This is a genomic window from Bradyrhizobium jicamae, assembly GCF_001440395.1.
Taxonomy (GTDB): domain Bacteria; phylum Pseudomonadota; class Alphaproteobacteria; order Rhizobiales; family Xanthobacteraceae; genus Bradyrhizobium; species Bradyrhizobium jicamae.
Genome location: NZ_LLXZ01000160.1, coordinates 74,381 through 116,740 on the forward strand (window position 1 = coordinate 74,381; position 42,360 = coordinate 116,740).

General features: G+C 63.5%; 40 protein-coding genes and 1 tRNA gene (1 of these 41 running past the window's edge). 16 read left to right on the top strand and 25 right to left on the bottom strand.

Features of this window, described 5'->3' with window-relative positions; genetic code table 11:
• The 3 genes in view from CQ12_RS26660 to CQ12_RS26670 are tightly spaced (at most 57 nt apart) and all read left to right on the top strand, a layout consistent with a single transcriptional unit that may run on beyond the window.
• Nucleotides 1–181, top strand: the final stretch of a protein-coding gene (locus tag CQ12_RS26660; RefSeq protein ID WP_057838258.1) for a ribonuclease activity regulator RraA. It extends 596 nt beyond the left edge of the window; only the last 181 of its 777 coding nucleotides appear in the window; its start codon lies beyond the left edge, outside the window; it ends in the stop codon at nt 179–181.
• A 5-nt stretch (nt 182–186) separates the two neighbouring features.
• A complete protein-coding gene (locus tag CQ12_RS26665; RefSeq protein WP_057838259.1) occupies nt 187–642 on the top strand; it encodes a nuclear transport factor 2 family protein in 456 nt (151 codons plus the stop codon).
• 57 nt (nt 643–699) lie between these two features.
• Nucleotides 700–1,692: a Bug family tripartite tricarboxylate transporter substrate binding protein gene (locus tag CQ12_RS26670; protein ID WP_057838260.1), complete on the top strand. Its 993-nt coding sequence runs from the start codon at nt 700–702 to the stop codon at nt 1,690–1,692.
• An 83-nt stretch (nt 1,693–1,775) separates the two neighbouring features.
• On the opposite strand, the gene CQ12_RS26675 is transcribed toward CQ12_RS26670, so the two are convergent.
• On the bottom strand, nt 1,776–2,603 hold the full coding sequence (locus CQ12_RS26675; protein WP_057838261.1) for a tetratricopeptide repeat protein: 828 nt from the start codon (nt 2,601–2,603) through the stop codon (nt 1,776–1,778).
• A 155-nt stretch (nt 2,604–2,758) separates the two neighbouring features.
• The gene (locus CQ12_RS47480; RefSeq protein WP_057838262.1) at nt 2,759–3,007 is read right to left on the bottom strand and encodes a PilZ domain-containing protein; all 249 of its coding nucleotides are present in this window, start codon (nt 3,005–3,007) and stop codon (nt 2,759–2,761) included.
• A gap of 283 nt (nt 3,008–3,290) precedes the next feature.
• On the opposite strand from CQ12_RS47480, the gene CQ12_RS26685 reads away from it, so the two are divergent.
• Nucleotides 3,291–4,976 (top strand): Na/Pi cotransporter family protein, encoded by a 1,686-nt coding sequence (locus tag CQ12_RS26685; RefSeq protein WP_057838263.1) that lies wholly within the window; start codon nt 3,291–3,293, stop codon nt 4,974–4,976.
• 3 nt (nt 4,977–4,979) lie between these two features.
• Here the strand turns inward: CQ12_RS26685 and CQ12_RS26690 are convergent, their stop codons facing one another.
• The 6 genes from CQ12_RS26690 to CQ12_RS26715 form a co-directional block, all read right to left on the bottom strand.
• A complete protein-coding gene (locus tag CQ12_RS26690; protein ID WP_057838264.1) occupies nt 4,980–5,318 on the bottom strand; it encodes a lipid-A-disaccharide synthase N-terminal domain-containing protein in 339 nt (112 codons plus the stop codon).
• Nucleotides 5,318–6,061: a glycosyltransferase family 2 protein gene (locus CQ12_RS26695; protein WP_057838265.1), complete on the bottom strand. Its 744-nt coding sequence runs from the start codon at nt 6,059–6,061 to the stop codon at nt 5,318–5,320. Before CQ12_RS26695 ends, CQ12_RS26690 begins: the two co-directional genes overlap by 1 nt.
• Nucleotides 6,062–6,132: 71 nt before the next feature.
• Nucleotides 6,133–6,978 (bottom strand): phosphatase PAP2 family protein, encoded by an 846-nt coding sequence (locus CQ12_RS26700; protein ID WP_057838266.1) that lies wholly within the window; start codon nt 6,976–6,978, stop codon nt 6,133–6,135.
• Nucleotide 6,979: 1 nt separating this feature from the next.
• A complete protein-coding gene (locus CQ12_RS26705) occupies nt 6,980–8,722 on the bottom strand; it encodes an ArnT family glycosyltransferase (RefSeq protein ID WP_057838267.1) in 1,743 nt (580 codons plus the stop codon).
• Nucleotides 8,723–8,799: 77 nt separating this feature from the next.
• Nucleotides 8,800–10,899: a penicillin-binding protein 1C gene (gene pbpC / locus CQ12_RS26710; RefSeq protein WP_057838300.1), complete on the bottom strand. Its 2,100-nt coding sequence runs from the start codon at nt 10,897–10,899 to the stop codon at nt 8,800–8,802.
• A 161-nt stretch (nt 10,900–11,060) separates the two neighbouring features.
• Complete coding sequence (locus CQ12_RS26715) at nt 11,061–16,274, bottom strand: alpha-2-macroglobulin family protein (protein WP_057838268.1); 5,214 nt, start codon at nt 16,272–16,274, stop codon at nt 11,061–11,063.
• Nucleotides 16,275–16,599: 325 nt separating this feature from the next.
• On the opposite strand from CQ12_RS26715, the gene CQ12_RS26720 reads away from it, so the two are divergent.
• The 3 genes from CQ12_RS26720 to CQ12_RS26730 all read left to right on the top strand — a co-directional run bounded on the left by CQ12_RS26720 (nt 16,600) and on the right by CQ12_RS26730 (nt 17,434).
• Nucleotides 16,600–16,676: transfer RNA gene (locus CQ12_RS26720), tRNA-Arg, on the top strand.
• A gap of 113 nt (nt 16,677–16,789) precedes the next feature.
• The gene (locus tag CQ12_RS26725; RefSeq protein WP_057838269.1) at nt 16,790–17,047 is read left to right on the top strand and encodes a hypothetical protein; all 258 of its coding nucleotides are present in this window, start codon (nt 16,790–16,792) and stop codon (nt 17,045–17,047) included.
• 105 nt (nt 17,048–17,152) lie between these two features.
• A complete protein-coding gene (locus tag CQ12_RS26730) occupies nt 17,153–17,434 on the top strand; it encodes a DUF3551 domain-containing protein (RefSeq protein ID WP_057838301.1) in 282 nt (93 codons plus the stop codon).
• 46 nt (nt 17,435–17,480) lie between these two features.
• On the opposite strand, the gene CQ12_RS26735 is transcribed toward CQ12_RS26730, so the two are convergent.
• The 6 genes from CQ12_RS26735 to CQ12_RS26760 all read right to left on the bottom strand — a co-directional run bounded on the left by CQ12_RS26735 (nt 17,481) and on the right by CQ12_RS26760 (nt 21,625).
• Complete coding sequence (locus tag CQ12_RS26735; RefSeq protein ID WP_057838270.1) at nt 17,481–17,756, bottom strand: hypothetical protein; 276 nt, start codon at nt 17,754–17,756, stop codon at nt 17,481–17,483.
• 160 nt (nt 17,757–17,916) lie between these two features.
• Nucleotides 17,917–18,354, bottom strand: a complete 438-nt coding sequence (locus tag CQ12_RS44260) for a hypothetical protein (RefSeq protein WP_157088524.1) — start codon at nt 18,352–18,354, stop codon at nt 17,917–17,919.
• A 558-nt stretch (nt 18,355–18,912) separates the two neighbouring features.
• Nucleotides 18,913–19,209: an H-NS histone family protein gene (locus tag CQ12_RS26750; protein ID WP_057838273.1), complete on the bottom strand. Its 297-nt coding sequence runs from the start codon at nt 19,207–19,209 to the stop codon at nt 18,913–18,915.
• Nucleotides 19,210–20,235: 1,026 nt separating this feature from the next.
• Complete coding sequence (locus CQ12_RS44265; RefSeq protein WP_157088525.1) at nt 20,236–20,388, bottom strand: hypothetical protein; 153 nt, start codon at nt 20,386–20,388, stop codon at nt 20,236–20,238.
• 656 nt (nt 20,389–21,044) lie between these two features.
• Nucleotides 21,045–21,341: a hypothetical protein gene (locus tag CQ12_RS26755; protein WP_057838274.1), complete on the bottom strand. Its 297-nt coding sequence runs from the start codon at nt 21,339–21,341 to the stop codon at nt 21,045–21,047.
• Between the two features lie 38 nt (nt 21,342–21,379).
• Nucleotides 21,380–21,625, bottom strand: a complete 246-nt coding sequence (locus CQ12_RS26760; protein WP_057838275.1) for a hypothetical protein — start codon at nt 21,623–21,625, stop codon at nt 21,380–21,382.
• A 199-nt stretch (nt 21,626–21,824) separates the two neighbouring features.
• Here CQ12_RS26760 and CQ12_RS26765 point away from each other — a divergent pair, with 199 nt between their 5' ends.
• Complete coding sequence (locus tag CQ12_RS26765) at nt 21,825–22,040, top strand: hypothetical protein (protein ID WP_057838276.1); 216 nt, start codon at nt 21,825–21,827, stop codon at nt 22,038–22,040.
• Nucleotides 22,041–22,200: 160 nt separating this feature from the next.
• Here the strand turns inward: CQ12_RS26765 and CQ12_RS26770 are convergent, their stop codons facing one another.
• Nucleotides 22,201–22,383, bottom strand: coding sequence for a hypothetical protein (locus CQ12_RS26770; protein ID WP_057838277.1), 183 nt, complete (start codon nt 22,381–22,383; stop codon nt 22,201–22,203).
• A gap of 125 nt (nt 22,384–22,508) precedes the next feature.
• Here CQ12_RS26770 and CQ12_RS26775 point away from each other — a divergent pair, with 125 nt between their 5' ends.
• Nucleotides 22,509–22,862: a DUF6481 family protein gene (locus CQ12_RS26775; protein WP_057838278.1), complete on the top strand. Its 354-nt coding sequence runs from the start codon at nt 22,509–22,511 to the stop codon at nt 22,860–22,862.
• Nucleotides 22,863–23,043: 181 nt separating this feature from the next.
• On the opposite strand, the gene CQ12_RS26780 is transcribed toward CQ12_RS26775, so the two are convergent.
• The gene (locus tag CQ12_RS26780; RefSeq protein WP_057838279.1) at nt 23,044–23,268 is read right to left on the bottom strand and encodes a pentapeptide MXKDX repeat protein; all 225 of its coding nucleotides are present in this window, start codon (nt 23,266–23,268) and stop codon (nt 23,044–23,046) included.
• Between the two features lie 341 nt (nt 23,269–23,609).
• Here CQ12_RS26780 and CQ12_RS26785 point away from each other — a divergent pair, with 341 nt between their 5' ends.
• The 3 genes from CQ12_RS26785 to CQ12_RS26795 are packed head-to-tail and all read left to right on the top strand — an operon-like array spanning nt 23,610 to nt 26,538.
• Nucleotides 23,610–24,632 carry a TRAP transporter substrate-binding protein gene (locus CQ12_RS26785; RefSeq protein WP_057838280.1) on the top strand — a complete coding sequence of 341 codons (1,023 nt, stop codon included), beginning with the start codon at nt 23,610–23,612 and terminating at the stop codon, nt 24,630–24,632.
• Nucleotides 24,629–25,183 carry a TRAP transporter small permease gene (locus CQ12_RS26790; RefSeq protein WP_057838281.1) on the top strand — a complete coding sequence of 185 codons (555 nt, stop codon included), beginning with the start codon at nt 24,629–24,631 and terminating at the stop codon, nt 25,181–25,183. The genes CQ12_RS26785 and CQ12_RS26790 overlap by 4 nt, the downstream gene beginning before the upstream one ends.
• Nucleotides 25,180–26,538 (top strand): TRAP transporter large permease, encoded by a 1,359-nt coding sequence (locus tag CQ12_RS26795; RefSeq protein ID WP_057838282.1) that lies wholly within the window; start codon nt 25,180–25,182, stop codon nt 26,536–26,538. The genes CQ12_RS26790 and CQ12_RS26795 overlap by 4 nt, the downstream gene beginning before the upstream one ends.
• 76 nt (nt 26,539–26,614) lie before the next feature.
• Here CQ12_RS26795 and CQ12_RS26800 read toward each other — a convergent pair whose 3' ends face one another.
• Together CQ12_RS26800 and CQ12_RS26805 are read right to left on the bottom strand one after the other, a co-directional pair.
• Entirely contained in the window at nt 26,615–27,844 is a 1,230-nt protein-coding gene (locus CQ12_RS26800) for an acetyltransferase domain-containing protein (RefSeq protein ID WP_063799822.1), read from the bottom strand.
• A 71-nt stretch (nt 27,845–27,915) separates the two neighbouring features.
• Nucleotides 27,916–28,596 carry a GntR family transcriptional regulator gene (locus tag CQ12_RS26805; protein ID WP_057838302.1) on the bottom strand — a complete coding sequence of 227 codons (681 nt, stop codon included), beginning with the start codon at nt 28,594–28,596 and terminating at the stop codon, nt 27,916–27,918.
• A 175-nt stretch (nt 28,597–28,771) separates the two neighbouring features.
• Between CQ12_RS26805 and CQ12_RS26810 the strand changes: the two genes are divergently transcribed.
• The 4 genes from CQ12_RS26810 to CQ12_RS26825 all read left to right on the top strand — a co-directional run bounded on the left by CQ12_RS26810 (nt 28,772) and on the right by CQ12_RS26825 (nt 32,671).
• On the top strand, nt 28,772–29,395 hold the full coding sequence (locus tag CQ12_RS26810) for a TRAP transporter small permease (protein WP_057838284.1): 624 nt from the start codon (nt 28,772–28,774) through the stop codon (nt 29,393–29,395).
• The gene (locus CQ12_RS26815; RefSeq protein WP_057838285.1) at nt 29,395–30,660 is read left to right on the top strand and encodes a TRAP transporter large permease; all 1,266 of its coding nucleotides are present in this window, start codon (nt 29,395–29,397) and stop codon (nt 30,658–30,660) included. Before CQ12_RS26810 ends, CQ12_RS26815 begins: the two co-directional genes overlap by 1 nt.
• Nucleotides 30,661–30,686: 26 nt before the next feature.
• A complete protein-coding gene (locus tag CQ12_RS26820; protein ID WP_057838286.1) occupies nt 30,687–31,670 on the top strand; it encodes a TRAP transporter substrate-binding protein in 984 nt (327 codons plus the stop codon).
• A 74-nt stretch (nt 31,671–31,744) separates the two neighbouring features.
• Nucleotides 31,745–32,671, top strand: coding sequence for a dihydrodipicolinate synthase family protein (locus tag CQ12_RS26825; protein WP_057838287.1), 927 nt, complete (start codon nt 31,745–31,747; stop codon nt 32,669–32,671).
• Nucleotides 32,672–32,762: 91 nt separating this feature from the next.
• Here CQ12_RS26825 and CQ12_RS26830 read toward each other — a convergent pair whose 3' ends face one another.
• The 7 genes from CQ12_RS26830 to CQ12_RS26860 form a co-directional block, all read right to left on the bottom strand.
• Complete coding sequence (locus tag CQ12_RS26830; protein ID WP_057838288.1) at nt 32,763–33,740, bottom strand: NADPH:quinone oxidoreductase family protein; 978 nt, start codon at nt 33,738–33,740, stop codon at nt 32,763–32,765.
• Between the two features lie 47 nt (nt 33,741–33,787).
• Nucleotides 33,788–34,540, bottom strand: coding sequence for a hotdog family protein (locus tag CQ12_RS26835; RefSeq protein WP_057838289.1), 753 nt, complete (start codon nt 34,538–34,540; stop codon nt 33,788–33,790).
• Between the two features lie 563 nt (nt 34,541–35,103).
• Nucleotides 35,104–36,876 (bottom strand): adenylate/guanylate cyclase domain-containing protein, encoded by a 1,773-nt coding sequence (locus tag CQ12_RS26840; protein ID WP_063799821.1) that lies wholly within the window; start codon nt 36,874–36,876, stop codon nt 35,104–35,106.
• Nucleotides 36,877–37,006: 130 nt separating this feature from the next.
• Entirely contained in the window at nt 37,007–37,915 is a 909-nt protein-coding gene (locus CQ12_RS26845) for a hydroxymethylglutaryl-CoA lyase (RefSeq protein WP_057838290.1), read from the bottom strand.
• Nucleotides 37,912–39,921, bottom strand: a complete 2,010-nt coding sequence (locus tag CQ12_RS26850; RefSeq protein WP_057838304.1) for an acetyl/propionyl/methylcrotonyl-CoA carboxylase subunit alpha — start codon at nt 39,919–39,921, stop codon at nt 37,912–37,914. Before CQ12_RS26850 ends, CQ12_RS26845 begins: the two co-directional genes overlap by 4 nt.
• A gap of 2 nt (nt 39,922–39,923) precedes the next feature.
• Nucleotides 39,924–41,528 carry a carboxyl transferase domain-containing protein gene (locus tag CQ12_RS26855; protein WP_057838291.1) on the bottom strand — a complete coding sequence of 535 codons (1,605 nt, stop codon included), beginning with the start codon at nt 41,526–41,528 and terminating at the stop codon, nt 39,924–39,926.
• Nucleotides 41,529–41,640: 112 nt separating this feature from the next.
• On the bottom strand, nt 41,641–42,360 hold a 720-nt coding region (locus CQ12_RS26860; RefSeq protein WP_198164226.1), incomplete at its 5' end, for an acyl-CoA dehydrogenase family protein.

Here is a 42,360-nt window from a genome sequence, read left to right on the forward strand (position 1 = left end):
CGAGATGGCTGACCTCTGCGAAAAGCGCGACGCGCTGGAGAAGTATCTCTCCTACCGCATCAAGGCAGGAGAAAATCTGTACGGCGTCTATCCGCCGACGCCGGACGTGCGCACGGATTTCGAGGCGTGGGTCAAGGCAGGCGCCGATCCGGCCACGGCGACCGTGATTCGAGCGAGGTGAGCGACATGAAGGTGACGCCTGAGACGATGGAAGCGACGATCCGCCGTTATTTCGCGGCCTGCAACGCGGCCGACCATGCCGCGCTCGTGTCCTGCTTCACGCCGGACGCGGTGCATTATTTCCCGCCGGGATTGCCTGAAATTCCGTGGCGAGGCGCCGACATGATCGCCAGGAAGTGGATCTGGTGCGTCGAGAACCTGGGATCGCAATGGACGATCGAAAAGATCCTGTGCTCCTCGACGGCGCCGGAGGCGGTGATCGAATGGACCCACTGGAAGCGCAAACAGGACACCGCGTTGCGCGGCGACGAATGGTACGTGTTCGACAAGACGACCGGCCTGATCGGAGAGATCCGCGCCTATTACGCCGCGCCTGCGGACCCTTCTGTCCCGATCAACGAGTTGGCGGCTTTTGACTATCACGGCCGCGGCTATCACCTCTCCCATGACGACAGTCGCTAGGAGAGAGGACCGCGCCCAAGAGTAACTCATAAAACAAAATACCAGGGGAAGAACGAAATGACTGAGATTTCGAAATGGCGAAGCCTGAACAGGCTGCTTGCGATGGCCGCGCTCTGCGCCACGTTCTGTTCCGGCGACGGCGCGTGGGCCCAAAATTATCCGTCGAGAGGCATTACCATCGTCGTTCCCTTCCCGGCAGGCGGCACCAGCGACACGATGGCGCGCCTCGTTGCACAAGAGCTGAACAAGTCGTTCGGCCAACCCGTCGTCGTCGAAAATCGCGCAGGCGCCAACGGCAACATCGGCTCGACCGCCGTCGCGCGCGCCACGCCCGACGGTTATACGCTGATGCTCTCGGGAGTTGGCACCCATGCGATCAACGCCGGCATTTACAGGAAAATGCCGATCGATCCGGTCAAGGACTTTACCCACATCAGCCTGATCGCCTCCGGAGCCAATGCCATCGCGGTCAATCCCGGCTTTCCGGCAAAAACATTGAAAGGCTTGATTGACTTGGCCAAGAAAGACCCAGGCAAGTACAATTACGCAAGTTCAGGGATCGGCTCGTCCGGCAACATGGCGATGGAGCTGTTCAAGCAGCGCGCCGGCATCAAGATCGACCACATTCCCTACAAGGGCGGCGCGCCCGCAACGACGGACGTGCTTGGCGGGCAAGTACCGATCCTCGTCACCAACGCAGATGCAGTGTTGCCTTACGTGCAATCGGGGGAGCTGCGCATCCTCGCCGTCACAAGCCGCGAGCGCAATGCGTTGTATCCGGATACGCCGACGATAGCGGAGCTGGGCTATGAAGGACTCAACGCCATATCCTGGACGGGAATATCGGCGCCGGCCAACCTGCCAAAAACTCTCGCGACAATATTGCAGCAAGAAATCGCCAAGGCCGTTAACGGCCCGCTCAAGGGCAAGTTGGAGGCCTTGGGTCTCGTGCCCGGAGGCAATACACCAGAAGAATTCACGGAATTCGTCGCCGCCGAAGTTACGAAATGGTCAGCGGTCGCGAACTCAGCGGGCGTGATTGTTGAGTGAATGGGATCAGGTATCCCTCACCTCGATCAGACCTCGCCGACGAGGGGTGATCGCCGTCTTTGGCCCCGTCACGGGCGCGCTGCCTAGTCGGTGCGCCGGGCCGCGGCGATCGGCATCTTGTCGGCCTCGGCCCGCGCGTTCTCCCTGTCCTTCCGCGCCAGCAATCGCTTCAATTGCGTAACATTGGCGGCGGCCTCCGCCGGCGGCAGATCGGCCTTGGCGATCTTTTCGGCCTCGGCAAAGTTACCCTGCAAGCCAACTGCCAGCGCCAGGTTGGCGCGCACGCGCGGATCGCTGCCCGCCATCCGATGAGCGCGGCGCAGCGTCTCCTCGGCCTTGGCCAGATCTTTCGAAAGCACATAGGAGAGCCCGAGATTGGACAACACCGACGGGTGGTCGGGCACAATCTTCAGCGCACTCGCATAATATTGCCGCGCCTCTTCAAATCGGCCGAGCTGGTCCAGCGTGGCGCCCTGTGCCGAGAGCAGCCGCCAATCCGGATCTTCGGGGGTGTGGGCGCGGCCGAGCACGTCGAAGGCCTGCTGGAAATTGCCATTGTCCGCGAGCGCACGGCCGTAGGCGGCGAGCAGCGCCTTGTTGCCGGGATGGGCGATGGAGGCCTGTTCGAGCACCGCAACCGCCTGCGACCGCTGTCCCGTCGCGCGGAGCGCCTTGCCGTATTTCAGTGCAGCGTCGGCATCCCTCGGATTGGCGCGGTAACGTTCCTGATAGGCTTCGATGCCACGGCGCGGATCGATGGCGGGGCCGGTGTCGGCCTTTTCGTCGATCGAGCCGGTGATATCAGACAGTCCCGAGGTCTGGCAGCCGCCGAGCCCCAGCGCCAGGACCATGATGGATGCGCAGGCAAGATGCCGCGCGACGCGGGGCGGATGGGATAACTTCTGGACCATGTAGCGGGACTCACGGCGGGAACTGTCCAGCAGTGTTCCCAGCTTAACCCTAAGTTCAGGTTAAACTCGCCCGCTTTGGCGGTAATCAATGACCATTGCGGGCGCTCCCTGGCCCGCAACGCCCCCGCCCTGAGCCGACGTTACCCCGGGTAAACCTAGTCGAGGAATTGCGCGCCGAGCTCGCAGCCGATCCGCCAGGCCAGCCGGCACTGACGCGGCCGGCCTTCCGAGAAAATCACCGTGAATTCGGGTGGGATTTCGGGATACTCGGCGATGATCTTCACGCCGCCATCGGACATGTCCGTAATCATGCAGTCGCGCGGCAATCCGCCGGTCGCGAACTGTATTTTTGCAAAATTTCTGCACGCACGACGTTCGCTTGCGCGGCGATTCGCTGCCAACATGTCCACCCTGGCCCTTGCTCGATGTGATTCAGTCGAAGGTGGATCAGCTTTACCGAAGAATTGTTGGAATTGGCCTAGCGCGGCGGCGCGCAATGTAATCGATATGTTCGAAATCCGTTTACCGAAACCGGCCCGCTCGCCGACAGCGGAGCCTTCGAAAGGCCGATTAGCCCCGCCCGCGGCAACGCCGCTGCATCGCAATTTTCGGCAAATTAAAGGGTTGATCCCCCCTTGTTAGGCGATAGCCTGATCGCTCGACTCGATTTGGCGGAAACTTGAGCGCATGGGAAGTCTCGTTCTTCTGGATCTGATGGGCGGCGTGGCGTTGCTGCTGTGGGGCCTGCATATGGTCCACAGCGGGATTCTGCGCGCGTTCGGGCCGAACCTGCGCCTGCTGCTGGCAAAGGCCCTGAGCAACCGTTTCTCCGCCTTCACCGCCGGCCTCGGCCTGACCGCGCTGCTGCAGAGCAGCACTGCAACCGCACTGATCACGAGTTCGTTTACGTCGGAGGGGCTCGTCAGCCTGGTCCCTGCCCTCGCCATCATGCTCGGCGCCAATGTCGGCACCACGCTGATCGTGCAGATCCTGTCCTTCAACATCGCCGCCGTCGCACCCGTGCTGTTCATCATCGGCCTGGTCGCCTTCCGCAGCGGGCCGCGCTCACGCATCAAGGATATCGGCCGCGTCTTCATCGGGCTCGGCCTGATGCTGCTGGCGCTGCACATCCTGCTCAATACGCTGGCGCCGGCGGAGAATGTGCCGGGCGTGCGCGTGTTCATGAACGCCATCACCGGCGATCCCGTGCTCTGCATCCTGTTCGCCGCGATCGTGACCTGGCTTGTGCATTCCTCGGTCGCCACCGTGCTGCTGATCATGTCGCTGGCTTATGCGCATTTCATCACGCCTTATGCGGCGCTGGCGCTCGTGCTCGGCGCCAACCTCGGCAGCGCGATCAATCCGATGGTCGAAGGCGCGCGCCGCGACAATCCCGCCAGCTATCGCCTGCCGCTCGGCAACCTAGCCAACCGGCTTATCGGCATCCTGGTGGTCGCGCCGTTCCTGCAGCCGATCGCTGATGTCCTGACCGCGTGGCAGCCCGATGCCGCCAAGGCGACCGCCCTGTTCCACATCGCCTTCAACGTCGTCACCGCCCTCATCTTCATCGGCCTGCTCGACGGCATGGCGCGGCTGCTGAAGCTGGTGCTGCCCGAGCGCGCCAAGGTGACCGATCCGTCAGGGCCGCGCTATCTCGACGAGAGCGCGCTGGAGATGCCCTCGCTCGCGCTGGCGGATGCCGCCCGCGAGGCGCTGCATATGGGCGATCACGTCGAAATCATGCTGCGCAAGGTGATGGCGGCGATGATGACCAACGACCGCGCGCTGGTCGATGAGGTCTCGCGGATGGACAACAGCGTCGACAGCCTCGACGAGGCGATCAAGCTTTATGTCACCAAGCTCACCCGCGGCAGCCTCGACGAGCGCGAAGGGCAGCGGGCGATGGAGATCGTCTCCTTCGCCATCAACCTCGAGCATATCGGCGACATCATCGACAAGAATCTCAGCGAACTCGCCACCAAGAAGATCAAGCGCCGGTTCCAGTTCTCTCCTGAAGGCGCCGAGGAACTTTCGGCGTTCCACAAGCGCACGATGGATTCCCTCCGGATCGCCTTCGGGGTGTTCATGTCGGGCGACCTCAACGAGGCGCGAAAGCTGCTGGCCGAAAAGGCCGCGCTGCGCAATGCCGAGCTCGCCGCCACCGAGCGGCACCTCGACCGTTTGCGCGAGGGCCGGCCCGAGACCATCGAGACCACGTCGCTTCACCTCGACGTGTTGCGCGACCTCAGGCGCATCCACTCGCATATCTGTTCGGTCGCCTATCCCGTGCTGGACGCCGCCGGCGAGCTCGCCGCCCATCGCACTGCCGAAAGCGAATTGGCCGCGCTGCCCGCGCCGGCGCCGAGCCGCTGACCGTCAGCGGTCCAGCGTCTTCGACGCCTTGCCGCGATGCTTGACGATCAGCATGATGTTTCTGATGTAGATGATGGTGGCGGCCGCCTGGCCGACAATGATCACGGGCTCGCGCTTGGCGATGCCGTAGACCAGCGTCATCAACCCACCGCCCATCGAGAAGAACCAGAACGCGATCGGTATCACGCTTCGTCCGGCGCGCTCGCTCGAAATCCACTGCACCAGGAAGCGTGCGGTGAACAGCAATTGCGCGACCAGCCCGAAGGCCAGCCAGAAATCGAACTTGGCGACGAAGACGTCATAGAGATAGTCGCCGAGCGCAGCGCCGTATTGAATCAGCATCAGAGAACCTCGGTCGCAACGGGCGTCGTCTTCTTGCGGCGGATCAACCACCACACGCCGGCGAGATCCATGATCCCGATCCATAACCGGTCAAAGAAGCCGTAGTTGGATACGCCGGAATGGCGCGGGCGGTCGATCACGTCCACGTAAGCGATATCGAAGCCTTCGCGGCGCACCAGCGCCGGCAGGAACCGGTGCAGCCCGTCGAAATAGGGCATCGAGAGGAACACCTCGCGCGGGAATGCCTTCAGTCCGCAGCCGGTGTCGCGGGTGCCGTCGCGCAGGATCGAGTTGCGCACGCCATTGGCGATCCGCGACTGCAGCTTCTTGAACCCGGTGTCCTTGCGCCCGACCCGCTGACCGGCCGCGAGGCCGATGCGCCCGCCGCCCTTTTCGATCGCCGCAATCAGGTCCGGCAGGAACGCCGGATTGTTCTGCCCGTCGCCATCCAGTGTCGCCACGAGGGCGCCGCGCGCGGCCCGCACCCCGCTGCGCACCGCCGCCGATTGCCCTGACGAGGCGGCGTGCTTCAGTTGCCGGAGCTGCGTATGCTGCTTCATGAGCGCCGCCAGGCGGTCGGCGGTCGCATCCGTCGAACCGTCATTGACGTAAATGATCTCATAGGCCCAGCGGCTGCCGAGCGCGCCGACGATTTCCGCAATCAGCGGCGCGACGTTATCCGCCTCGTTGCGCACCGGCACAACGATTGAAACGGCGACCGCATCTCTGTCGGCAGGTGTCAAATCGGTACTCGTCTGGTTGGTTGGGAAGACCCCGGAACCGGGCGTATCGGGCCGTCAGGCGGCGTCCGCTTTTATGGGGCCGAAGCGCCCCGGGCAACCCTTTTGAGACGCCCCGACGAGGGCCCGACAAGGGACACGATGCTGCCGTCGCGCTGGATCGCAAATCCGAGCCGGCGGGCCGCAAACCAGTATCGCACGAACATCGCGCCGATGATGCCGACCAGAGCGCCGGCCACGACGTCGCTCGGATGATGGGCCAGCAGCACCAGACGGCTCGCCGCAATGATCAGGGCGTAGACGGCCATCGCATGGCGCGCCTGTGGCCAGACCACCGACACGGCGAAAGCGAGCGCAAAGGCGGTGGTGGCATGGCCGGACGGAAAGCTGTAATAGGCCGGATTGCCTGCGAAGTGTGAGAAGTGGAACGCGTTGGCTTCGCCGCCGACAAACGGCCGGCCGCGGCCGACGCAATATTTCAGCACTTCGGTGACCAGATTGGACACGACTACCGCACAGAATATGAACTGCAGCCGCGTTCCCAGGCCAAGCAGCAGCGAGCGCCGGATACCATGCAAGGCGGGTGCGGCGATCGCGATTGCGACCAGCAAGACCGCCAGCACCGCCAGCACATATTCGTCCTTGCCGAAATCGGTGAGAATGCGGAGCCACCACAGCGACGGCGTGCCGCGCTTCGGCATCTGGCTGATTTCCCAGGCATCGATCACATACATCAGCACGATGATCGCAGCACCAAGGCCGGCCGACAGCCACAACACGTGGCGCGCCGCGCGGCGGGCGGCTTCGGCGCGCCGCGAATGCGACGGAGATCGCACGAGCTGCGCCAGTGACAGCCACGCCAGCGTGGCGAAGCGCGAAAGATAGTTTTTGGAATCGGCGACAGCAGGGCTCGCGGGCATCTTATTCCGTACCTTCCGAGCGGAAGATAGCGATCGAGATCGCCTTGCCCTGCGAGATATTATAGCCCTCGATCCGCTTCGCCACATTATAGCGCAGCCCGATCGCTTCCGCGCGCTGGACGAAGGCGCGCTCGGTGCGCGATTCCACCAGCGCGAAGCGGCAACTGCCCTGCCCCAGGAAATCGGCCGCGCCGGATCCGTCGGTAAGCAGCGTGCTGGTGCCGGTCATGAAGACGAGGCTCGGCTCGTGAAAGCCGGCGGCGGCGGACTTCGGCCCGACGCAGACCACGTTGCGAAGCGCGCGCGCAATCTCGGCGCTCGGAAACATCGCGGTCAACGACGGCATCACGATGCCGTAGATGGCAACCGCCAGAAACATCGCGGCGACCACGGCATTCAACAGCGAGCGCTCGGCCCGGCTGTCCTCGAACATCCACCACGCGATCAGCCCGAAGATCATCGCCGCCGCCAGGAACGGCCAGGCCGGAAACGCCGGGTAATGCGTCAGCTTGATCGCGCCGATGACGGCGATCACGGCCGCCCCCACGGGAACGACGAACCACCAGGCGGCACCGCGCCTCAGCCAGGACCGCGACAGCACGCGGCGCTCCAGCGCGCCGGCGGTGAGGATCGCAATCGCCGGATAGAGCGGCAGCACATAATGCGGCAGCTTGGTCATCACCGCCTCGAACACGATCCACGACGGCACCAGCCATGCCAGCAGATATTGCGCGCCGGGTTCGCGCCGCGCGCGCCATACCGCCGGCGCCGCCATTCCCGCCAGCGCCGCACCCGGCCAGAACGTGACCCAGAACAGCAGGAGATAAAGACCGGGCGGCGCGCCATGCGATTCCTGCGCGCCGATCTTGCTCAGCATGTCGCCGCCGAGCGAATTGGAGAAGAACGCCTCGCCGGCCCGCCAGAAGATCGCAACGAACCAGGGCAGCACGAGCACCAGTGTCCACATCAGGCCCCAGACCGGCCGCAGCCGCCACAGCCATGCCGCGGAGCGGTCGAGGATCGCGAGCGCTACGATGGTCAGCCCGACGAACATCAGGATCAGCGGTCCCTTGATCAGGATGCCGCCGGCCAGCGCGGTCCAGAATACCGCCGGCGCGGTCCACGGTGGATGCGCCGGGTCCTCACCGCGCTGCCAGGACAGATAGACCCGCGCCATCGCCCCCATCGCGGCAACAACCGTTAACAGCAGCATCGCGTCAGTCTTGGCCAGCCTGGCTTCGGCGCCGAGCAGGACGGAACTGCACATCATCAGGGCCGCCAGCGCCGCCCCGCGCCGCGTGACGAAGGCAAGCGCCGTCCAATAGGTCAGCAGCACCGCGCCGATGGCACCGATCAGCGAGGGAATCCGATAGAGCCAGATGCGGAGCTGCGCCCGCGGCAACCCGAGGGATGAAGCGGTTTCCACCACGGCGGCCTGCAGCCAATAGATGCCGATCGGCTTCTTGTAGCGGACGTCATCCTGGAAGCGGATATCGACGATGTCCCCACTCTCGACCATCTGCTTGGTCGCCTGCGCGAACCTCGCCTCGTCACGGTCGATTGCCGGAATGTTGAAGAAGCCGGGCAGGAAAAGCACGAACCCACACAGCACCAGAAACACGATGGCGCGAAAATGGCTGGCCGTGGCGAAGTCGAACACAAGGGCCACCCTGCGGCCAGAATGCGCAGGTTTTACAGGCTGTTGGCCCGCTCCAAAGCGTGGGGGGTGCAAGGTTTCCACCATGCTGTTCGCATAGTATGAAACCGCACTGCAAACAACACCGCAAACCCCTTAAGTCGTGGTCAACAGAGCGTTTTTCCTCACTGTACCCGGATCACCACGGTATCGGCCGCGCCGGTCGCATCGATCACGGTCAGCCGGGCAAAGCCCGGTCCGGGCGGGTCCACCAGGCGCTGGCGGCGGCTGTCGATCTCGCCGACCGAGGCGCCGTTCAGCATGACGGTCAGCGGCAGTACGCCGCCAGCGACCTTGACGGGCATCGGGGCCGCCTGCCCGTCGCCTGAACGCTCGACATCGATCCGCGAGCCATTCAGGGGGAACTGGATGCGCGGCGTGGCATCGTTGCCGGTCCGGATCAGTTCGCCGACAGGACGGAAGCGCTTGAGCGGCAGCGGCAGTTTGGCATTGCTGGCGATCAGCGCGCCCTTCGGGGCCTTGGGCAGCGCCGCCGGGATTTTTCCGGTGCGTGCAAAGGCGTCGAACAGGATCGGCGCTGCGGCGATGCGGCCGACCAGGCCCGGCACCGGCGCGCCGTCGGGACGCCCGACCCACACGCCGATGGTGATGCGGCCGTCGAAGCCAACCGACCACGCGTCGCGATAGCCGTAGCTGGTGCCGGTCTTGAACGCGATCCTGTTGTGCACGCCGTTTTCCGGCGGCGGCGTGCCGAGCAGCACGTTGCCGACCTGCCAGGCCGCAGTCTGGTCCATCAGCCGCAGCGGCTCGCGGTCGTCGTTGGCCAGCATAATTTCGCGCAACGGCTTGCCCGCGCCAAGCCGCGCCAGCCCGGCATAGAGCTGCGCCAGATCCTGCAGGGTGACGCCGACGCCGCCGAGGCCCATCGCAAGGCCCGGCGCCTCGTCCTTCGGCAGCACGAGGTTGCCGCCGGCCTGCTTCAGCCGCGACGACAGCCGGCTGGAGCCGACGCGATCGAGCAGCGCAATCGCCGGCACGTTCAGCGAGAGTTGCAGCGCCTTGCGCACCGGCACCGTACCCTGGAACGTCATGTCGAAATTTTCCGGCGCGTAGGAGCCGAAGCGGATCGGACGGTCGTCGATCAGGCTCTCGGGATGCACAAAGCCGTCCTCGAAGGCGAGCCCGTAGATGAACGGCTTCAGCGTCGATCCCGGCGAGCGCACGGCACGCGTCATGTCGACCTGCCCGGCACGGCGCTCGTCGAAATAATCCGACGAACCGACGCGCGCCAGCACATCGCCGCTTTCATTGTCGACCGCGATGATGGCGACCGAGATATTCGGCCCCTGCGCCACCGCGCGGTCGCGCGCCAGCGCTTCCAGCGTTTTCTGCAACGTCGAGTCCAGCGTGAGCTTCACCAGCGGCGCATCCTTCAGCGTCGCCTTCGCGGTATCGGAGGAATGCGGCGCCAGAATTGGCATCGGCTTGCGCAGCCGTGGCACGGCGACCGCCTTGGCCTGTGCCGCGTCCTCTTTGGACACCACGCCATCCTCAACCATGCGCGCCAGCACGCGATCGCGCGCGGCGTGCGCGGCTTCCGGATGACGATCGAGCCGACGCCGCTCCGGCGATTGCGGCAGCGCGACCAGAAGTGCTGCCTCCGCAAGCGATAGCCGTTTCGGCTCTTTGCCGAAATAGCCAATCGAGGCGGCGCGGATGCCTTCGAGATTGCCCCCGAACGGCGCCAGCGCCAGATAGAGATCGAGGATTTCGTCCTTGCTGAGTTGCCGCTCGAGCTGAACCGCGCGCACCATCTGGCGCAGCTTGGCTGAGAGCGAGCGTTCGCGCCGCGGCTCCATCAGCCGCGCGAGTTGCATCGTGATCGTCGAGCCGCCGGAGACGATGTGACCGCGTGTGCCGAACTGCAGCGCCGCGCGCCCCAACGCCAGCGGATCGACGCCGCCATGCGACCAGAACCGGCGGTCTTCATAGGCCAGCAACAGTTTGAGATAGCCGGGATCGACCGCGGTCCTGGCATCCACCGGCAGCCGCCAGCGACCGTCGGCCATCGCATAGGCGCGCAGCAGTTTTCCGTTGCGATCGACGATCGTGGTCGAGACTTTTCGCGATTGCTCCAGTGGCAGCGGGCCGAGCGAGACGACCCAGGCCGTGAAGGCGGTGGTGCTCACGATGAGGACGAAGGCGAGAGCTACCGCGATCCGGAAAAAGCGGCGAGGTCCAACACCAGCGTCATGGCCGGGCATAGCCGTCCGAAGGACGGCGTCGCTTCCGCTCGCCTGTGCCCGGCCATCCACGACTTTCTCGCTGGCAATAGAAGACGTGGATGCCCGGGCCATCTGCGCGAAGACGCGCTTCGCGCTTTTGCCCGGGCATGACGAAGACTGTTGCTGGTGCGACGTCTCGCTCATTTCGCCGGACGCACCTCGACTGAACCGGTGCCGGTGCGGCCGTAGCGCGAGGGGTTGTACATGTCCTCGACATAGGCCTGCGGCAGCACGTATTTGCCGGGCGACACTGCGCGCACGATGTAGGCCACCGTGAACACCGACTGGTCGTCGCTGGCGCGGTCGATCGCCGCCGTGAAGCGGTCGTCGCGGAACTCGGTATGCTCGGGCTCCTCGCCGTCCTCGATCCAGTCCAGCGTGCCGCTATCACCCGACGACACCAGCCGCGGGTTGTCGATCTCGAGGCCGGCCGGCAGATAGTCGGCCACCATGATGTGCCCGTATTCCGGCTTGGCTTCGGTGATCTTCAGCACCACGGCGAACCGATCGTTCTGCTTCGCCTTGGTGACGTCGGCGGGCTTGCCGTCGAGCGTGAAATAATTGCGCTCGATCTTGAAGCCGTTCGATGCAGCCGGCTCGGGAGTGACCGGCGAGCCCGAGACCGAGACCACCGCCTGCACTGGCGCGTCGCCGGTATTGGTGATCTTCACCGGCTTGCCGGCCAGCGCCTCGGCCTTGTAGCTGCGATAGACCGCGGCCTTGGCCGGCGCCCCATCGATATCGAGCGTCAGCGTTTCCTTCGACAGCGCGCGCGCGGCCAGCACCATCCACGCATTCTCCTGCGTCGAGGTGTAGGGCGTAAGTCCCCGCGCCGCTTCGACCCGCTGCACGGCCTGCGTCAGCGTCGCCCGCGGCGCATTGCCTTCGCTGGCGAGCGAGACCAGTGCTGCGGCATCGCGCAGCGCCGAACCGTAATCGACGCGGCCGAACTCGATCACGGGTTTCGGCGCCAGCGCATCGAGCGCCGCGCCATAGACCCGCTCCGCCCGCGTCTTGTCGCCGACGAGGGCCAGCGCCGCTGCCAGCTGCGATTTCGCGATTGGAGTCGCGAGGTTCGATAGCTTGGTGTCGGCGAGATAGCGAAGGTCACCGATCGGCGCTGCGCCATTGCGGGCGAGCACGTAGAGGCCGTAGGCCAGATCGCGGCCGCCGTCCTTTTCCGGCTCGTTGGCGTTGACCACTGAGTTCCTGATGCGGTCGAGCGCGTTCTTGAACAGCACGTCCGGCACCGCAAAGCCCTTTTCACGGGCGCGGGTCAGGAAGTCGGTCACATAGGCATCCAGCCAGGCATCGTCGCCGCCGGCCGACCACAGGCCGAACGAACCGTTCGAGCCCTGTCGCGCCAGCAGCCGCTCGATGGCGTCCTTGATGCGCTGGTCGACGGCGGTATCCATCGCCAGATGCGCGCCGGCCGCGAGGTCGTTGACATAGAGCAGCGGCATCGCGCGGCTGGTGATCTGCTCGGAGCAGCCATGCGGATAGCGATCCAGCGCCTTCAAGATCGTCGCCGCATCGAGCGCGGTGGATAGGCCAACCGACAACGACACGCCGCCCGTGCCCGAGACGAGGTCGGAGAACATGTCCGAGGTCAGCGTCAGACTCTCGCCCTTGGCCAATGTCCGGATCGAGCGGCGCGCCAGCACCTGCGTCGCCGCCTTGACGTCGAGCGCATAGTGCCGCGCGAGCGTCAGCCCGTTCGGGCCCTTGATGTCGACGTCGAGATTGGCGGTGCCGGCACCGCCGGCGTCGAGCGCCAGCGACATCGAGGTCCGCTGCTTCGCCGCCAGCTTGACGGTGGTGGCCGGATTGCCCGTCACCTTCACCGGACCGGACGTCTTCACGCTGATGCTGTAGTCGCCGGGCGCGCCCTCGACATTGTCGAGGTCGAAACTCATGGTGCCCTTGTCGCCGTTGAGCAGGAAGCGCGGCAGCGTCGCCGTCAGCACCACGGGATCGCGCACGGTGACATCGATGGTGGCGCGGCCGAGCTTCGTCGCATTCCACGCCACCGCCATCACCCGCGCGGTGCCGGCAAACTCCGGAATGTCGAAGCTGATCTCGGCGGTGCCGTCGGCGCCGACCGTGATGATGCCGGAATAAAGCGCCAGCGGCTTCTGCGTGGGCGGTGAGCCCTGCAGCTCGGCACCAGCGCCGTCGCCGCCGGTCCTGATCTGACCGCGCGTGCCCTGCATGCCGTCGATCAACTGGCCATAGAGGTCGCGAATTTCGGCCGTGAGACGGCGCTGGCCAAGATAGTAATCGTCCGGTGCCGGCGGCTTGTAATTAGTCAAATTGAGAATGCCGACGTCGACGGCGGCGACCACGATCTTGGCGTCCTCGCCGGGATTGAGCCCGCCGAGCTTGACGGGGATCTTCAGGCTTGTGCCGGGCCGTACCAGCGGCGGTGGCGACAGCGCAACGGCAAGCGTACGCGTCTTCTTGTCGATGCCGAACCACTTCAGGCCGATCGCACGCCCAGGCATCCGCAACGCTGCGGCATCGAGCGGACGGCGCAGCGTCGCCAGCACATAGGCGCCGGTGCCCCAATCCTTGCCGACGGTAAGCCTGACCTGCTGGGTGCCTTCCTTCACGTCAACGGTCTGCGTCGTCAGCAGGCGATCGCCGAGCACGTTGACCGTCAGCTTGCCCGCCGTGCGCGCATTGACGGAAACCACCATCGTGTCGCCGGAGGCGTATTCCGGCTTGTCGATGGAAGTCTCCAACAGATCGGGCGTATCGGCGCTGCCGTCGGAGTACCAGCCGACATCGAACTGCACTGAGGTGACCGGACCGTCCGCTTCCGTCGACTTGACGTCGAGACGATAGCGGCCGGGCTCCGGCGAGACCGTCACCCGCGCCGCCTTGTCGGCGGTGAGCGTCAGGTCACCATCTGCGACGCGCTTGGTCGACTTGACCGGCTCATATTCCCAGGACGAGTTCTGGCGATACCACTGATACCGGGATTCCATTTTCAGGAGTTCGTAGCGCAGCCCGTCTCGCGAAAGTTGCTTGCCGTCGGCGCCGACAAAGACGACGTCGAACTCGGCCTTGTCGCCCTCAGCGACGCTCTTGTCGCCGAACAGCGGCTTGATACCGATCAGCGCCGCCTGCGGCGCCACGGGGAGCACCAGCTTGCGCTCAACGGCGCGACCGCCGGTCTCCACCATGCGGATGAAGATCTGCGCCTCCTGCGGGCGGGTCGAGGTCGGCGCCTTGGCCAGCGAGACCGGGAAGGTTGCGATGCCATTGGCGTCGGCTTCGGGCAGGTTCTCGATCGGGGTCCGCTCGTTGCTCGCGGTCTCCTCATCGGCCACGCCGAACTGATAACCGGGATAGCCCGGCCGCCCGGAAGCAGCGGGGGCGACCAGCATGTCGCCTTCAAGCTGCAAACCCGACGCCGGCGCGCCGTAGAGGAACTTGCCGGCGACCTTCAGTTCAACCGGACCTTCAGCCTTGATCATCTTCTCCTTGGCCGAAATATCGAACTCGATCCGCTCCGGGATGTAGTCCTCGACCATGAAGGTGGTTTCGCCGACCGACGAGCCCTTGGGGTCGGTAAAGGCCCGCACCCGCCAGGTCCCGGTCGGAACCGCGGAATTGAGTGCTACGGCCATCGAGCGGCCGCCCGCGCCCTGATCGGGGAGCTGGGCGCGGCGGAATTCGACGCCATCCGGCCGCTCGATCACCAGCGTCAGCGGCCCGCCGGCCATGGCGTTGCCCTGCCCGTCGCGGAGCAGCGCGGTCAGATAGACCGTCTCGTTCGAGCGAAAGACGCCACGCTCGGCATAGACGAAAGCGTCGGCGCCGGGAGGCACGACGCGGCCCGAGACGCCACGGTCGGTGAGGTCGAAGGCGTTGGTCTTCAAGCTGAGGAAGGCGTAGTCGGCCTTGTCGCTCATAACCGTGAGCAAGGCCGGCGACAGGCCGCCCTCGCCGCGCGCCAGGCCAGCCTCGAACAGGACGTGGCCGGCATCGTCGGTCTTGCGCGTCGCCAGGATCTCGTTGTTGCGCGCGACCAGCCGCACCTCGGCCTTCGCGACCACCTCGGTCGACGCCAGCGAGTTGACGAAGACATGAATGCCGTCATTACCGGAAAACGCCGTCAGTCCCATGTCGGAGACGATGAACCACTGCGTTGCCAGCGAGCCGTCATCGTCGCTGCTGCTGCCGGGGCCCTTGGCGGCCGCCGTCATCACATAGACGCCGGGCTGCAGGTCGCGGAGCGCCTGATCGACCGGGAATGCCGTCACCACGTCCTGGTTCAGCGTGGTCGCGGTCGCGAGTTCGCCGGACCAGACTTTTACACCGCGCTCATCGCCGAGAGCGGAGAGCTGGTAGCTGGAAAGCGTCTTCTGGAAATCGCTGTCGACCACCGTGTTGATCAAATTGCGGTCGCCGATCCGGAACACATTGACGTTTACGGCGGGCGTATTGACGCTGACCAGCGGAATGCCACGCTGGCCGGTGCGCGGCAGCACATAGGCGCGGCCGGTGAAACGCACGAACGGCTTGCGGTCGCGGACATAGATGTTGAACTCGGCGGATTTCGGCAGGCTCTCCTTGACCGTGGACGGCAGGCCGGCGCGCAGATTGATGTTGTAGCGCTCGCCATGCTTCAGCCCGCCGACGCAGAGCTGCTTGCCCTCGCTGGTCAGCGCCGGCTTGTCGGTGCCCGCCAGCGCCACGAACGGCGCGAAATCGACCCGCTTGGCGAGGTCTTCGGAGAACTGGAAGCAGGCCCGCGGCGAGGCTCCGTCGGAATCGACGGTGTAATCCAGCAGCCGGAAGCCGTGCTGGTCGCGCATCTTCTCATACTGGCCACGGACCTCGGCGACCTCGCGCATGTCGAGCGACAGCCGCAGAGCATCCAGCGCCGGGCGCCACAGCTTGCGCTCGGACATCGCCCGTCCGAGCACCGCCAGAGCATCGGCCTCCTCGGCCTGGTTGCCGGCGCGCTGATAGGCGAGGTAGGCCGCGGTCGACGCGCGCTCATACAGGAAGGTCTGTTCGCTGGAACTGGCGGCGCGGATCTGGAAGATGGTCTTGGCGAGTTTTAGCCAGTTTGCACTGTCTTCCGGCGTGGTGGCGGCGATCTGGCCGAGGATCTGCAAGCCAACCCGGAAGTCGGAGCGCCTGAAGGCGGCGTCGGCATCGTTGCGCAGCGTGGCGGAGGATTTGGCAACCGGCCCCGCCTCGCTCTTGATCTGGGCCTCCAGCTTGATGGCCGAATCGGCGAGTTCGTCGCGCTTGAACGCCTTGTCCGCGGCCCCTGCCGCCGTCAGGCCAAGCGCCAGCGTTGCGCAAATCACTGTGGCGCGAACCAAACCGATCATGATGGGCTCCTTGCCGCGGGCAGATGCCGCGTAACGAACAAAAAAGGCGCGAAAAGGTGACGGACTGATGACGGTAATGTCGGCTGCGAAAGGGTCGCATGCATGGCGCAAGTCAGTCCAAACGGTCCCGGCCGCCCCGGCCGAGGATAGCCGGCGGGCAGGCCTGTGTCAGGGCGGGCCATGGGAGACAGCCCGCCGTCTGCCTTAGTCGCCAAGTTGAGGAAATCGGTTCGACTGGCTTGGCGGGAAAGCGGATTTTTCATATTGGCAGTGCTAGAGAGGCCTGGAGAGGCCATGGCGATGGCCGGCCGGTCATCGCCCGGACGGTCCCGTAGCTCAACTGGATAGAGTAGCGGATTTCTACTCCGCGGGTTGCAGGTTCGAATCCTGCCGGGATCGCCACTTCCGCTCTGTGCTTCTCCGCAATTTCGACTTCATTCTCGTCTCGGTTTGGATTCGGTCTAAGATGCCGACCGGCAACTGCTTCCCTTGCCCTGACAAAGGATGCGCTCGTCATGCCAAAGAAGGGAATCACGGGCCACGACGAATGGGTCGTCACGGAAGCGCTGGCGACGGCGCTGGTCGCGCTTGAGCAGCTCGAACCGACCCAGCAGTCGCGCCAGCAGATGGACGATATCCGCAAGCTCCTGGCGGCGAACTGCCAGCCGGGGACTCTGAACCTGCATCTCGCCCAGGCCAAGTGCCGGCTGAACCCTCACGGTGATCGGGCCGCCATCTATCGCGAGTACGGGTTTGAGGACTGGGAAGTCTGAAACGCGGCTACCGGCACCTGCGGGAACAAGCGCCCGGCGCTGGTGTTTTTGTCGTTGGGAGAGGACCGCGACAAATTCCGCGAGGAAGTTCTGGAGGATATCAGGATGAAGCTGCCGCAAGCGTTTGCCGCAACGGCGCTGACGATTTTGGCCGCGACGACCGCCCTGCCCGCACCGGCGTCTGCGCAGACCTACGATCCGGCCTACCCGGTTTGCCTGCAGGTCTACCAGGGCTTCGTGGACTACTATTTCGAGTGCGCCTATCGAACGATGGGGCAGTGTCAGGCGTCAGCCTCGGGCCGCTCCGCGCAATGCGTGGTCAATCCCTATTACGGCGGGCCGAATGCCGGGCGCAGCAAGCGCCAGAAGCGGTATCAGCAATATTGATGGCCAGTGCAGTTCGCGGCGCCCACCGGCGCCGCTGCACGAAGGTTCACCAGCCGTACGTGCCGAGCGCGAGCGGCGGCCGCTGAGTCTTGGCCGTGCGCATATCGTCCTGCCTCAGGCAGCGCCGGGCGGCTTCGATCTCGGCATCGCTCGCGCCCTTGTTGCGCGCCCACTGCTCCGCGGCCGGCGCACTGTATTTCGCCACGTAGTAGCGCACGACCGGACATGAAATTCGACGTAGAACACCGGACTGTTCACCCGCAACTCCGGCGCTTGAAGTCCCCAGACACAGCGCCAGCACGCATATCCAACGTAAAGCCATGCGATTCCCCTCTCTGTGTTAGAGAGGCTGGCTTTCACTGATGCATCAAGCCTGTTTGTGGGTTCCGCACATGGAACGGCCGCGGCTGTGTTGAACCCGCAACTGATACGTCTCCGGACGGGCATACTTTCTGCGATCATTAAAATTGATTGTTTACGAATTAGACCGAACCTGATTGCCGCCGGTAGGCAATCCGCCAAGCCGCTGCTTGCCCAGCCCAGGCGTGAACCGGTGGTAGCCGAGCATGGACGTCGAACGCCGAGCCGTCGCACGGACGATGATTTCGAAAAACGCGCTGCTGTTCTTCGATGCGCAGCGCGGCGTTCTCACCTGCCGCGTTCAGGACGTAACGAATTCCGGGGCCGGCATTGAACTCCACGACCTCAATTTGCTGCCGCTGAATTTCGAACTGACCTTCGACAATTTTCACACCATTCGCGAATGCCGCGTGATCTGGCGGCAAGGCGATTTCGTCGGCGTTGCTTTTCAGAACTGATCCGCCTGTCCGTCCATCGCTGTCCTGAGACGCAGGCGCGGCCCGCTCGGCCGGGACAAAGCCGGCCGACGGGACGAGCTGCCCCTGAATTGGAACCAACATCACAGTTCCGCGTCGACTCCCTGCTTTCAATGCCGCTCGGGCTCCACCGGCCGGCAACCCCTGCCGGGTTACCGGCCTGGCGCATCCACCTGCGCCAGCATCATTCGCAATCTTTGATCGGAGTTCAGCATGTCCTGGGATCGACCGTTCGCTCAGCCCGTACCGCTCCCGGCTGGAGCGCCTGCGCGGACGCTGCGAGACGCAGCCGACTACGTCAGGAACCTGCCGCAGTCGGAACGCGATCGTCAGGAATGGCGGCTTGCCGTCCAGATGCTGATCGATGCCGCCGAGGATCGCGGCCCCATGCTGTTCGCGCGCATGGGAATTGTCAGAGCCTTGGAAGCGAGCGTCGAAAGCCCGCCCAGTCCCGAAAATCGGGATCACCCCCTGGCCAAGTTGAACGGAGACCGCGACGCCGACCTATCGAACACTCGTTCGCGTGCGTAAGCGGTGCAGGACACCGAGCGGTATCCGCAGGCGCCGGAGAGCCAAACTGCGGATACCCAACTGCAAGCGCATCGCAACCTACGGCTGCAATTCACCCAAGGCTAGATCTTCCTAGGCTACGTGCCTGATGCGGAAGTCATCGATCCGCTTGCCGGACTTCAACTTTGCAGCGAGCCAACGAGGCGTCTTTCCTCGCCCCGCCCAAGTCTCGGACGGCCGATCCGGATTCCGAAACTTCGGAACGACTGTCGGATATGGCCGCTTTCCTGTCGATGAGCTTGCCCGCTCGCCTTCGCTGCCCTTGAGCTGCTTCAAGCGATCTTCAAGCACGCGCTTCTCAGCAAGCAGCGTCGCTGCAAGCCTGGAAGCGACTTCCTCGTGTAGCGCCCACAATTCATCGGTGGACATCGATTTGAAGTTAGTTCGGTTCACGACCGTCCCCAATCATGATTCGATTTTCGGTTCTCATCGTTTGCAGAAAACATGAGCAGAATAAGGCCGATTCTGAACCTCTTTCAGGCCGAAAAGTTCCAGCCGGTTGGCATCAGCACAGAACGCAACCGTAACGGAGTCTGTTTGTGGACGCACCAATTTTCCTTTTCGCAACTTTTGATTGATCGAACTGATCGCGCACAGTACTCGCGACGAGAGGAATCTAATGGCCTCTCGTTGACGGTTTCCTAATCGCAACCGCGTTCGATCATCGCTGCGAAAGGTTTGCTCCTGCGTGTGCAGGTGCAAACGCGGCATCAGGTTAGCACGCGCCCTTCTCGCCGTGCGATATCATCCGGATTACCCAACTCGGCGCAATGCCGCCCCACCCCCGCCACGCCGGCGCCAAAGTCGAACGAGATCTCCTGCACGCATCGCACCGAGATGTTCAGCACGACCACCGTGCACCCCCGCGCTGGCCACGAGTAGCAAGCGGGCCTCTTGACAGCTTCCAGGTGCGGCCGAAACCGACCTGCTGTTGCCGGCAGGTAACATCGCTCGCGCTTGAATCCGATAGGCTGGTTCTGTTTCGCGCAGCCATTCTTATCGGGAGCGCAACTGGCACTTTGGCCCATGTCTCATGGGCTGAGCGGCCGTAACTACCGCAGGGCGGGCCGTTGGTCCCCCGTGCGATGGGTTGCCCATAATAGCCGAGCGCACGTCTCCCTGGGGTAGGTGACAGGAGCGGCGCCCGGCTATTCGGGCCGCGCGGCGGTGCGGCTCTAACAGGAACTCATTTCTAGCTTAAGGGAACTTTAAAAAGCTTTTGAATCGTAACGATTTTATTTACCGACTCAGTTTCCTGCATGGACGCCAGGAGGGAGGTCAGGCTTAAGGGAACCCAGACGGCGCAAATCGGGCCTGAATGCCTTCGGCGCGAGGAACAGAGTCTATCGGGTGCTGGGCAAGGTCCGGGCCAAGGGCGTGGGCCGCCGATCCCGGCTATTCCTCGGAGACCGCCATGAACGGCAAATCCACGTCAAGAACCAGGCCCAGGAACACGGCAACGCCGCCGATGATCGCCATCAACTCCAGAAGGATGAAGGCGCCCAGCGCACTTATTCCGATTGCCGCTTTTCTCCAGCCGTTCCACATGGAAATTCCCTTAACACCGAAAATCCCCCGGCGGAGCAAAACGCGAACTTATGGCTAATGTGGAACCCGCCATCGGCGGTGTCTTCGCCACAATCGGCGCCCGGTCACCGACATTGAGGTCCATACAAGCCAACTGCCCGCGTTGCCCCCGGCGGGACGTCGAAAGGAAGGCGCGAGGAAAGGATCGGCCGCAAGTTCGTCTACGTCGTGCTGGTGATCGTGGTGCTGCTGAGATCATCAGTTTCTCGGATCGCTGTGATCGTTCCGCGCATGCTCAGCGAGCCATGCGGCGTTCTTCTTCTTTGCGATGCGATGGAGTGCCGATGAAGCGGCCGAACGAGGGAAACGGCCCAGGTATTTGCGATCAAGGAGTAGACGAGGCCCGGAGTGCCTAGGAGTCCGGGCCTCGTGGCCTCCAGTGGTAGCACTCGTCTGATGAACGAGCGCCCTGCCCCCCGCTGCAAGCGACGGCGTTATAGATCGTCGTTAGCTGTGCGGCCAATCCGTACGAGTACGGTGCGCGGCCGTCGCGCGGCGCTGTGTGACAAATTGATCAGCAAAATGCGACATCCCGGATCGCAAAGCGGCCGGCGATGACGCCGGCGCCAATGCGCGAGATCTGTGAAGGATTACAACAACAATTATTCGCCGCCGTCTTACCGCTTATCGAACGGAATATACTGATGATACTCCTTCGGCTCAGAGCTCCGGTATCGCGCGGGCACGGTGCCACGATCGATCGAATGGTCGATTTCCTGCTGCCGGGTCATCTTGGCCGGTTTCTTCTTTTTCGGCGCCGCCTTCTTCTCGGTCGCCGTGGTTTCCGGCGCGGCGGTCGATGATGTTGCAGCCGGCGGGGTCCCACCGCTCGGCGCGCCCTGCGCCAGCGCGGCGCCGGCCGGCACGAGTACCAGAGCCGACGCGGCCGCCACGAGATGAGACAGTTTTCGCATGGGAAACTCCAGCTCCGGCCCGTTCCAGCGCGACCCTATTACGTCCGCAGCCGTCCGCACACCGGGATTTTGGCGAAGCGGAACGTCGCAGCCTGGCTGTGCTTTGCCCGGCTGCAGGTCGTGAATACGAAGGCGAGCCGGCTGCACTGCCAGTCCGGGCCGAGGGCGGCGCTGGCGGCTGGCTCGGGAGAGGACACGCCGGCCACGATGAAGCCAATGAAGGCCAGCGCGAGGATGGCGGCGGTGACAACGAGGTTCTTGCGGGTCCACCAATTGTGGGGCATGGCGGTCGATCCTGTTTCGGAAGTGCCGGAGAATAGGAACGACCCGCCGCGGTTCCTGTGAACTGGTTCACATTACACGGGTTTGTGCGCAGGCCCGCTGGATGCGGAAATTTGTATAACTCGCGTAAATCCGTTGCGGACGCGCAACCCTTGGTCGAGACTGACCGTTCGGGGCGAATCGCCGTGTGCGGGGCGTGCGATGGACGAGCAGGAAGCGGTTTACGACCATAACAGGTACAGGCAATTGCTGGCGGAAGCGGTCGATGAGACCAGGCGGCTCGAGCTGATCGAGATCATGATCCGCGAGAAAGCCCGCGACAGGCTGGAGGCGCAGCGGGTCGCAGATCGGGCAGCGATGACGGCCATGACGGTCGCGCGCGTTCTCGGGCAGAGCGGACGTCGCGGCAGCTTCTAGAGCATGATCCGGACCCGAAAGGCCGCGTTAGCGCAAAGCTTGTAGCGGTTTTCCCTCGCGACAAACGCGGAACGCGTTTGCGCGGAGATCATGCTCAAACAAAAAGATAAAGCGGGATGACATTCGAAGACAAAGTCATCACGCTCTGGGACGGTACCGGTCACCGATCCGACGCAAGCATCATCACCGAGCCGACCAGACCGATCAGCGCGCAGGCGAGCAGGCTATATTGCACGAACGCCAGCTCCAGGCGCGGGGATTCGCTCGCCGTGGCCATCTCGTAGAGCAGCCAGCCTGATGTAAGCCCGCTCATCAGCATCAATTTGGCCCATTTGCTGTTCATGCAAGCCTCCCCTGCTCTACCGGCCCCCTTTCGACGCTGGCATTTTCCCCCGGGTTCACTTACCTAGTCGCATTCCGCGCCCGTGGCGCGTCCAACCCCAAGAGTGAAAGCGACAGGCCTTTTCTATGAGTGGATTCAAGGAACCGAACTTCGCGGATCGCCAGAAGGCCGCGATGCAGGCGCGGCAGAACATTTTGAACAAGTTTCGCGCCCAGCCGGGACCCGACGATCCCGAAGTGAAGCGCCGGCAGGCCGAGCGCGAGGCCATTGCTGCCGCCCGCGCCAAGGCAAAAGAGGCCAAGGAGGCCGAAAAGGCCGAACAGAAGCGTCTGGAAGCCGAGGCCGCCGCGGCGGAAGCCGCCAAGTTAGCGCGCGAGAAGGAAGAAGAAGCCGCCAGACAGGCAGCGCTGGAAGCCGAGCAGAAGGCCAAGCGCGACGCCCGTTACGCCGCACGCAAGAGCAAGGGCAAGAAGCGGTAGGCAAGACGCGTATCGCGGCCTCTTGCCGGCAACAGATGCAGCCCCTGCCCGTCATTCCGGGGCGATGCAAAGCATCGAACTCTGATGTGCAATTGCACATCAGAGGATCTCGAGATTTCCCGGTGCGCAATTTGCGCATCTGAGGTCTGGTCCTTCGGACCATCCCGGGAATAGCGACGGCTCAGTTCTTCTTCATGGCGTCATCTTTTTTCATGCCATCGTGCTTCATGCCGTCCTTCTTCATCATGCCGCCCTCTTTCTTCATCGCGTCCTTGGACATGGACTCCTGCTTCATGCCGTCGCCCTTGCCCATCTTGTCCTGAGCGAAGGTGGCGGGCGCGAACGCAAGGCCGAGTGAAACGAGCGTGGCCGAGAGGATGAGGCCGATACGGGTCGTGGTGCTCATGGGGTGGTCGTCCTTTGGGGTTGGATAGATTCCTCGAAAGCGACATCTGCCGCTTCCCCAACGACGAGTCCGCGACCGGCTTTGTTACCGGCCACATCCCGAAGTTCGTCCGAAGTCACGGTTAGTTGAAGCGGGCAAGTTAATTCGCGGTAACGCTCCGCGGGTGCGTACGCGGCAGCCGATCAGGCTTGCTGAAATCAGGGTTGCCGTCCCGCGCCGCCTCGACCTATCACACCGCCTCAACCTATCAGACGAGAACTGCTTCGGATGACGACCGGCTAACATGGGCTCAGGCCGGTCACCGTCGTCGACCCAAGAATCAAATTTGCAGGGGAGAAACCATGCTCACACGCCGCCATGTCATCGTAACAGCGCTTGCCGCCCCTGCCGTGCTTCGTTTCGGCACCGGCACCGCCCATGCCGCCACGACGCTGAAGATCTCACACCAGTTCCCGGGCGGCACGATCGACAAGGGCGACTTCCGCGACCGGCTGTGCCGCATGTTTGCCGCCGAAGTCGCCAAGCGCTCGGGCGGCGAGATCGCAGCCGAGATCTATCCGAACTCCTCGCTGATCAAGACCAACGCGCAATTCTCGGCGATGCGCAAAGGTGCGCTCGATATCAGCCTCTATCCGATGCCCTATGCCGGCGGCGAATTACCGGAGACCAATATCGGCCTGATGCCGGGTCTGGTCGCGACCTACGACCAGGGCCTGCGCTGGAAGAAGGAGCCGGTGGGCAAGGCACTGACCGATTTCCTTGCCGACAAGGGCATCATCCTGCTGACCTGGGTCTGGCAGGCCGGCGGCGTCGCCAGCCGCTCCAGAGCGATCGTCGCGCCTGAAGATGCCAAGGGGCTGAAAGTGCGCGGTGGCTCGCGCGAGATGGACATGGTGCTGCAGACCGCGGGCGCAGCGGTGCTGTCGGTGCCGTCGAATGAAATCTACGCCGCGATGCAGACCGGCGCCTGCGACGCCGGCATTACCTCCTCCACCAGCCTGATCTCGTTCCGCCTCGAAGAGGTCGCGAAGTCGCTGACCTCCGGCGCCGGCGCCTCCTACTGGTTCATGCTGGAGCCGCTGATGATGTCGAAGGCGATCTTCGACAAGCTACCCAAGAACCAGCAGGATATCATCCTGTCGGTCGGCAGCGAGCTGGAGGCGTTCGGCCGCAAGGGCGCGCAGGACGACGATATCGAGGTCGCCAAGGTCTATGAGAAGGCCGGCGCCAAGGTCAGCCAGCTCGATGTCGCAACCGTCGGCAAGTGGCGTGACATTGCACGCGACACCGCGTGGAAGGACTACAGCGCCAAGACGGCGACGTCGGCCAATCTGCTGAAGCTCGCCAGCGACGTTGCCGCATGATGCATGGTCCGATTCCGGATCAACAGGACCGTTCCGGGGCCGCCACAGGCAACCCGCTCGTGGCGGCGCTCGACCGGGCGCTGGCGCTGTGCAACCGCGTCATCGTGGTCTTTGCCGCGTTCGCGCTGATCGCGGCCTGCGTGATCCTCAGTTACAGCGTGCTCGGCCGCGCGCTGTTCCACAGCGCCAATTACTGGCAGGACGAGGCGGCGGTCTTCCTCCTCGTCGGCGCCACCTTCATGACCGCGGCCTATGTGCAGGGCCAGCGCGGCCATATCGGCATCGAGGCCTTTGTCGGGTTGATGTCGCCGGTCGCCAATCGCATCCGGCTGTGGCTGGTCGATGTCGCAAGCCTGCTGTTCTGCGCCTTCTTCGCCTGGAAGTCCTGGACGCTGGCACATGAGGCTTATGTCGACGGCCAGGTGTCGAACTCGATGTGGTCGCCCCCGCTCGCGATCCCCTATGTGTTGATGGCGCTGGGCATGACGCTGCTGTGCCTGCAGATCCTGTTGCAGATCATTATTCCCTTTGCTGGTGCTTCACGTCGATGAGCGTTCTTGGAATTGGTATCAGTTACGGCGTAGCGACCCTGTTTGCGATGTTTTCCGGCATGCCCATCGCGTTTGCCCTGGGCGCGGTCGCCGTCGTCTTCATGGCGATCTTCATGCCGACGGCCTCGCTCGATACGGTGACGCAGAACGTCTACGAGGAAATGGCCTCGATCACGCTGTTGTCGATCCCGCTATTCATCCTCAAGGGGGCGGCGATCGGCAAATCCCGCGCCGGTCAGGATCTCTATTCGGCGCTGCATGCCTGGCTGCATCGCGTGCCCGGCGGGCTCGGCGTCGCCAACGTGTTTGCCTGTGCGCTGTTTGCGGCGATGGCGGGCTCCTCGCCCGCGACCTGCTCGGCAATCGGCTCGGCCGGCATTCCCGAGATGCGCAAGCGCGGCTATTCCGGTGGCTTTGCCGCGGGGATCATCGCCGCCGGCGGCACGCTCGGCATCCTGCTGCCGCCCTCCATCACCATGATCCTGTTCGCGGTCGCCGCGGAGAAATCGCTGGGCCGGCTGTTCTTGGCCGGCATCGGGCCAGGGCTTTTGCTGGTGACCTTGTTCGGCTTTTACGCGGTATTCCGCTTCCGCAAGGAATACGCCGTGGCGAAGGCGCTCTACGAAAAGAGCGGCACAGAGTCGGCGATCCTGCAGCGCGACGAATTCACCATGGCCGAGCGCTTCACCATGCTGCCGCGGGTGATCCCGTTCGTGTTGCTGCTCACCGGCGTGATGGTCGCGCTCTATGGCGGCTACGCCACGCCGTCGGAAACGGCGGGGCTTGGCGGCCTGCTGGCGCTGGTGCTGATCGCGGTGATCTACACGGTATGGCGGCCGAGCGACCTCTCGCCGATCCTGACATCCACCATCCGCGAATCCACCATGCTGATGATGATCATCGGCATGTCGCTGCTCTATTCCTACGTGATGAGCTATCTGCACATCTCGCAGTCGGCGGCGGAATCCATCGTCGCCATGCATCTGCCACGCTGGGAGTTGCTGGCCGCGATCCTGCTGATGGTGGTCGTGCTCGGCTTCTTCCTGCCGCCGGTTTCGATCATCCTGATGACGGCGCCGATCATCCTGCCGCCGCTGCGCGCCGCCAATTTCGATATCATCTGGTTCGGCGTCGTCATGACCATCGTGATGGAGATGGGGCTGATCCACCCGCCGGTCGGCCTGAACATCTTCGTCATCCGCAACGTCGCGCCGGATATTTCCTTGAGCGAGGTGATCTGGGGCACGCTGCCGTTCGTGCTGCTGATGATGCTGGCAGTGCTGCTGTTGTGCTTCTTCCCGGGGATTTCGACCTGGCTGCCGGACCTTGTGATGGGGCCGGACGGAGGGCGGTAGGTTAACCACCGTCACCCCCGTAGCAGGCGGCCCCACAACGCCTCAGCCAGTGAGTCATAATCACCGTGCAGCGGTACTAGAGGTAGGATAGCCACCAGTCGCTGCGACGTTTTTTGATGCCGGCAAACCATTTGCAAAGCGGATAGAGCGCCGCCACAACCGCAAGCCAGACGGAAAACACGCCCGGGAGGCCGAGGCCGTATCCGTTCGGCTTGTCGGCAGGGAATGGACCAAACAGCCAGCCCGTCTCCGCACCGCTCGCCCACGCGAAGACCACCGCGAGCGCGTGAATAACAAAAACATGAACCACATAATAGAAGAACGGAACGCGGCCGAAGGTGGTGACCCACGCCGCGAACCGGCCGCGCGCGTTCTCAACCGCAGCAAGCAGCAGCAATGTCGGCCCGATCGTCATGGCCAGATACAGCAGCGATGGCGGATATTTTTCGCAGTTGATGAAGGACAGCAACGTCGCAATTGCACCGGCTTGAACGGTCCAGGGCGCGGGGTCGCCGTAGACGTTGCTCGCCCGCAGCGAAACGAAAACGACCACCGCAGCGGTGCCCCATCCAACGAGCCAGCGCGTCCGCTGCGCACGATCGAGCGTGAAGACCGGACCGAGCGCGTAGCCCGCCGCCATCACGCCGATCCACGGGATCAACGGGTAGACGGCGAACCACTTCACGGTGGCGCCGAACTGCAGCAAGGCCGGCTCATGCAGGAAATTCCAGATCGGCGCGGCCGGGCCAAAGGACTCTGCCTTGATGGGATCGAGTAGATTGTGCCCGGCGATCAAGACGAGCGCGATGGCCGCGACCGCACTGCGCGGCAGAAAGACCAGCACGGAGAGCGCAATCATTGACGCGCCGATAGCGAAGATGACCTGGCTGAAGAAGTAACCGAGATCGAAGCTGAAGGTCCAAGCAAAGCGGACGAGCGTGAGCTCGATCAGTACGAGCCAAATCCCGCGCGTGAGCAGGAAGCGGCTGAGCTGCCACGTGCTACGGCCGCGCTCACCGTAGAGGAATGCCGACACACCTGCGAGAAGGACGAAGGCAGGTGCGCAGAAATGCGTGATCCAGCGCGTCATGAACAGCGCGGGATCGGTCACGTCGCGCGGGTTGAATCCACCCGAGGCGAAGAAATCGCGCACATGGTCGAGCGCCATCAACACCATCACCAGGCCGCGCACGAGGTCGACGGAATCGATGCGCGTGCGCGCCGCCGTCTGCCCGGCGATTCCGTTCCTCGCCTGGCCGGTCCAGGACAGGGCTTCCCGTTGCCCGGCTTCGAGACTTGCATTCATGATTTGATCCTCCCAGCGCACAGGTACGGCAAAGGTGCCGCGGGAGTTTCAATCCGGCTGCCGGGGCGATGCTAACGCCCCGCTCGCGCCGCGATCGCGCCGCCGCCCACCACCTGCAGCAAATCCGTCCGCACAGCCTCGATATGCTGCTCCAGGAACCGGCAGGCCTCGTCGATCTCTTTCGCGCGGCACAATGCGATCAAATGGGCGTGCTCCTCTTCGGCTGTCCCCATGGCCTTGGTGTTGGAGAGTTGCAAACGCGTGTAGCGGTCGCTGGTCTGCAGCAACGCCACGACGATCGCCTTGGTGCGCGGCTGCCGCGCGTGCACATACATCGCCATATGGAAGTCGGCGTTGAGCTGCCCCCATTCGCTGACGTTGCGCGCCTTGATCGCCTTCACGAATCGCTTCTGGATATCGTCCAGCCCGGCAAAATCGTCTTCCACAAAGTGCGGCGCCGACTGCGCCAGCAGCCGCGGCTCCATGATCCGGCGGAGGTCGAACACATCGTTGATCTCGTCCAGCGACAGCTCCGAGACGATCGCGCCCTTTTGCGGCACGATCCGCACCAGCCCTTCGGCCTCGAGCTGAAACAGCGCCTCGCGTACGGGAATGCGGCTCACGCCGTAGGTATCGCCCAGCGCATCCTGCCGAAGCTGCGAGCCGGCCGGATAGGTCCCGTCGAGGATCGCCTGCCTGAGCTGGTCGACGATCGCCGCCGACAGCGTCCGGTGCTTCAGAGGGCTTTTCATTTGATCTTCCGTCGTCATCGCCGGCCTTTCTGATCGAGGCGGCACAATTTTCGCACGTCGACGCGGTGCCGACCCAGCAAAAGCTGACAGGGCTCCACAATCTCCATTTGACAGGATTGTATAAATTATACATTTTACAAGTGCACGACAAATTCTGGGGGCAGCGGGGCTCATTATGACCGAGCAGACGATTGCGGATGCGCCGGCGTTCAGCGCCCGGCGGCTCGTTGTCAGGGCCTCGAGCCTGCTGCTCGCTTTCGAGCGCATCGCCTTGATGGGACTGATGTATCTGCTGACAGCGCTGATCCTGGTGAATGTCGTCACCCGCTACTCGCACTTCCCGATCTACTGGATCGATGAATCGGCGGTTTATTGCGTGGTCTGGCTGACCTTCATCGGCGCCTCCGCCATGACGCGGCTCCGGCTCGACTTCGCCGTCTCCATGATGACTGAGCGCCTCTCGGCGCAGTATCAGAAGATCGCCAAGGTCATGGCGACCGGCATGGTGGTGGTGTTCGGCGTCGCCCTGATCATCACCTGCTTCCTCTGGATGGACCCAATCGGTCTTGCACGTGCCGGCTTCGACGCCCGCAAGCTTGCCGCCGAGACCTTCAACTTCCTCTACACCGAGCGAACACAAACGCTGAACTGGCCGACCTGGGTCGTCTACCTGACGCTGCCGATCTTTGCGGTGTCGATGACCGTGCATGGTTTGGCCAACCTGCTCGAAGATCTCGAACTGGTGCCGCGGACGCCGCCGAAAGGCTTCCAGCTCTCCGAGCTCGACGGGGTCAACTGATGATCACGTCGGCTGCCTTTATCGCGATCATGCTGGTCGGCGTGCCGATCGGGCTTTGCCTCTGCCTTGCCGGGTTCGTCTACATCATCGCATCGGGCAATCCGGTGCTGTTCCAGTCCTACCCGCTGCAGCTCTTCGGCGGCGTCGACAGCTACGGCCTGATTGCCATTCCGCTGTTTATCCTGATCGGCGAGATCATGAACGGCGGCGGCATCACGCGACGCATCGTCGACATGGCGATGGCCTTTGTCGGCTCGCTGAAGGGTGGGCTGGCCTACGTCAACATCCTCGCCAACATGTTCATCTCTTCCATCCTGGGCTCGGCCACCGCGCAGGTCGCGATCATGGCGCAGATCATGGTGCCGGAGATGGAGAAGAAGGGCTACGACAAGACCTTTGCGGCGGGTCTGACCGCCTATGGCGGCATGCTTGGGCCGATCATTCCGCCCTCGGTGATGTTCGTCGTCTACAGCGTGCTGGCGCAGGTGTCGGTCAGCGACATGCTGATTGCCGGCATCGTGCCGGGCGTGATCCTGACCGCGATGTTCTGCATTGTCATCGCGCTGATGGGGTACATCTACAATTATCCCAAGGCCGATTATCAGACCCCGCGGCAGCGCCTCGCGACGATCCTGCGGACGTCGCCGACGCTGCTGATCCCCATTGTGATCGTCGGCAGCATTTTGGGCGGGCTCGCCAACGCGACGGAGTCCGCCGCCGTCGGCGCGGTTGCCGCCGCGCTGATCGGAAAATACTGGACCAGGGAGTTCGAGTTCTCACAACTGCCGCAGATGATGCTGCGCGCCGGCATCTACTCGGCGATCGTGCTGTTCCTGGTCGCCGCCGCCGCCGTGTTTTCGTGGGTGCTGATCTTCGGCAAGGTGCCGCAGGAAACGGCAAGCTGGATCCAGTCGGTCGCCAAGGATCCCGTCAGCTTCATGCTCCTTTGCAACGTGATCCTGCTGATCATCGGCACGGTCATCGACGGCATTCCCGGCCTGATCATGACGGTGCCGATCCTCCTGCCGGTCGCGACCGAGATCTATCACATCGATCCGCGCCAGTTCGGTGTCGTCGTGGTGATCAACCTGGTGCTCGGACTGCTGTCGCCCCCCGTCGGTCTCTGCTTCTTCGTTGCGGCGGCGGTGACCGGCGCCAAGCCCGGCAAGATGTTCATGGTGACGCTGCCGCTGTTCGGCATCTCCTGCATCCTGCTGGTGCTGCTCTCGCTCTACCCGTCCCTCTCCCTCGTCCTCATCAAGTAGGTCCAAACCCTCAAGGAGCCCTTGCCATGTCGCTTTCCCGTCGCCGCTTCCTTGCCGCCAGCGCGGCCGTGCCGCTGTTCGCGCCGTCGCTCGCGCTTGCCCAGGCCAAAGAGTTTCGTCTCGGCCTGATCACGCCCAACGGTCATTCCTGGAACAAGGCCGCGCTGAAGCTCGGCGAGGATCTCAAGGCGGCAACCAACGGCCGCCTGACCATGACGGTGTTTCACTCCGGCCAACTCGGCAATGAGCCCGCGATGATGCAGCAATTGCAGTCCGGCGCGCTCGACATGGGCTTCATCCAGGCGGCCGAGCTCGGCTCGCGCGTCCCCCATATCGCCGCGATCAATGCGCCCTATATCGTGCGCTCGACGCCCTCGGTCGCAAAGTTCGTGCGCCATCCGGCGGCGATCAAGCTGTTCGACGTGCTGCCGCAGGAAACCGGGACAATCGGCCTCGGCTGGGGCATCACCGGCATGCGCGCCGTGTTCTCGTCCAAGGATCTGGCGTCATTGGCCGACATCAAAGGCATGAAGCTGCGCATCAACCCGACGCCAGTCTATCGCGATTTCTATTCGTCACTCGGCGCGGCGCCGACGCCAATCCCGACACCGCAGGTGTTCGACGCCATGGCGAACGGCCAGGTCGACGGCCTCGAGGCGGATCTGGAGTTCTCCTGGAACCAGCGCTTCGACAAGGTGTCAAAGGTCATCCTGCAGATGAACGCCGTCTTCATGCCAATGGCTGCCGTCGTCTCCGGCCGCGTCTGGCAGTCGCTGCCGGCGGCCGACCGCGAGCTGATCACCAAGACGGTGAAATCGACGCTCGACGCGCAAATCGACGAACTCGCCGGCAACGAGCCCAAGCTGATCGAGAACTTCAAGAGCGCACCGATCCCGATCCGACAGGTCGACGCCAAGGATACTGAGGCCGTCATCGCCGAGTTCGACAAGATCTGGCTGCCGAAGGCCCCTGTCCTCGCCGAACTGCGCAAGGTTGGCGCGACGCTCTGATCCCACCCACCGCTTTTCACGCCAAAGCCCGGCGGATTCGAATCCGCCGGCATCATTCCAATTGGAGCCAAACAATGAGCCCACGTATCTCCTGGGAAGGCGTCTTCCCGGCCGTTACCACGCAATTCAATAACGACCTCTCGCTCAATATCGATGCGACCGCCAAGGTGATGGACGGCCTGATCCGCGACGGCGTTTCCGGACTGATCGTCTGCGGCTCCGTCGGCGAGAACACCTCGCTGGAGCGGAAAGAGAAGATCGCGATCATGGAGACGGCCAAGTCGGTCGCGGCCGGCCGGTTGCCCGTACTGTGCGGCATCGCCGAGTTCACGACGGCCTTCGCGGTCGAGACTGCCAAGGAAGCGGCACGTGTCGGCATCGACGGCGTGATGGTGATGCCGGCGCTGGTCTATTCGTCGAAGCCGCACGAGACCGCGGCGCACTTCCGTTCGGTCGCCAGCGCGACCGACCTGCCGGTGATGCTCTACAACAACCCGCCGATCTACAAGAACGACGTCACGCCGGATATTCTGGCCTCGCTCGCCGATGTCGAAACCGTCGTCTGCTTCAAGGATTCCTCCGGCGACACGCGGCGCTTCATCGATACCCGCAACATGGTCGGCGATCGCTTTGTGCTGTTTGCCGGCCTTGACGACGTCATCGTCGAGAGCGTCGCGATGGGCGCGGTCGGCTGGGTCTCGGGCATGTCGAACGCTTTCCCGCGCGAAGGCGAGACGCTGTTCCGCCTCGCCAAGGCCGGGCGCTATGCCGAGGCAATGCCGCTCTACGAATGGTTCATGCCGCTGCTGCACCTCGATGCCCGTCCGGACCTCGTCCAGTGCATCAAGCTGTGCGAGCACATCATGGGCCGCGGCACCGCGCTGACCCGCCCGCCGCGGCTGGCACTGCTGCCGCATGAGAAGGCCGAGGTCGAGGCGATGATGGCGAAAGCGCTGAAGAACCGGCCAGTGCTGCCGAACGTCGGACTTAAGGCCGCGTAAGCGGCCTACTTGGCGGCCCGCATCTTCGCGTTCAGCGCCGCCGCGACGCAGGGGCTCGCAACGTTAACAACGTTGCGAGCGTCAGCGTTCGTTACCTCACTCGAAGGACGACGCGTCCTTGCACGCTTCGATCCGCAATGGCGGCCATCGCGTCGGCGGTCTGCTCGAGCGGAAGCACGCGGTCAATGCACGGGTGCAGCTTGCCCTCAGCGACCCATGCCATGATCATGTCTGCTGCCCGCGCTCTTTCGTCGGGAAACCGCTCGGCCCAGGCACCGGTAAATGCACCCACAATCGAATAATTCTTCAAGAGCGGCAGGTTCATTGCCAACGATGGAATCTCGCCGCTCGTGAAGCCGATCGGGATCAGCCGGCCGTTCCAGCGCATGAGGCGCGCGAGTGTCGCAAAGAGGGTGCCACCAACATTTTCGAAGCAGATATCGATGCCTTCGCCACCTGTTAGGCCTTTCACCCGTTCGCGCACGTCCTCGCTTGAATAGTCGATGACCTCGTCTGCACCGTACTCGCGGACGACAGACGCCTTGGCGGCGGACCCGACAGCGGCGATGACCCGCGCACCGAGCAAATGAGCGATCTCAACGCAAGCCAGGCCGACGCCGCCGGCGGCGCCCGTCACGAGCACGGTTTCGCCGGCCTGCAACCTCGCACGATCGACCAAGGCATACCAAGCGGTGACAGAGCCGTGCTGTATTGCTGACCCAACGACGAAATCTGCATTCTCTGGAAGACGGGCACTGTCCGATGCCTTGGCGGTCATGCGCTCCGCAAGACTACCGAACCAAGCCGAGCAGGCGACCCGATCACCGGGACGAAACCGCTGAACGTTTTCGCCGCAGGCGACAACAACCCCGGCGGCGTCCATTCCTGGTACGTAAGGGAGAGCTGGCCGCTTCTGATAGCCTCCGCAAACCATCAGGTAGTCGGCGAAGCTGACGCAGGCCGCATGTACGTCGATCAAGACCTCATCCGCTCCGGGCCGAGGTTCGGCCGCCTCACCGATACTCAACGCCTTGATCCCGTGGAAGCCATTGCAGAGTACTGCGCGCATGGGTTCCTCCGCCCTTAGTGGTCCAGCCTTCCGGCAGTCACCGTTCTCTATGTCTTTCCGAGCTGAACCTGCCGATCGACGGTAATCCAGGTGGCGCGGCCGACCGCAAGCAGGTTCTCCTGTTCGCCAAACAGCGCCGCCTCGGCGATGAGACGCCGGCCCTCGATGCCGGTTTTCCAGGACGTCACCACGCATCGCTCGCCCGGACGCGGTCGCCCCTCGATGCGTACGGAAAGGCGCCCGAGCAGGATCGGCACAACGCTGAAATTCCCGGTTTCGGGGTCGTACTGGGATACGTAGCCGGTCGGACAATCCAGCGCGGACCACACGAACTCCGGAGCAACCAAGCCATCTGCGGCGGCGAGAGAGGCGTCAGGCGTCCAGGGTACAGCAAAGGCTCCGCGGGCGTCTTGTCGGAGAAGCGGCCCGGCGAAAAGCCGCAGGCCGTCGCCAGGTGCCCGGTCAGGTCCGCAAACGAAGCACATCGGCAGCAGGTGTTCGTGCGGTTTGACCGGCGTGCGTTTCGTGGCCTCGATCGCCTCGGCGTAGGTCGCCCTCTCAAGCCGGCTCAGGTCAAGCGTGACGGCCCTGCCGATTGCTATCGTCGCCGTGCCATGGCGTAGCTCCCATTCCCCAGTCCCGACCTCGACGAGACCCAACTCCGTCTCCAGGGGCGGTGGAGCGCGGAGTGTTACTTCCGCAGCACCGGCAATTTGGCGCGCCAGCATCCCACAGACATAGCCGCCGTTGCCCGAATTAGGCGGACCGCGAAAGCGACGCGGGATCGTCATCGTCTGCATGCCATTCTCCGGGCGATACGACAGGATCGCACTTCCACTTTGCCGAACCACGACTCCTTCATTTGCGAAGAACCAAATCAGGGCTCACGAGTCGATCAAAGGCCTACGTGATCGATCGGCATTAGGACCCCAAGCAGAAAAACAGCCTAGTGCAATCTCAACTCGAGACAATGGCACACGCTGAATCGGGCACGTGTTGTTATCCTAGACGTAGGTCGAGATAGCGCGCCGAAGGTTCAAATCTCCTCGATCTTGCTTTCGACACCGGACATCAGCGGACATCCCATCTATGGGTCATTCGCGACCGCATCAGCCATCAGCAAGCCCGGCCGTCTCCGCAATGCCGCCTCTTCGTACAAAGAAGGGCCGTCGTTCGACGAAAAAGCTACTCCGGCAGACAACGGAATTTACCGGTCTATTTCGCGGCCCGCATCTTCGCGTTCAACGCTGCCGCCACGCGGCTGACCGAGGCTCGCAACGTTCACATTAGTGCCGGCTTGATGTCCATGCCTCGCAACGAAAATTCCGCATCGCAGCGATATGATGCGATGTGCCAATAACGGTCACTCCGGCATACCGGCGATCCGGCAAGCCTTCGCCCATTTTTCGATATCTGCAGGTCGACGACGATATGTGAATCCGGAAATGCGCAGGGTTGGGTCCAGTTGCATCGCGCGCGCGCAGACCTCTCGTGCTTCCTCAACCCGGCCAGACATTGCATGGCATGCCATCATGGCAAGATGAGCGCCTACAAATTTTGGTTGCTGGCGCAGGGCAGTTGTCGCCCACGATGAGGCATCCTCGATGCGGCCAGCGGAAAAATAAGCAAAGGCCAGCCCGGTCTGCGCATTGAAGATCAATGGATCCAGCGGGCTCAATCGCAGCGCGATCTTGAATTGCTCGATTGCGGCATCGTCGTTTCCGAGCCAAAGGTTGGCCCACCCACTCCAATATCGCGCGGTAACCAGATTTGCGTCTAGATTTATCGCACGCGAGAGCAGCGCGGCGCCTTCCTCGACCTCATTCGCCACGTAGGCGAGCGCGTGTCCGGCTATTGCAAGCAGCGATGGGTCGTCTTGATCGAGTTCGATCGCTTGCCTCGCGAATCGTCGGGCTTCAATTCGTTCCTGAGCGGCATCGGTGCTCCAACCGAAAGCTTTCCTTTGTATGCAGCAACGAGCGCCGAGCGCGTATGCTCCTGCGAATTCGGGATCGATACCGATCGTAATTTCCGTCAGCTTGAGGGCTTCAACGTGCGCTTCTCTGGTGAATTTATAGATGCTGGCGAGCGCGCGAAGATAATAGTCGTAAGCTCGCAGGCTTTCGGTCGGCTTGCGCTGGGCACGCTCGATTTCGGCGCGCTCCAGTTGAGGAGAGATTGCGCCGATCACGCTGCTTGTCACCCGATCCTGCAGATCGAAGATGTCTTCGAGCGTACTGTCGTATCTGTCTGCCCAGATATGATTACCCGTCGCAGCATCAACGAGCTGCCCGGTGATGCGAACGCGATTACCCGCCTTGCGGACGCTGCCCTCCAGCACGTAGCGAACGCCAAGCTCGCGGCCGACTTGTTTGATGTCGACGGCTTTGCCCTTGTAAGTAAATGTGGAGTGTCGCGCGATGACGAAAAGCGATTTGGACCGCGACAGTCCCGTGATGATGTCTTCCACCATGCCGTCGGCGAAATATTCCTGTTCCGGGTCGCCGCTCATGTTCTCGAACGGCAGGACGGCGATGGAAGGCTTGTCGGGCAGTGCGAGGGGCTGCGCAACCTCGGTCGGCGTTCTTATTGCCGGCGAAGAGCCTGGGCCGATGCGCGCGCGCCAGGCCCGCATCGGTTCGGCAATATTCTTCAGGGATTGCGAACCCATATCCTCCAAGGTGCTCTGAACCTTGCCCCGAACCTGCCGGTGGGCATCGTCGGAAATGCAAATCCCGCCCGGCTCTGCGATCCCTTCGAGACGCACTGCAATATTGACCCCATCACCGAAGATATCATCGTCTGCGATGACAATATCACCGACGTGAATGCCGATGCGAAATTCGATCCGCTTGTCCTGCGACACATCGGTATTTTGCTTCGCCATGCTGTGCTGGATTTCGTCGGCGCATCGGACGGCATCGACGACACTGGCGAACTCAACGAGGGCGCCGTCCCCGGTATTCTTGACGATGCGTCCGTGATGCTCGGCGATTTTTGGATCGAAAATCGTTCTTCTGAGAGCTTTCAGTTGCGACAGCGTGCCTTCTTCGTCGATCCCTATCAAACGGCAAGAGCCCACGACATCCGCCGCCAGAATAGCCGCCAGTCGCCGCTCTACGTGCTCGCTGCTCAAGATGCACCCCCGGGCCTCGGGGAAATCGAATGGTTACATAGCAGGATTCTAGGCCGATGTCCGGCCAGGGGCCGCTCGAAGCCTGTCGTTCGACGAAAAGCTACTCCGGCAGACCGCGGAATTTACCGCTCTATTTCCCGGCCCGCATCTTCGCGTTCAGCGCCGACGCGACGCGGCTGACCGGCGGCCGGCCGATCAGCCGGCTCACGACATTGGTCGCCGCGACCAGCTTCGACATGTCAACGCCGGTCGCAATGCCCATGCCCTCGAGCATGTAGACCACATCCTCCGTCGCGACGTTGCCCGTCGCGCCGGGGGCGTAGGGGCAGCCGCCGAGGCCGCCGGCGGCGGAATCGATCACGCGGCAGCCCTCCTCCATCCCGGCATAGAGATTGGCGAGCGCCTGGCCGTAGGTGTCGTGAAAATGCATGGCGAGATTGGCGATCGGCACGTGGCCTGCCACCGCGCGCAATAGCTGCCGCGCCTTCACCGGCGTGCCGACGCCGATGGTGTCGCCGAGCGAGATTTCGTAGCAGCCGAGGTCCCACAACACTTTTGCGACATCGACCACCGCCTGCGGCTTGATCTCGCCTTCATAGGGGCAGCCAAGCACGGTGGAAATATAGCCGCGCACGCGGACACCATCGGCCTTGGCGCGGGCCAGCACCGGCTTGAAGCGCTCGATCGATTCCGCAATCGAGCAGTTGATGTTAGCGCGCGAAAAACCTTCCGATGCTGCAGCAAACACGGCGATCAGTTTGGCGCCGGCGGCCTGTGAGGCCTCGTAGCCCTTCTCGTTCGGCACCAGCACCGGCAATTCGCATTCCGTATGGTGGCTGACGCCGCGCAACACCTCGGCCGATCCGATCATCTGCGGGATCGCCTTGGGCGACACGAAGGCGCCGACCTCTACCGCCCTAAGCCCGGCGCCGATCAGTGCCTCGACGAAAGCGATCCGATCGGCGACGCTGATCGGGGTCTTCTCGTTCTGCAGGCCGTCGCGCGGGCCGACTTCGACGATCTGGACGTTATCGCTCATGATGCCGCCGCCGGCTCGACTTCGGCAAGCTCGACGCCTTCGCCGACGATATCGCCGACCTTGCACCTGATCTTCTTCAAGACGCCCGCAAAGGGCGCGCGCAGGGTCTGCTCCATCTTCATCACTTCCAGCGTGAGGATCGCCGCGCCTTTCTCCAACGTTGCGCCTTCCTCAGCCAGCAGCGCGACCACGGTGCCCGGCAGCGGCGCCACGATCTTGTCCTCGCCGACCTGCTCCTCGGTCTCGCCGCCGAACGGATCGACCCAATGCAGGTCGAAGCGGCCATGGCGGGTGCGCAGATAAAGCTCGTGGCCCTCGATCACGGCAGTGACCCGCGACTTCATGCCGTCGATCGTCAGATCGAAGCTGCCTTCTTCCGCAGGCGAGATGGCGAAGACGAATTCGTGCTTGCCGATCGACACCATCGATGGCCCGTTGCCATAGTGCAGCGTCACCTTCTGCTCGGCACCCTGCCCCTGGCGAAACGAATACACTCGCTTGCGCTGGCCAACCGGCATCCAGCCAAAGGTTTGCCAAGGCGAATGCGCCTCTCTGCGCGCAGTCTTCTGCTCGTCGTTGACGATGGCGGCGACGGCGGCGCAAAGCTCGAGATCGCCTGCTGTGCCCGAGGCTTCCGTCAGCTTCTTCAGCTCGCGCTCGATGAAGCCCGTGTCGATCGTGTTGGCGCGTACGTTCGGATGCGTGATCAGCGCCGACAGGAACGGGATATTGGTGACGATGCCACGGACGTCGGTCTCTTCGAGTCCACGGTTGAGCCGGTCGATCGCTGCCTGCCGCGTCGGCGCCCACGCGATCACTTTTGCCAGCATCGCGTCGTAATAGGGCGACACCGCATCGCCGTCGCGATAGCCGGAATCGATGCGCAAACCATCGACCGCATCGGGCGTGCGCCAGGTCCTGATCTGGCCGACCGACGGCATGAAGTTCTTCTGCGGATTTTCGGCGTAGACCCGCGCTTCGATGGCATGGCCGTTCAGCCTGATCTCGTTTTGCGCCAGCGGCAGTTTTTCACCGAACGCCACCCGCAACTGCCATTCGACGAGGTCGACGCCGGTAATCAGTTCGGTGACGGGATGCTCGACCTGCAGGCGCGTGTTCATTTCGATGAAGAACACCTCCTTGCCGTCGGAGACGAATTCGATGGTGCCGGCGCCGACATAGTTCACGGCGGCTGCCGCCTTGCGCGCGGCGGCGCAAACGGTTTCGCGCTGCGTGGCGTCGAGCGTCGGCGACGGCGCCTCCTCGATCACCTTCTGGTGCCGGCGCTGCAGCGTGCACTCGCGCTCCCACAGCGAGAGCAGATTGCCATGGCTGTCGCCGATGATCTGCACCTCGATATGCCGGGGATTCTGCACGAATTTCTCGATCAGCATGTGGTCGTCGCCGAACGCCGCCTTGGCCTCGCGCTTGGCGCTGACGATCGCCGCCGCAAGCTCGCCCGCCGAATTGACCACGCGCATGCCGCGCCCGCCGCCACCGGCCGACGCCTTCACCAGCACGGGGAAGCCGATCTTGTTGGCGGCGTCGGCGAGTGTCGCCTCGTCCTGTGCCTCGCCGTGATAGCCCGGCACCAGCGGCACGCCGGCCTTTTCCATCAGCGCCTTCGAGCCGGACTTTGACCCCATCGCGGTCATCATTTCCGCGGTCGGTCCGACGAATACCAATCCGGCTTTCAGACACGCCTCTGCGAATTCGGCATTTTCCGACAGAAAACCGTAGCCGGGATGCACCGCCTCGGCGCCGGTCTGGCGCGCCGCCTCGATCACGCGCTCGATGTTGAGATAGCTGTCACGCGCCCGCGCCGGCCCGAGCAGCACGGCCTCATCGGCCATGGCGACGTGCATGGCGTCGCGATCCGCCTCCGAATAGACCGCGACAGTGCGCAGGCCCATCGCGCGGGCGGAGCGGATGACGCGGCAGGCGATCTCGCCGCGGTTGGCGATCAGTAGGGTGCGAAAACGCCGGTAGAGCTTTGCGCGGTCCATCATCACATCCTGAACAGGCCAAATTTCGTGGGTTCAATCGGCGCATTCGCCGCGGCCGACAATCCAAGGCCGAGCACCAGCCGTGTGTCGGCGGGGTCGATCACGCCATCGTCCCACAGCCGCGCGGTGGCGTAATAGGGATTGCCCTGATGCTCGTATTGCGCGCGGATGGGACTGCGGAACTTGTCCTCTTCCTCGGCCGACCAGCTCTCGCCCTTGGCCTCGATATTGTCGCGGCGGACCTGGCTCAGCACCATGGAGGCCTGCTCGCCGCCCATCACGGAGATACGCGCGTTCGGCCACATCCACAGGAAGCGCGGCGAGTAGGCGCGGCCAGACATGCCGTAATTGCCGGCGCCGTAGGAGCCGCCGATCACGACCGTGAATTTCGGCACGCCGGCGGTTGCCACCGCCGTCACCAGCTTGGCGCCGTCGCGCGCGATGCCGCCCGCCTCGTATTTCTTGCCGACCATGAAGCCGGTGATGTTCTGCAGAAACACCAGCGGAATATTGCGCTGGCAGCACAGTTCGATGAAATGCGCGCCCTTCAGCGAGCTCTCGCTGAACAGGATGCCGTTGTTGGCGATGATGCCGACCGGATAGCCCCAGATATGGGCAAAGCCGCAGATCAGCGTCGTCCCGTAGAGTTTTTTGAACTCGTCGAACTCCGAGCCGTCGACGATCCGCGCGATGATGTCGTGGACGTCGAACGGCTTTCGACCGTCGGCGGAGACCACGCCATAGATTTCCTCGGCCGGAAACAGCGGCGCCCGCGGCTCGCGCATGTTCAGCACTGCCCTGGTGGGCTGCTTCAGCGTCGCCACGATGCGCCGGGCAATCCCGATCGCATGGGCATCGTTCTGCGCGTAATGGTCGGTGACGCCGGAATGGCGGGAATGCACGTCGGCGCCGCCGAGTTCTTCCGCCGAAACCACCTCGCCGGTCGCGGCCTTCACCAGCGGCGGGCCGCCGAGGAAGATGGTGCCCTGGTTACGCACGATGATGCTCTCATCCGACATCGCAGGCACATAGGCGCCGCCCGCAGTGCACGAGCCCATCACGATCGCGATCTGCGGAATGCCCATCGAGGACATCTGCGCCTGGTTATAGAAGATGCGGCCGAAATGCCGCTCATCCGGAAAGATCTCGTCCTGCATCGGCAGGAAGGCGCCGCCGGAATCGACCATGTAGACGCAGGGCAGATTGTTCTGCCGCGCAATGTCCTGCGCCCGCAGGTGCTTCTTCACGGTCATCGGATAGTACGTGCCGCCCTTGATGGTGGCGTCGTTGGCGACGATGACGCATTCACGGCCCGAAATGCGCCCCACCCCGGTGATGACGCTGGCGGAATGGACGTCACCGCCATAGAGGCCGTGGGCGGCGAGCGGCGACAATTCCAGAAAGGCGGTGCCGGGGTCGACCAGCAGGTCGACGCGCTCACGCGCCAGCATTTTGCCGCGCGAAGTATGCCGCTTGCGCGAGGCCTCGCCGCCGCCGCCGGAAACCACCTTCAGCTTGTCGCGAAGCTCCGCCACCAGGCCGCGCATGACGTCGGCGTTGCGGGCAAATTCGGAGGATTTCGGATCGATGGTGGAATGAAGCGGCATGGTCGGCGTTTTCTCTAAATGCTGGAGTGCCGTTAGGATGGCTTCAGGACGGTCGGGACAGCCCCTCGATGAGGATGCGCCAGCCTGTACTATCTTTGCACCGATGTGAAGTTCAGGCGGTCTTTTCGAACAGTTCCCGCCCGATCAGCATGCGGCGGATTTCGCTTGTGCCGGCGCCGATCTCGTAGAGCTTGGCGTCGCGCAACAGCCGCCCGGTCGGGTAGTCGTTGATATAGCCGTTGCCGCCCAGGAGCTGGATCGCGTCGAGCGCGCATTGGGTGGCTTTTTCCGCCGCGTAAAGGATCGCGCCAGCGGCATCCTCCCGCGTGGTCTCGCCGCGGTCGCAGGCCTTGGCCACCGCGTACACATAGGCCCGCGAGGCATTCATGGTGGTGTACATGTCGGCGATCTTGCCCTGCACCAGCTGGAAGGTGCCGATCGGCTCGCCGAACTGCTTGCGCTCGTGCACGTAGGGCAACACCACGTCCATGCAGGCCTGCATGATGCCGATCGGCCCCGCCGCCAGCACCGCGCGCTCATAGTCGAGGCCACTCATCAGCACGTTGACGCCGCGGCCGACCTCGCTCAGCACGTTCTCCTCGGGGACTTCGCAATCCTCGAACACGAGTTCACAGGTGTCGGAGCCGCGCATGCCGAGCTTGTCGAGCTTTTGCGCGGTGGAAAATCCCTTCATGCCCTTCTCGATGATGAAGGCGGTCATGCCGCGCGGGCCGGCGTTGAGGTCGGTCTTGGCGTAGACCACCAGCGTATCGGCGACCGGGCCGTTGGTGATCCACATCTTGTTGCCGTTGAGCACGAAGCGGTCGCCCTT

Bases quoted from the DNA above. Each gene is read 5' to 3' on its own strand.
- CQ12_RS26665 (WP_057838259.1), top strand. From the start codon at position 187: ATGAAGGTGACGCCTGAGACGATGGAAGCGACGATCCGCCGTTATTTC.
- CQ12_RS26670 (WP_057838260.1), top strand. From the start codon at position 700: ATGACTGAGATTTCGAAATGGCGAAGCCTGAACAGGCTGCTTGCGATG.
- CQ12_RS26675 (WP_057838261.1), bottom strand. From the start codon at position 2,603: ATGGTCCAGAAGTTATCCCATCCGCCCCGCGTCGCGCGGCATCTTGCC.
- CQ12_RS47480 (WP_057838262.1), bottom strand. From the start codon at position 3,007: ATGTTGGCAGCGAATCGCCGCGCAAGCGAACGTCGTGCGTGCAGAAAT.
- CQ12_RS26685 (WP_057838263.1), top strand. From the start codon at position 3,291: ATGGGAAGTCTCGTTCTTCTGGATCTGATGGGCGGCGTGGCGTTGCTG.
- CQ12_RS26690 (WP_057838264.1), bottom strand. From the start codon at position 5,318: ATGCTGATTCAATACGGCGCTGCGCTCGGCGACTATCTCTATGACGTC.
- CQ12_RS26700 (WP_057838266.1), bottom strand. From the start codon at position 6,978: ATGCCCGCGAGCCCTGCTGTCGCCGATTCCAAAAACTATCTTTCGCGC.
- CQ12_RS26705 (WP_057838267.1), bottom strand. From the start codon at position 8,722: ATGGTGGAAACCTTGCACCCCCCACGCTTTGGAGCGGGCCAACAGCCT.
- pbpC (WP_057838300.1), bottom strand. From the start codon at position 10,899: ATGCCCGGCCATGACGCTGGTGTTGGACCTCGCCGCTTTTTCCGGATC.
- CQ12_RS26715 (WP_057838268.1), bottom strand. From the start codon at position 16,274: ATGATCGGTTTGGTTCGCGCCACAGTGATTTGCGCAACGCTGGCGCTT.
- CQ12_RS26725 (WP_057838269.1), top strand. From the start codon at position 16,790: ATGCCAAAGAAGGGAATCACGGGCCACGACGAATGGGTCGTCACGGAA.
- CQ12_RS26730 (WP_057838301.1), top strand. From the start codon at position 17,153: ATGAAGCTGCCGCAAGCGTTTGCCGCAACGGCGCTGACGATTTTGGCC.
- CQ12_RS26735 (WP_057838270.1), bottom strand. From the start codon at position 17,756: ATGGCTTTACGTTGGATATGCGTGCTGGCGCTGTGTCTGGGGACTTCA.
- CQ12_RS44260 (WP_157088524.1), bottom strand. From the start codon at position 18,354: ATGTTGGTTCCAATTCAGGGGCAGCTCGTCCCGTCGGCCGGCTTTGTC.
- CQ12_RS26750 (WP_057838273.1), bottom strand. From the start codon at position 19,209: ATGTCCACCGATGAATTGTGGGCGCTACACGAGGAAGTCGCTTCCAGG.
- CQ12_RS44265 (WP_157088525.1), bottom strand. From the start codon at position 20,388: ATGTGGAACGGCTGGAGAAAAGCGGCAATCGGAATAAGTGCGCTGGGC.
- CQ12_RS26755 (WP_057838274.1), bottom strand. From the start codon at position 21,341: ATGCGAAAACTGTCTCATCTCGTGGCGGCCGCGTCGGCTCTGGTACTC.
- CQ12_RS26760 (WP_057838275.1), bottom strand. From the start codon at position 21,625: ATGCCCCACAATTGGTGGACCCGCAAGAACCTCGTTGTCACCGCCGCC.
- CQ12_RS26765 (WP_057838276.1), top strand. From the start codon at position 21,825: ATGGACGAGCAGGAAGCGGTTTACGACCATAACAGGTACAGGCAATTG.
- CQ12_RS26770 (WP_057838277.1), bottom strand. From the start codon at position 22,383: ATGAACAGCAAATGGGCCAAATTGATGCTGATGAGCGGGCTTACATCA.
- CQ12_RS26775 (WP_057838278.1), top strand. From the start codon at position 22,509: ATGAGTGGATTCAAGGAACCGAACTTCGCGGATCGCCAGAAGGCCGCG.
- CQ12_RS26780 (WP_057838279.1), bottom strand. From the start codon at position 23,268: ATGAGCACCACGACCCGTATCGGCCTCATCCTCTCGGCCACGCTCGTT.
- CQ12_RS26785 (WP_057838280.1), top strand. From the start codon at position 23,610: ATGCTCACACGCCGCCATGTCATCGTAACAGCGCTTGCCGCCCCTGCC.
- CQ12_RS26790 (WP_057838281.1), top strand. From the start codon at position 24,629: ATGATGCATGGTCCGATTCCGGATCAACAGGACCGTTCCGGGGCCGCC.
- CQ12_RS26795 (WP_057838282.1), top strand. From the start codon at position 25,180: ATGAGCGTTCTTGGAATTGGTATCAGTTACGGCGTAGCGACCCTGTTT.
- CQ12_RS26800 (WP_063799822.1), bottom strand. From the start codon at position 27,844: ATGAATGCAAGTCTCGAAGCCGGGCAACGGGAAGCCCTGTCCTGGACC.
- CQ12_RS26805 (WP_057838302.1), bottom strand. From the start codon at position 28,596: ATGAAAAGCCCTCTGAAGCACCGGACGCTGTCGGCGGCGATCGTCGAC.
- CQ12_RS26810 (WP_057838284.1), top strand. From the start codon at position 28,772: ATGACCGAGCAGACGATTGCGGATGCGCCGGCGTTCAGCGCCCGGCGG.
- CQ12_RS26815 (WP_057838285.1), top strand. From the start codon at position 29,395: ATGATCACGTCGGCTGCCTTTATCGCGATCATGCTGGTCGGCGTGCCG.
- CQ12_RS26820 (WP_057838286.1), top strand. From the start codon at position 30,687: ATGTCGCTTTCCCGTCGCCGCTTCCTTGCCGCCAGCGCGGCCGTGCCG.
- CQ12_RS26825 (WP_057838287.1), top strand. From the start codon at position 31,745: ATGAGCCCACGTATCTCCTGGGAAGGCGTCTTCCCGGCCGTTACCACG.
- CQ12_RS26830 (WP_057838288.1), bottom strand. From the start codon at position 33,740: ATGCGCGCAGTACTCTGCAATGGCTTCCACGGGATCAAGGCGTTGAGT.
- CQ12_RS26835 (WP_057838289.1), bottom strand. From the start codon at position 34,540: ATGCAGACGATGACGATCCCGCGTCGCTTTCGCGGTCCGCCTAATTCG.
- CQ12_RS26845 (WP_057838290.1), bottom strand. From the start codon at position 37,915: ATGAGCGATAACGTCCAGATCGTCGAAGTCGGCCCGCGCGACGGCCTG.
- CQ12_RS26850 (WP_057838304.1), bottom strand. From the start codon at position 39,921: ATGGACCGCGCAAAGCTCTACCGGCGTTTTCGCACCCTACTGATCGCC.
- CQ12_RS26855 (WP_057838291.1), bottom strand. From the start codon at position 41,528: ATGCCGCTTCATTCCACCATCGATCCGAAATCCTCCGAATTTGCCCGC.